Annotated in this window: 55 protein-coding genes and 1 pseudogene (1 of these 56 running past the window's edge); 21 read left to right on the top strand and 35 right to left on the bottom strand. The window is 60.2% G+C overall.

All coding sequences use genetic code 11. The annotated features are described in order from the left end of the window. Window positions 1-36, bottom strand: partial view of a DUF6630 family protein gene (locus BT125_RS10580; protein ID WP_072406708.1) — the start only. It extends 765 nt beyond the left edge of the window; 36 of the gene's 801 nt are visible here — the first part of the coding sequence; it begins with the start codon at window positions 34-36; its stop codon lies off the left edge, out of view. A 205-nt stretch (window positions 37-241) separates the two neighbouring features. Here BT125_RS10580 and BT125_RS10575 point away from each other — a divergent pair, with 205 nt between their 5' ends. The 3 genes from BT125_RS10575 to BT125_RS10565 all read left to right on the top strand — a co-directional run bounded on the left by BT125_RS10575 (window position 242) and on the right by BT125_RS10565 (window position 4,242). Continuing rightward, a complete protein-coding gene (locus BT125_RS10575) occupies window positions 242-988 on the top strand; it encodes a substrate-binding periplasmic protein (protein ID WP_072406706.1) in 747 nt (248 codons plus the stop codon). Between the two features lie 275 nt (window positions 989-1,263). After that, window positions 1,264-3,249, top strand: a complete 1,986-nt coding sequence (locus tag BT125_RS10570) for a M10 family metallopeptidase C-terminal domain-containing protein (RefSeq protein WP_072406704.1) — start codon at window positions 1,264-1,266, stop codon at window positions 3,247-3,249. A 225-nt stretch (window positions 3,250-3,474) separates the two neighbouring features. Then, window positions 3,475-4,242, top strand: coding sequence for an SDR family NAD(P)-dependent oxidoreductase (locus BT125_RS10565; protein ID WP_072406702.1), 768 nt, complete (start codon window positions 3,475-3,477; stop codon window positions 4,240-4,242). Between the two features lie 58 nt (window positions 4,243-4,300). On the opposite strand, the gene BT125_RS10560 is transcribed toward BT125_RS10565, so the two are convergent. After that, complete coding sequence (locus BT125_RS10560) at window positions 4,301-5,179, bottom strand: LysR substrate-binding domain-containing protein (RefSeq protein WP_072406700.1); 879 nt, start codon at window positions 5,177-5,179, stop codon at window positions 4,301-4,303. A gap of 194 nt (window positions 5,180-5,373) precedes the next feature. Here BT125_RS10560 and BT125_RS10555 point away from each other — a divergent pair, with 194 nt between their 5' ends. From BT125_RS10555 to BT125_RS10545, 3 genes are read left to right on the top strand one after another with little or no spacing between them, the layout of a single operon-like run. Then, a complete protein-coding gene (locus BT125_RS10555) occupies window positions 5,374-6,651 on the top strand; it encodes a ribulose-bisphosphate carboxylase large subunit family protein (protein ID WP_072406698.1) in 1,278 nt (425 codons plus the stop codon). Between the two features lie 3 nt (window positions 6,652-6,654). Beyond that, window positions 6,655-8,046: a four-carbon acid sugar kinase family protein gene (locus BT125_RS10550; protein ID WP_072406695.1), complete on the top strand. Its 1,392-nt coding sequence runs from the start codon at window positions 6,655-6,657 to the stop codon at window positions 8,044-8,046. A 56-nt stretch (window positions 8,047-8,102) separates the two neighbouring features. After that, window positions 8,103-9,446: an MFS transporter gene (locus BT125_RS10545; protein WP_072406693.1), complete on the top strand. Its 1,344-nt coding sequence runs from the start codon at window positions 8,103-8,105 to the stop codon at window positions 9,444-9,446. Between the two features lie 105 nt (window positions 9,447-9,551). Here BT125_RS10545 and BT125_RS10540 read toward each other — a convergent pair whose 3' ends face one another. Together BT125_RS10540 and BT125_RS10535 are read right to left on the bottom strand one after the other, a co-directional pair. Next, window positions 9,552-11,117, bottom strand: a complete 1,566-nt coding sequence (locus BT125_RS10540) for a GMC family oxidoreductase (protein WP_072406691.1) — start codon at window positions 11,115-11,117, stop codon at window positions 9,552-9,554. Between the two features lie 63 nt (window positions 11,118-11,180). After that, window positions 11,181-11,954, bottom strand: a complete 774-nt coding sequence (locus tag BT125_RS10535; RefSeq protein WP_072406690.1) for an alpha/beta hydrolase — start codon at window positions 11,952-11,954, stop codon at window positions 11,181-11,183. Window positions 11,955-12,041: 87 nt separating this feature from the next. On the opposite strand from BT125_RS10535, the gene BT125_RS10530 reads away from it, so the two are divergent. From BT125_RS10530 to BT125_RS10515, 4 genes are all read left to right on the top strand, one after another. Further along, window positions 12,042-13,481 (top strand): HD domain-containing phosphohydrolase, encoded by a 1,440-nt coding sequence (locus tag BT125_RS10530; RefSeq protein WP_072406688.1) that lies wholly within the window; start codon window positions 12,042-12,044, stop codon window positions 13,479-13,481. 189 nt (window positions 13,482-13,670) lie between these two features. After that, the gene (locus BT125_RS10525) at window positions 13,671-14,177 is read left to right on the top strand and encodes an RNA polymerase sigma factor (protein ID WP_072406686.1); all 507 of its coding nucleotides are present in this window, start codon (window positions 13,671-13,673) and stop codon (window positions 14,175-14,177) included. Beyond that, window positions 14,174-15,100 (top strand): FecR family protein, encoded by a 927-nt coding sequence (locus BT125_RS10520; RefSeq protein ID WP_072406684.1) that lies wholly within the window; start codon window positions 14,174-14,176, stop codon window positions 15,098-15,100. The genes BT125_RS10525 and BT125_RS10520 overlap by 4 nt, the downstream gene beginning before the upstream one ends. A gap of 130 nt (window positions 15,101-15,230) precedes the next feature. Further along, a complete protein-coding gene (locus BT125_RS10515) occupies window positions 15,231-17,630 on the top strand; it encodes a TonB-dependent receptor (protein ID WP_072407067.1) in 2,400 nt (799 codons plus the stop codon). A 198-nt stretch (window positions 17,631-17,828) separates the two neighbouring features. On the opposite strand, the gene BT125_RS10510 is transcribed toward BT125_RS10515, so the two are convergent. Continuing rightward, window positions 17,829-18,824 carry an AraC family transcriptional regulator ligand-binding domain-containing protein gene (locus tag BT125_RS10510; protein WP_256573753.1) on the bottom strand — a complete coding sequence of 332 codons (996 nt, stop codon included), beginning with the start codon at window positions 18,822-18,824 and terminating at the stop codon, window positions 17,829-17,831. Window positions 18,825-18,873: 49 nt separating this feature from the next. Between BT125_RS10510 and BT125_RS10505 the strand changes: the two genes are divergently transcribed. From BT125_RS10505 to BT125_RS10495, 3 genes are all read left to right on the top strand, one after another. After that, a complete protein-coding gene (locus BT125_RS10505) occupies window positions 18,874-19,728 on the top strand; it encodes a sterol desaturase family protein (RefSeq protein ID WP_072406681.1) in 855 nt (284 codons plus the stop codon). Beyond that, a complete protein-coding gene (locus BT125_RS10500; RefSeq protein WP_072406679.1) occupies window positions 19,725-20,321 on the top strand; it encodes an NADPH-dependent FMN reductase in 597 nt (198 codons plus the stop codon). The genes BT125_RS10505 and BT125_RS10500 overlap by 4 nt, the downstream gene beginning before the upstream one ends. A 268-nt stretch (window positions 20,322-20,589) precedes the next feature. Then, a complete protein-coding gene (locus BT125_RS10495) occupies window positions 20,590-21,387 on the top strand; it encodes a hypothetical protein (protein WP_072406677.1) in 798 nt (265 codons plus the stop codon). Window positions 21,388-21,659: 272 nt separating this feature from the next. On the opposite strand, the gene BT125_RS10490 is transcribed toward BT125_RS10495, so the two are convergent. Beyond that, window positions 21,660-21,932, bottom strand: coding sequence for a hypothetical protein (locus BT125_RS10490; RefSeq protein WP_072406675.1), 273 nt, complete (start codon window positions 21,930-21,932; stop codon window positions 21,660-21,662). A gap of 339 nt (window positions 21,933-22,271) precedes the next feature. Between BT125_RS10490 and BT125_RS10485 the strand changes: the two genes are divergently transcribed. The 3 genes from BT125_RS10485 (at window position 22,272) to BT125_RS10475 (ending at window position 24,666) form a co-directional block, all read left to right on the top strand. After that, window positions 22,272-23,231: a hypothetical protein gene (locus BT125_RS10485; RefSeq protein ID WP_072406673.1), complete on the top strand. Its 960-nt coding sequence runs from the start codon at window positions 22,272-22,274 to the stop codon at window positions 23,229-23,231. 257 nt (window positions 23,232-23,488) lie between these two features. Continuing rightward, window positions 23,489-24,007, top strand: coding sequence for a GNAT family N-acetyltransferase (locus tag BT125_RS10480; protein WP_072406671.1), 519 nt, complete (start codon window positions 23,489-23,491; stop codon window positions 24,005-24,007). A 35-nt stretch (window positions 24,008-24,042) separates the two neighbouring features. Then, entirely contained in the window at window positions 24,043-24,666 is a 624-nt protein-coding gene (locus BT125_RS10475) for a pyridoxamine 5'-phosphate oxidase family protein (protein WP_072406669.1), read from the top strand. A gap of 90 nt (window positions 24,667-24,756) precedes the next feature. Here the strand turns inward: BT125_RS10475 and BT125_RS10470 are convergent, their stop codons facing one another. The 5 genes and pseudogenes from BT125_RS10470 to BT125_RS10450 form a co-directional block, all read right to left on the bottom strand. Continuing rightward, window positions 24,757-25,137, bottom strand: coding sequence for a c-type cytochrome (locus tag BT125_RS10470; protein WP_072406667.1), 381 nt, complete (start codon window positions 25,135-25,137; stop codon window positions 24,757-24,759). Then, entirely contained in the window at window positions 25,134-25,634 is a 501-nt protein-coding gene (locus BT125_RS10465) for an HIT family protein (RefSeq protein WP_072406665.1), read from the bottom strand. The genes BT125_RS10470 and BT125_RS10465 overlap by 4 nt, the downstream gene beginning before the upstream one ends. 280 nt (window positions 25,635-25,914) lie before the next feature. Continuing rightward, the gene (locus BT125_RS10460; protein WP_072406662.1) at window positions 25,915-26,415 is read right to left on the bottom strand and encodes an addiction module antidote protein; all 501 of its coding nucleotides are present in this window, start codon (window positions 26,413-26,415) and stop codon (window positions 25,915-25,917) included. A 1-nt stretch (window position 26,416) separates the two neighbouring features. After that, window positions 26,417-26,731, bottom strand: coding sequence for a type II toxin-antitoxin system RelE/ParE family toxin (locus BT125_RS10455; RefSeq protein WP_072407064.1), 315 nt, complete (start codon window positions 26,729-26,731; stop codon window positions 26,417-26,419). Between the two features lie 747 nt (window positions 26,732-27,478). Further along, window positions 27,479-28,186: pseudogene (locus BT125_RS10450) on the bottom strand (LysR family transcriptional regulator); the annotation flags it as partial. Window positions 28,187-28,296: 110 nt separating this feature from the next. Here BT125_RS10450 and BT125_RS10445 point away from each other — a divergent pair. After that, a complete protein-coding gene (locus BT125_RS10445; protein WP_072406660.1) occupies window positions 28,297-29,220 on the top strand; it encodes a DMT family transporter in 924 nt (307 codons plus the stop codon). Between the two features lie 164 nt (window positions 29,221-29,384). Here the strand turns inward: BT125_RS10445 and BT125_RS10440 are convergent, their stop codons facing one another. The 14 genes from BT125_RS10440 to BT125_RS10370 all read right to left on the bottom strand — a co-directional run bounded on the left by BT125_RS10440 (window position 29,385) and on the right by BT125_RS10370 (window position 44,149). Further along, the gene (locus tag BT125_RS10440) at window positions 29,385-29,927 is read right to left on the bottom strand and encodes a hypothetical protein (protein WP_072406658.1); all 543 of its coding nucleotides are present in this window, start codon (window positions 29,925-29,927) and stop codon (window positions 29,385-29,387) included. 76 nt (window positions 29,928-30,003) lie between these two features. Then, window positions 30,004-30,642: a response regulator transcription factor gene (locus BT125_RS10435; RefSeq protein ID WP_072406656.1), complete on the bottom strand. Its 639-nt coding sequence runs from the start codon at window positions 30,640-30,642 to the stop codon at window positions 30,004-30,006. Then, window positions 30,629-31,687, bottom strand: coding sequence for a sensor histidine kinase (locus tag BT125_RS10430; RefSeq protein WP_083564480.1), 1,059 nt, complete (start codon window positions 31,685-31,687; stop codon window positions 30,629-30,631). The genes BT125_RS10435 and BT125_RS10430 overlap by 14 nt, the downstream gene beginning before the upstream one ends. Window positions 31,688-31,745: 58 nt before the next feature. Further along, window positions 31,746-33,050, bottom strand: coding sequence for an ABC transporter ATP-binding protein (locus BT125_RS10425; protein ID WP_072406652.1), 1,305 nt, complete (start codon window positions 33,048-33,050; stop codon window positions 31,746-31,748). Window positions 33,051-33,060: 10 nt separating this feature from the next. Continuing rightward, window positions 33,061-34,809: an ABC transporter permease gene (locus BT125_RS10420; RefSeq protein ID WP_072406651.1), complete on the bottom strand. Its 1,749-nt coding sequence runs from the start codon at window positions 34,807-34,809 to the stop codon at window positions 33,061-33,063. 640 nt (window positions 34,810-35,449) lie between these two features. Further along, window positions 35,450-36,523 carry a protein-glutamate methylesterase/protein-glutamine glutaminase gene (locus BT125_RS10410; protein WP_072406649.1) on the bottom strand — a complete coding sequence of 358 codons (1,074 nt, stop codon included), beginning with the start codon at window positions 36,521-36,523 and terminating at the stop codon, window positions 35,450-35,452. Between the two features lie 2 nt (window positions 36,524-36,525). Next, window positions 36,526-37,023 carry a chemoreceptor glutamine deamidase CheD gene (gene cheD / locus BT125_RS10405; RefSeq protein ID WP_072406647.1) on the bottom strand — a complete coding sequence of 166 codons (498 nt, stop codon included), beginning with the start codon at window positions 37,021-37,023 and terminating at the stop codon, window positions 36,526-36,528. Then, entirely contained in the window at window positions 37,020-37,856 is an 837-nt protein-coding gene (locus BT125_RS10400; protein ID WP_072406645.1) for a CheR family methyltransferase, read from the bottom strand. Before BT125_RS10400 ends, cheD begins: the two co-directional genes overlap by 4 nt. Beyond that, a complete protein-coding gene (locus BT125_RS10395) occupies window positions 37,853-38,389 on the bottom strand; it encodes a chemotaxis protein CheW (protein WP_072406644.1) in 537 nt (178 codons plus the stop codon). The genes BT125_RS10400 and BT125_RS10395 overlap by 4 nt, the downstream gene beginning before the upstream one ends. A gap of 39 nt (window positions 38,390-38,428) precedes the next feature. After that, window positions 38,429-40,087 (bottom strand): methyl-accepting chemotaxis protein, encoded by a 1,659-nt coding sequence (locus tag BT125_RS10390; RefSeq protein ID WP_072406642.1) that lies wholly within the window; start codon window positions 40,085-40,087, stop codon window positions 38,429-38,431. Between the two features lie 33 nt (window positions 40,088-40,120). Next, window positions 40,121-42,223 carry a chemotaxis protein CheA gene (locus BT125_RS10385; protein ID WP_072407062.1) on the bottom strand — a complete coding sequence of 701 codons (2,103 nt, stop codon included), beginning with the start codon at window positions 42,221-42,223 and terminating at the stop codon, window positions 40,121-40,123. Window positions 42,224-42,251: 28 nt separating this feature from the next. Then, window positions 42,252-42,536 carry an STAS domain-containing protein gene (locus tag BT125_RS10380; RefSeq protein WP_072406639.1) on the bottom strand — a complete coding sequence of 95 codons (285 nt, stop codon included), beginning with the start codon at window positions 42,534-42,536 and terminating at the stop codon, window positions 42,252-42,254. Between the two features lie 15 nt (window positions 42,537-42,551). Further along, window positions 42,552-42,920 carry a response regulator gene (locus BT125_RS10375; RefSeq protein WP_003203044.1) on the bottom strand — a complete coding sequence of 123 codons (369 nt, stop codon included), beginning with the start codon at window positions 42,918-42,920 and terminating at the stop codon, window positions 42,552-42,554. 11 nt (window positions 42,921-42,931) lie between these two features. Next, window positions 42,932-44,149 carry a methyl-accepting chemotaxis protein gene (locus tag BT125_RS10370; protein WP_072406637.1) on the bottom strand — a complete coding sequence of 406 codons (1,218 nt, stop codon included), beginning with the start codon at window positions 44,147-44,149 and terminating at the stop codon, window positions 42,932-42,934. Window positions 44,150-44,467: 318 nt separating this feature from the next. Between BT125_RS10370 and BT125_RS10365 the strand changes: the two genes are divergently transcribed. After that, window positions 44,468-45,814, top strand: coding sequence for an MATE family efflux transporter (locus tag BT125_RS10365; RefSeq protein WP_072406635.1), 1,347 nt, complete (start codon window positions 44,468-44,470; stop codon window positions 45,812-45,814). Window positions 45,815-45,994: 180 nt separating this feature from the next. Then, window positions 45,995-46,663 (top strand): HAD family hydrolase, encoded by a 669-nt coding sequence (locus tag BT125_RS10360; RefSeq protein WP_072407060.1) that lies wholly within the window; start codon window positions 45,995-45,997, stop codon window positions 46,661-46,663. 195 nt (window positions 46,664-46,858) lie between these two features. On the opposite strand, the gene ppnN is transcribed toward BT125_RS10360, so the two are convergent. Beyond that, window positions 46,859-48,232 carry a nucleotide 5'-monophosphate nucleosidase PpnN gene (gene ppnN / locus BT125_RS10355; protein WP_072406633.1) on the bottom strand — a complete coding sequence of 458 codons (1,374 nt, stop codon included), beginning with the start codon at window positions 48,230-48,232 and terminating at the stop codon, window positions 46,859-46,861. 216 nt (window positions 48,233-48,448) lie between these two features. Between ppnN and BT125_RS10350 the strand changes: the two genes are divergently transcribed. Further along, window positions 48,449-48,982 carry a DUF3087 family protein gene (locus BT125_RS10350; protein ID WP_072406632.1) on the top strand — a complete coding sequence of 178 codons (534 nt, stop codon included), beginning with the start codon at window positions 48,449-48,451 and terminating at the stop codon, window positions 48,980-48,982. 4 nt (window positions 48,983-48,986) lie between these two features. Here the strand turns inward: BT125_RS10350 and BT125_RS10345 are convergent, their stop codons facing one another. After that, complete coding sequence (locus BT125_RS10345) at window positions 48,987-49,457, bottom strand: arsenate reductase ArsC (RefSeq protein WP_072406630.1); 471 nt, start codon at window positions 49,455-49,457, stop codon at window positions 48,987-48,989. 181 nt (window positions 49,458-49,638) lie between these two features. On the opposite strand from BT125_RS10345, the gene BT125_RS10340 reads away from it, so the two are divergent. Next, a complete protein-coding gene (locus BT125_RS10340) occupies window positions 49,639-50,394 on the top strand; it encodes an OBAP family protein (protein WP_072406628.1) in 756 nt (251 codons plus the stop codon). 101 nt (window positions 50,395-50,495) lie between these two features. On the opposite strand, the gene BT125_RS10335 is transcribed toward BT125_RS10340, so the two are convergent. From BT125_RS10335 to BT125_RS10300, 8 genes are all read right to left on the bottom strand, one after another. Continuing rightward, window positions 50,496-50,723 carry a hypothetical protein gene (locus BT125_RS10335; protein WP_072406626.1) on the bottom strand — a complete coding sequence of 76 codons (228 nt, stop codon included), beginning with the start codon at window positions 50,721-50,723 and terminating at the stop codon, window positions 50,496-50,498. A 62-nt stretch (window positions 50,724-50,785) separates the two neighbouring features. Next, window positions 50,786-50,953 (bottom strand): con-10 family general stress protein, encoded by a 168-nt coding sequence (locus BT125_RS10330; RefSeq protein ID WP_072406624.1) that lies wholly within the window; start codon window positions 50,951-50,953, stop codon window positions 50,786-50,788. Window positions 50,954-51,177: 224 nt separating this feature from the next. Next, a complete protein-coding gene (locus BT125_RS10325) occupies window positions 51,178-51,741 on the bottom strand; it encodes an ATP-dependent Clp protease proteolytic subunit (RefSeq protein WP_072406622.1) in 564 nt (187 codons plus the stop codon). A gap of 115 nt (window positions 51,742-51,856) precedes the next feature. Continuing rightward, window positions 51,857-52,912, bottom strand: coding sequence for a DNA topoisomerase IB (locus tag BT125_RS10320; RefSeq protein ID WP_072406620.1), 1,056 nt, complete (start codon window positions 52,910-52,912; stop codon window positions 51,857-51,859). Between the two features lie 187 nt (window positions 52,913-53,099). After that, complete coding sequence (gene modC, locus BT125_RS10315) at window positions 53,100-54,179, bottom strand: molybdenum ABC transporter ATP-binding protein (RefSeq protein ID WP_072406619.1); 1,080 nt, start codon at window positions 54,177-54,179, stop codon at window positions 53,100-53,102. A gap of 3 nt (window positions 54,180-54,182) precedes the next feature. Beyond that, entirely contained in the window at window positions 54,183-54,863 is a 681-nt protein-coding gene (gene modB, locus BT125_RS10310; protein WP_072406617.1) for a molybdate ABC transporter permease subunit, read from the bottom strand. After that, the gene (gene modA, locus BT125_RS10305) at window positions 54,864-55,616 is read right to left on the bottom strand and encodes a molybdate ABC transporter substrate-binding protein (RefSeq protein WP_072406615.1); all 753 of its coding nucleotides are present in this window, start codon (window positions 55,614-55,616) and stop codon (window positions 54,864-54,866) included. 251 nt (window positions 55,617-55,867) lie between these two features. Then, window positions 55,868-56,171 (bottom strand): transposase (locus BT125_RS10300; protein WP_139271707.1); only part of this gene is annotated, 304 nt, incomplete at its 5' end.

Here is a 56,171-nt window from a genome sequence, read left to right as displayed (position 1 = left end):
GATGCGTTGAAGCGACAGGGGATCGATAGGATTCATGTGGACTGGGATCACAGGGAGGAGGGCGCAAGGGGAGCGCCGCGTATCCGGTTCGCGCTGATCCTACACCAAGGTCCAGAGGTTGCTAAGGGGCGGAATGTGGACTGCGTCAACTGTCAGGCAAGTGTTTGGGTCTATGCTTACCTTGCCCTCTTGAATCAGGCCCATCCATGCACGAACACCGAACAGTCCACAGGGAGTACGCGTGAGACATTCGATATCGGTTGCAGCGCTGCTTTGCCTCTTGTTCGGCACAGTTGTCAGGGCCGAGCAGTATCAGATCGTCACCGAAGAATGGGCACCGTACAACTACCTGGAAAACAACCGGCTCACCGGCATGACCACCGAGATCGTCCGGGCCATTATGGCGCTGACTGGGGATGACTTCGAGGTGTTGCTGCAACCCAGCATGCGTGCCACCCAAATACTCAAGCATCGCCCCAAGACCATCATGTATTCCCTGTTTCGCACATCGGAACGCGAGTCGTTGTACAAATGGGTCGGACCCATCGTGGAAGAGTCCATCCACCCTTATCAACTGGCCAATACGCCCCCGCTGAACACCCTGGAACAACTCCTGAGTGCCCCGCAGATCACCACGCGCCACGCCGGCCTGATGCCCCAGAGGCTGCAGTCGCTGGGCTTCAACAACCTGGACAAAAGTGCCACCGAAAGCAAGCTGCTCTATCGCATGCTGCTTGCCAGGCGCACCGGCATCATTGTCGGCGACACCGATGCGGGCGTGGCTTACTACAGTCGCCTGTTGAACATCGCGCCGGGCACGCTGCGGAAAATTCCTATCGAGCTTTATCGTTCGTCGTTGTATATCGCCTTTAGCTTGGACTCTGAAGACGAAGTGGTCGCGGCGTGGACCAAGGCTTTGGAGCAGTTGCGGCGATCAGGGGAGCTGGAGCGGATTCGGCGGCGGTATGAAGGGCAGGTCGGGCCATAAGAGCGCACTCAGACGATCAGCACGACCTTGCCCTGGAGACCGCCGCGTGAAGCTCGTCGGTGCGCAGCCGAGGCTTCGGCCAGCGGATGGGTGCTGTCTATGGTGATATCAGGACGCTGTACGGCTTCAGCCAGCCCGGCGCAGTTGCCCGAGACTGATTGCGTCGATAGCAGAGTAGAGGGTCGTCCAAGAACCTTTCTTCGTTTCGTAAAGTGGCAACCAGACTAACCCGTGTCTATGGTTTTTGGCGACAGATAGCTATCGGAGGCATGGACATGGGTCAGAGCACTTCGCCCGCCGCTTCGGCTGTGGGTAACACGGGCATGGTAGCCACAACCTTATGGGGGTCGGACAAAATCGGCGGTATCACGGTCGATCCGGACGGTACTATCTGGCTTGGCGCCTACAGTCGCCTGGGGCTGGGGGGCGAAGAGGATTCAGGCTTCACCGGCAGCCTGGTCCGGTTCAATGCCAACGGTAGCCTGGACCGCAACTACAGTGGAGACGGTAAATCCCTCCTGCCTGTGACCCTCGATATCGAGGATGGCGGTAATGCCGCGGTGCAGCCGGGAGGGGGCTACCTGGTGACGCGATACGTGAAAGTAGGCGACGCCTGGGTGTCGGGCGTGAGTCGAACCTTGGCTGACGGCAGTCTCGATACGAGTTTCGGGAACGGCGGCGCCGCGACAGTGCCGTTTTACTGGAATGACTCTCTAGGAGAGCAGGCGTCGTTCTCTGTACAACGCGACGGCAGCTTTTTCGCAAGCGCTGGGTATCCCTCTGGGGAGATCCATATTGCCCGCTTCGACGCGACGGGGACCTTGGTCTCGTCTTTCGCAGAGGCTGGGATCCTGCACCTGCCAGCGTCCGTCGGCATTCGACCCAGCCGCACGATCGACGTCTCGCTGCAGGGAGACGGGAAGGTATTGGTCACAGGGCAGGATACCCTGACTCGTCTCAACCAGGACGGTACCCTGGATAGCAGCTTTGCCAACGGCGGCAGCCTGGCCCTGGATGTTCACGCAGACGCCCTCGTTATCCAGGATGACGGCAAAATCCTGCTGGCGGGGGCCTCGGGCGGCGTGGCGACCGTCATGCGCCTCAATGCCGACGGCTCGCTCGATACCGAGTTCGGTAATCAGGGGCAGGTGAGTTGGGGCTCGCAAAGCGCGCCTTTCGCAATAGCCGACATGGTCGTGCTGGCCGACGGCAGGCTGTTGATTGGCGCAAGCCAAGGCACGAACGCGGACGGCTATCTGGCCGCCCTGGTTCAGTTGAACCCCGACGGTAGCCTGGACCACAGCTTTGGTAATCCCGACGACGGCTATTACCACCTTGACGGGGGCCACAGTGATGACTTCTTGCTGGGTACTGACTCATTCGATGATGCGATCGTTGGCGGGGCCGGTAACGATCTGCTCGATGGTCAGCAAGGTCGCGACCTGCTGACGGGCGGTGCCGGGGCCGATACGTTCCGTTACCAGTCAGTCACTGACAGCTACCGAACCGCAACCGCGGCCCATAGCGACCGAATCACCGACTTCGACCCCAGCACCGATACGATCGACCTCTCGTCCCTGGGCTTGCTCGGGCTGGGCGATGGACATGACGGAACGCTGGCGATACGAGTCAATGAAAGCGGGACGCGGACCTACCTCAAGAGTTTCGATGCCAACGCGGAGGGGGAACGCTTCGAATTGGTCTTCGACGGTGACTTGAGCCAAACGCTGAATGAAACCAACATCCTGTTCCAGCAAGCCAGATTGATGGGGACCGAAGAAGCCGATCGTTTACAGGGCAACGCTCGAGGCGAAATCATCGAAGGGTTCGCGGGCGATGATCGCCTTTATGGAGCGCTGGGGAATGATGTATTGGTTGGGGGAGAGGGCCGGGATCTGTTGGTGGGTGGCGGTAACAACGATGTGTTCCGCTTCGACGCCCTGAGCGACAGCTACCGTACCGCCACCGAAAACCATACTGATCGGCTGATTGACTATACGGTGGGTGAAGACACGATCGATTTGTCCGCCTTAAGCTTTACCCGGCTGGGAAATGGTTACAACGGCACGTTGGACGTGGTTCTCAATGAAACCAAGAACCTGACTTACTTGAAGAGCTACGAAGCCGACGCTAGTGGGGCTCGATTCGAGTTGAGCCTGGTAGGGGACCACTCCAGTTACCGTAACTTGGACATCATCTTTGCCGAACCCCCGGGAGAGGAAGTCTTTCAATTGATCGGAGTGGCTGACCTTTGGGTGTAAAACGCTATACAGAACACGCGGAGCATGAATGCTTAGAGAGCAAGTTTCTGCGGCTAATTGATCCTGATGCGTTACATATGTGCTGCGGCATTGAGGTCAGAACGGCGGTCAGTGAGTTTTTGTGACAGCCGCGCGAATTTTTATCGTTTGCTGGATTGACAGCGCCTTCTTAGGATTTCCGCTGACCGACTGGGCTTGGCAACGATAATAAAAGAGGAATTCTCGATGACGCTTGCAAATAAGAAAGTCGCCGTAATTACCGGCGGCGCTATGGGAATTGGAGCGGAAGCGGCAAGTGCGCTGGCGAGCGATGGCCATCATGTAATCATTTGCGACATCAATACCACCGAGGCCGAACGTTTTGCGCAACAGCTGCGTGACCAAGGTTTCAGCGCCGATGCCCTCCAGATCGATGTCGGTACACCTGCCTCCGTGTCTGCTGCGTTCGAATGGATCGAGGCCAAGTTTGGGCGCTGCGATGTGCTGGTCAATTCTGCAGGCATCGCCAAAACCATGCCTTTCCTGGAATTTGATGCCGATGTCTTCAACCGGACAATGCTGATCAATGTCACAGGCACGTTCTTGTGCTGTCAGCTGGCGGCACGCATCATGCGTAAGCACGAATTCGGCCGCATCATCAACATTGCCTCCGTTGCCGGGATGCGCGCAGTGGGCAAAGGCCGGACGGCCTATGGCACATCAAAAGGTGCTGTGATCGCGCTGACAAGGCAGATGGCCGTCGAGCTGAGCGAATACGGAATCACCGCCAATGCCATCGCCCCCGGACCGGTCGATACGCCGATGACCAAAGAGCTGCACAGCGATGAGTTCCGTAAGGCTTACAGCAACGCCATCCCAGCGAAACGTTATGGCACCACGCGTGAAATCGCCGGAGCGGTCAGCTATCTGGCGTCTGACGTCTCCGCTTACGTAAACGGAATTGTCCTACCCGTGGACGGTGGCTTCCTTGCGTGGGGCGCTGGCGATATCTGAGTAGCGCTGCTATGAACAAAGGGGGCGCGTAATGACCAGGCACTCCCTGTGCGGCTGATCATTCGGCCGCCATTTCTTCTACGATCCACTTTACCAGGTCTGCTGTGTCGGCCCGCGCTCTGGCGTTGGGCGAGATCCACAGCACCAGTTTTTCCGGGCCTTCAACACAGCCAAACGGGGCTACCAGCGCGCCACTCTCCAGTTCCGCTTGCACCAGCATCCGCGGCACACAGGCAAATCCCAAGCCGACCTTGGCCGCTTGAATAAGCAGATAGAAATGCTCGAAGTATTCCAACTCAAGGGAATCGGGCATGGGCATCTGCAAAGCCGAATACCATTCTTTCCAAGCATGCGGGCGAGTCTTGGTCGCCAGCAGCTTCTTGCCGCTCAGGTCGCTCACTTGCTGCACACCTGAAGCCTTAAGGTAATCAGGCGAGCATATAGCCCCAATCCATTCATTGGCCAAAGGGATCGGCGCGATGCCGGGAGGTGGGACAATGCTCTCCAAGCGTATCGCCACACTGACGCCATCCTGGGCAAAGTCGATTGGACCGTGTCCGGTTCTCAAGCCCAGCTCCATCGTTGGAAAGTTGCTGTGCAACCCGGCAAGTCTTGGTAGCAACCAATGCATCATGATGGACGCCGAACATGAAAGCTCCAGAGGTTGAGGGCGCACCTCATCAATACTTTGCTGGATCAAGTTGAATGCGCGGCCCAGGCCGGCGGCAAGGCGTGCGCCTTCGGGAGTCAGTTTGGTGCCATGCGCGTTACGCGTGAGCAAGACGACCCCCAGCACATCCTCAAGCGCCCGAATGTGTCGGCTGATAGCACCGTGAGTCACGCAGAGGGCATCAGCGGCTTCGCCGAAGGTGCCTTTCCTCGCAACCATTTCGAAAGCTCTGAGTGCGTTGAGAGACGGTCGCGGAGGGGATGACATGTGCTGCACCTCATTGAGCAGGCCATGGCGACCAGAGCGCGTGTCGAACCACAAGCCTAATGTGAGTTTTTCTCAACTTAGCGGGAAATCATATCGTTAGCCCGTCAGCAGGGTCAATGTATATTCGAGGTGAAGGCCACCCCTGCAAAAGCGGCCATTTGAATATAAAAAAAGTAAAGCCAAGGTGATTATCTATGGTCGATCAAACAGCTGGGCGCGAAGAGTTTACGGCCCGCTTCTTCGTAGAGAGCAGTTACCCGATTGAGCGGGTCAGCGAGGTCATCGCTGGCGAGCAATCCAGCGGTACATTCATTGCCTTGCCCGGCGAATCAGCTGAATTGAAAGAACGTTCACGGGCCCGTGTGGTGTCCGTCAAGCCTCTTCCAGCGGTCACCAGTGCTTCGTTGCATAGCGAATACCTGGCTAGGCACAATCCTTCGGCGACGTACTATCGCGGCGAAGTTGAAATCGCTTTTCCAACGGCCAATATCGGTCCGAATCTTCCTGCATTGCTGACCACCATTGCGGGCAATTTATTCGAGATAGGTGAAGTCAGCGGTTTAAGAGTGCTCGATGTCGATCTTCCGGCAAAGTTTGCCGCTGGCTTCCCGGGCCCCCAGTTCGGTATCGAAGGGACTCGTAAACTGTGCGGCGTTCATGACCGCCCCATCATTGGCACCATCATTAAACCCAGCATCGGCCTGACACCTGAGCAGACCGCTACCGTGGCCGATGAGCTGTGTGCTGGTGGTATTGAGTTCCTCAAAGATGATGAACTCTTGATCGACCCGACCTATGCATCCTTCGATGCGAGGTTGAATGCTGTCATGCCTGTACTTCACAAGCATGCAGATCGCCTCGGCAGGATGCCAATGTACGCGATCAATATTTCTGGGAGCATTGATGAAATGCTCCGCCGCCACGACGCCGTGCTGGAGTCGGGGGGGACCTGCGTCATGCTCTGCCTGAACTGGGTTGGGCATTCAGGGGTCGAGCACATCCGTAAGCATTCCCAACTACCTATTCACGGCCATCGCAACGGCTGGGGTGCCTTTACCCGCAACCCACAGCTGGGCTTTTCGTTTGACGTCTATCAGAAAATCTGGCGCCTGGCTGGCATCGATCATCTGCACGTCAATGGCATCCAGAGCAAATTCTGGGAACCGGATGACTCAGTCATTGCCTCGGCACTGAGCTGCCTGACCCCGTTTTCGGGCGTCCAACCGATTTTGCCGGTTTTCTCTTCCGGCCAATGGGCTGCGCAAGCGCCAACGCTTTTCGAAAAGCTGCAGTCGGTAGACCTCATGCACCTGGCGGGCGGTGGAATTATCGGCCATCCCCTAGGTATCGGTGCCGGCATTCAGAGTATGCGCGAAGGATGGGAAGCGGCGACTCAAGGCATACCCTTGCAACAGTATGCAGAGGGCAGACCCGCACTAAGCGCCGCCTTGGCAAAATTCGGAGGCGTATGAATCATGCGTTCAACCAATACGCCCAGGCTTCGTCTGGTGTTTTACGGTGACGACTTCACCGGCTCGACCGACGCTTTGGAAGTCCTTACCGCAGCTGGCCTGAGATGCGCACTGTTTTTGGCGCCACCGTCGCCCGAGTTGTTAGAAGAGTTGGGTGGTTTCGACGCTATTGGTATCGCTGGCGATAGCCGTGCGTTGTCCAATGCTGAGATGGATGAAGTGCTTCCAGACTTATTTGAAGCAATCAAGCGCCTGTCCCCGGACCTTGTGCATTACAAAGTCTGCTCCACGTTTGATAGCGCTCCCGACGTGGGCAGCATCGGTCATGTCATTGAGCTCGCATCACGCGCCTTTGGGGTAAAAGGGGTGCCAATCATCGCGGGTAACCCAGCCCTGGGCCGTTACTGCGTGTTCGGCAATTTGTTTGCGCTGTCCAAGACCGACCACTGTGTACACCGGATCGACCGCCATCCCGTCATGCGAGCCCACCCCATCACGCCTATGGGAGAAGCCGATCTGAGTGTTCATATCGCCCAGCAAAAGAATTTATCGATCGCGAAAATCGACATCCGTCAGCTTGACCCACCTGCCGACTTGCCGTCCTTGATCCGCCAAGCCTCTCTGAGCCATGACGCGGTTTTGATCGATGGCACTACCACTGCGCATATGACCCTCGCAGGGAAAGCACTCACGGATATCTCTGGCAGCATGGCGCCGTTATTTGTGGTTGGCTCTTCCGGTGTTGAATATGGATTAACGCAGCACTGGCATTCGGTGGGACTGATAGATGCCTACCAAACTCAGGTCACGGCGCTACAGCCGATCCGGCAAGTGTTGGTCATTTCTGGAAGTGCATCCCCGTTAAGTCGCGCTCAAATCGACACCGCTATCTCTAGTGGATTTGTCGAACTGGCGGTGGATGCGGCAGCAATCCTCGCAGAATCACGTGAAGAAAGGATGGTCCAGGATGTGGTGGCGACGGCAGTAGCGCACCTTGAAACCGGGCGTTCCGTGCTGATCCATACCGCAAAAGGTCCGGATGACCCGAGAATCGAACAAATGATCGAAGCGATGACCGCCAAAGGACTGCTTCGTGACGAGGCAAAAATCCGCGGCGGTAAGCAATTGGCTGTGGAAATGGGCTACATCGTTCTGGACATTCTTAAGGCGTATCCGCTCGAAAGACTGGTTATATCCGGTGGTGATACGTCAAGTCAGATCACTAAGATTCTCGCCCCTGAAGCATTGGTTATTAAATCCGATCTCTCTCCCGGTGCGCCCCTCTGTCAGGTGCGCTCAAACAAACCGTACTTGGACAATCTGGAAATCGCCTTAAAAGGCGGGCAGATGGGTGACCAAGACTACTTCGTAAAAGCGCTCACAGGTAAGAGCTAACTTCCGTTCAAGGACAGGAACACGCTTGCATATTTACAATAACAATAGGTGAAACTATGCAAACCTCACTTTTAAGTAACAACGAAACTCATCATGAGCATATTGATGATGAGAAGAAAAAATCCATGAGAAATGTTGTTGCCGGGAGTCTGTTCGGCACAGCGTTAGAAACCTATGACCTCTATTTGTACGGTACCGCGGCGGCGCTGATCTTCGCTCCTCTGTTCTTTCCTGGCACCGATGAAGCCGTCTCAAGACTCGCCTCGCTAGCGTCCTTCGCCATATCATTCGTCGCACGGCCACTGGGTTCGCTGGTGCTTGGACATTTCGGCGACCGGATAGGCCGCAAGAAATTGCTCTACCTTACGCTGATCATCATGGGCTTGAGCACCGTCGGCATTGGCTTGCTGCCTACCTACGCGAGCGTAGGAATCTGGGCACCCATCATGTTGTGTGTGCTGCGCTTCATCCAGGGCTTCGCTTTTGCCGGAGAATACAGCGGTGCAGTGCTCATGCTACTTGAGCATGCACCCCGGCGAAAACGTGGCTTTTATGCAGCCATCAACAACATTGGTCCGGTGTTCGGGTTCATCGCCTCGGCGGGGTTGCTGCTGATCGTCAGCAGTTTATTGTCGGTGGAGGATTTCTATAAGTGGGGATGGCGCATTCCATTCATCGCCAGTCTGGCTCTGTTGGTCGTCGGCGTCTTCGTACGGTCCAAAGTTGCCGAATCTCCTGTGTTCGAAAAGACCGCCGAAAAGCGCGCGGCAGCCAAGGGGCCGAACCTGTCACCTGCCATGCGCCTGTTCACCAAGTATCCTAAACAGTTACTTTTGGTCGCAGGTGCCAATATCTGTCATTTTTCGACATTTTATCTTTTTACCGTGTTCGCATTGAGTTACGGCCAGAAGGAACTGGGCCTTTCCAATGCCTTTGTGCTCTCGGTAGCGATGGTCGCTATCTGCACGCACCTGGTAATTGTTCCTTTCGCCGGAGCAATGGCCGATCGACTGGGTCGACGCACCATGATGTTGATCGGCTTCGCGGTGACTGCACTGGCCGCGTTTCCCTTCTGGCAGCTATTTTCCACAGGCCAGTTCCTACCCATGGTCTTGGGCTCATGCCTGTTCATGACCGGCTACGGCTTGGTATACGGTGCTGTGCCTTCATTCACCGGCGAGGCATTTGGACCCAGCGCACGATTCACCGGGTTCGCCATGGCCACCAATGTCGGTGGCATCATCGGTGGCGGCACGGCGCCCATCGTCGGCGCCTATCTGCTCAGCCATTATGGCTCGCCCTACGCCATCTCGGTCTACACGGTAGTGCTCGCAGCAATCTCTGCCTTGTGCGTCTACCTGTCTGCCGAAACCCGAGCGATTGACATCACTGACGAATAATACCCCCCGCTAATGCCCACAGCCGCACGCTTGCTCGACTCAGCAAGCGTAACGCCCTCCAGGCATAAGCGGGCGCAGACCACATTTATCAGTAAGCGGGTCAGACTAACTGGTCGGAGCGATCACACCCTGGGCCGCAAGGACGAGATCCGCTGCCCGTTCGCCAATGACCACGCAAGGCGCCATGGTGTTGCCGACGGTGATTCGGGGCATGATCGAGGCATCCGCGATCCGCAATTGCTCGATGCCATACACGCGTAGCTGATGGTCGACCACAGACATTTCATCTCGGCCCATTTTCGCGGTGCCGGACAGGTGCCAATAAGACACGGCAGAATTGCGAATGAACTGCTCCATGGCTCGGTGCGTTTTCGGTCCGGGCACCACCTCGCGTTTTACCAGGTGGTGGAAGGTTTCGCTGTTGCCAAGTGCCCTGCAGAGGTCGATCGATGCAAACGCCGCCGCCATATCCTCGGGCGCGCTCAGCGAGTTCGGCTCGATGAGTGGAGCATCCGAAGGCCCGGCGCCCGATAGACGCAGGCGTCCTCGACTGACAGGTCTGGCCAGCCCTGCGAACATCGTCCAACCCTGTTGCGGTGGCTGGATACCCACTTCAGCCGGGGAGGGCACCGCAAATTCAAGCTGACAATGCAGCAGGTCTGGCACGTCCAGGCGACTGTCGCTTTTCCAGTACAACGTGGTTTCACAACCGCCGCCACCAACCGCCTGGGGTTGCAGGTACTCCCAGGTACAGCCAAAGGCAATATGGTCCTGAAGATTCTGACCCACGCCGGGAAGGTGACTGATCGGGACGATGCCATGGGGGCGCAGCTCACTCTTCGGGCCGATGCCTGACTGCATGAGCACCTTGGGCGTGTTCACCGCGCCCATGGACAAGACGACTTCGGCTTCAGCGAAGAAGCGGTGCCGTTGCCCTTCGATGATCACTTCGACACCGACCGCCCTTGTGCCGCTAAGCAGGACACGGGCTACCAGTGCACCGGTGAGAACGGTCAGATTCCGTTGGTGCAGCCGTGGCCGGATGTAGGAGTCGTAAACGGATTCGCGCCTGCCCTGGTTGATGCGCAGATCGGTGATCGCGGCCCCGCCAGGACCTTCCATCATCGCTCCGTTGGGACTGTCATATCGGGGGATGCCCAGACGACTGGCCGCTTCCAGGGTTGCCCTGGCGAGGGGTTGAGGCGAGGCCGGCTGCTCGACATGCACGGGGCCACCTGAACCACGCCGTGCGGCATCCGGGCGGCCGTGCCAGTTCTCGATCCTGCGGTAGTAATCCAGTACCGAATCGTATCCCCAGTCGCAGTCGCCGGACTCGGCGGCGAAGTAATCCCAGTCCGATCGATGCCCGCGAGCCCAGACCATTACGTTGATGCTGGAGCCACCTCCGAGTCCCTTGCCCATGTTCAAGGGAAGACGACGACCGTTGAGGTAGGGATTGGGTTGTCCCGCGAATGCCCAGTCGCGCTCTGAACCGAGGTTCAGCGGCCACTGCGCAGGCTCTACAACCTCAGGGCCGGCGTATTCGTTGCCTGCTTCAATCAACAACACGCGTGCGTTGTCCTGTTGGGCAAGGCGGGCCGCGACCACGCAGCCCGCCGTACCCGCACCACACACGATGAAGTCATAGTTCCGATCACGCCGATGATTCATGCGTCCGTCCATATCGATGCAGCGGTTGGGTTCAGGGTTATCAGGGGGGCCGCGTCGCAGCGATCACTGCTCGCCGACGCTTTTCACGGCCTCGAGAATCACCTTGGCCACTTCGGCCGGTTGCGACTGCTGGGGCACATGGCTGGTGTGCACCTGCGCCAGGGTGGCGCCGATACGCTTGGCGGCGGAACGCTGGACATCGGGATGGATCATCCGGTCCTCGGTGGCGAGCAGATACCAGGACGGTTTGGTCTTCCAGGCAGAGACGCTTGTTTTGTCCTCGAACGCGGATGCCTTGATGGGGCCTTGCGTCGCGGTCATCACGGCGGTCTGCGCCGCGGGAAGATCCTGGGCGAAGTCCTTGGCCATGCCTTCCGGGGTCAAATAGAGGAAACCGTTGCCGTCAGCCTTGATCTGACTGATGCCCGGGGGCGTGGGCGCGCCTTTGCCTTGTTCGCCGCTGGTTTGGCCGACATCGGGAGCGAAGGCGGCGACGTATACCAGGGCGCGGACTTTCTTGTCGCTGCCGGCCTGGGTGATCACGGTGCCGCCCCAGGAATGACCGACCAGCACGACCGGGCCCGGTTGATTGTCCAGCGTTCTTTGCGTGGCAGCGACATCGTCGGCAAGGGAGGTGAGTGGGTTTTGCACGACCGAAACGGCAACCCCCTTGGCCTGCAGAAGCGGCACGACCTTGGCCCAATCGGAGCCGTCGGCGAACGCGCCGTGTACGATGACCACCGAAGGTGTTGTATCTTGGGCCTGGCTGATACCTGCGGCCAATGTGCTTGCAAGGGCGAAGGCGAGGGTGACGGCTTTTGATCTGAGTGTTTTCATGGGATGAACTCCTGTGTGGGAGCTCAATTCTGCTGACTGGCCTGCTTAGTGGGCATCGGTCATTTATCCGACCCCAAGGCATTTTTCATGGATAGTGCGTTGCAACTGGACATTTCATTGAGCGCAGCGCTGCGGACGATCGGCCAGGTCGGGGACCTCAGCATGGGCCAGCCACTCGGGCATTCCCGACGCGTTGCCGCACTGGCGCGCAGGCTGGCGCAGGCCTTACACGGCGATGGCGAGCACCTGAGGGTGGCGGAGCAGGTCGCCTTGCTGCGCTGGTCCGGCTGCACTGCCAACGCCGAAGGGTTTGCGGACCTGCTCGGTGATGACGTCGACGGCCGCCGCGCAATGCTCGACCTGACACTGAACAAAGAAGCCATGAACGCGGTGCATCAGGCGATCCCGCTGGCCGTCGTGCATTGCGAGGTCTCTGGCCAAGTCGCGAAAACCCTCGAACTGGGAGCCGCTGTCGAGGCAGGCTTGTGCCGCGTATTCGAAACCTACGATGGGACTGGCCGGCCGCTGGGCTTGACCCATGAACACATTCCGGAGGTTGCCTATCAGGTGGTGCTTGCCGGTGATCTGGATATTCTCAGTCGAGCACATGGCTTGGACGCGGCGCTGCGCTGGATCCACGACCAGTCGGATCGGCGCTATCCCGCTGCCCTCGCGTCGTTGCTCATGGCTAACGCCAAGGCGTGGCTGGCAGACCTGGAAGCCTCCTCCCAAAACCCGACCCATGGGGAGACCGAACGCTCGGTCTCGCTGACCTTGGTGGGGGACGTGATTGACTTGAAGCTACCCTGGCTGGCGGGGCATTCGCGGCGGGTGGCGCATGTCGCCGTGGAGGCTGCACGCTTGTGGGGGCTAGGTGAACCCACCCAGACAGCGCTCGGAAAGGCGGCCCTCGTCTACGGTCTGGGTCGGGCAGCCGTTTCCAACCAACTCTGGAATACCGCCGGGGCACTTCCCTATAGCGCCGCGGAGCGGGTGCACCTGGTTCCCTACTGGACACAACAGGCGCTGAGGCCTATCAGTGAGTTGGCCGTGCCTGCTGAGATCGCCGCCCATGCCTACGAACGGCTCAACGGCAGTGGCTACTTTCGAGGCGTGATGGGGGATGCCCTGTGTGCCGAACATCGATTGTTCGCCACTTCCGTAGCCTGGGTCGCACTCAGGGAAGCCAGGCCATGGAGGGCGGCCTACGGTGAATCCGAGGCGGCCAGGCTGCTGGGGCAGGATGCCGCCAATGGCTTGTTCGACAAGGCTGTGTGCGAAGCGGTTATCGCCGCTGCACGTGGCGAGCGGCGGGCTCATCAGCCGAAGGGTTCGTTACTCACCGCACGGGAGTGTCATGTACTCCTGGAAATCAGCCGTGGCGCCAGTAACAAGCAGGTAGCGCGACTGCTGGACATCAGTCCGAGCACCGTTCGCACCCACATGGAAAGCATATTTCGCAAACTGGAATGCTCGACCCGAGCTGCCGCGACCCTGAAAGCATTGACGCTGGGCTTGATCTCCTGATGCCGAGCCGCGGCAGATCGATCATTCCTGGGCGGACGAATTGGCGTGAGCCCGGCGATGAATGCCTTGACCACGCTTGGTTCATCGAATGTGAGCGGGGCCCACACTCCGCGCGTTCTTTTTTGGTGTGATTGAAAGTCATTATCATTTGATATATTCTCGCGACTCCTCCTCGCTTGAGTCGCTTGCGTGTCCAGGCCATCCGATCCTCATTCCACCGACGGCCAGTTCGAAAGCCATTCGAGTGAACTGCTGCGCTTCCTCACTCGGCAGGTGAAGTGCGCAGAACTGGCGGCCGACCTGCGCCAGGAGACTTGGTTGCGCTTTCGCCGGCGCGAGTCCGGGCAAGAGATCGGTAATCTTCGTGCGTTCCTCTATCGCATCGCGCGCAACCTGATCATCGACTACCGCCGTCAGCAAAAATCCCGCCCCGTCGAGGAGGAGATATCCATCGAATTGGTCAGTGCCCAGCCGGGTCCGGAGCGAGCGGCAAGCGACGCCCAGCGCCTGGAGCGACTGCAGCGCGTGGTCCAGGATTTGCCACCGCACCTGCGCCAGGCGTTGTTGTGGAATCGCCTGGACGGGCTGACCCAGCGTGAGATTGGCGAGCGCCTGGGGGTCTCGGAAAGCATGGCCGGACGCTATATCCTGAAGGCCCTCGAACACTGCCAGCAGCAGATGGACCCGCAGCCGTGAGTCATCCTTCACTTCTCGATCAGGCCCGGCACTGGCAGGTGCTGCTGCATTCTGGCCGTGCCACCGCTGCCGATCGCGCTGCCGCGCAGGCCTGGCGCCAGGCGGCGCCCGAACATGAGCAGGCATTGCGGGAGGTGGAAGGGCTGTGGTCGTTGCTCGGCCAGATAGAGCGTCCGGCCGAGCTGCCCCAGGTGCGCGTGCTGCCTCGTCGTCGACTGTGGGCGGCTCCACTGGCCTGCGCTGCGATGCTGTTGCTCGCCCTGTGGCTGCCACGCGGTACCTGGATTGGCCTGTATGCCGACATCAGCACCCAGCCGGGCGAGGTGCGCGAGTTGCGTCTGGCGGATGGTTCGCTGTTGACCCTCAACGGCGATTCGGCGCTGGACTGGCAGTTTGTCGAGGGTCGCCGCGAGGTCAGGTTGTACCGCGGCGAGGCGGATTTCCAGGTCGCCCATGACCCGGCCCGACCGTTCACTGTCAGGGCCGGCGATGCGCGCATTCGCGTCACCGGCACGCGCTTCGATGTGCGTCTGGAGGAGGGTGGTGTCGACCTCGCGGTCAGCGAGGGCCGAGTGTTGGCTTCCAGCGAGGGACGCGAGCCGCTGCCGGTGGTCAGCGGGCAGCAGGTGCAGTGGCGCGGCGGGGCGCTGCAAGCGCCGCGGGCATTGGATGCGCGCCAGCGCTTGAGCTGGCAGCGCGGTAAGCTGGTCTTCCGCGACCAGCCGCTGGAGCAAGTGTTCGCCGAGCTTGAGCGCAGTCAGTCTGCGCGGGTGCTGTTCGTCGACGAAGCCGCTCGCCGGCTGCAGGTGACCGGCGTGTTCGCCCTTGACGACCCACAGGCGGTGTTGAGCGCTGTGGAAACCACTTTGCCTGTAAGTCTGGTGCGCCTGCCGGGGTTGATTCTGGTCACGTCCCGCCGCTGAGACCCGCGCCGCGCCTGGGCCTGCAAGAAAACCGAAATATTTGGGCGGCGATGGTTCAGAAATCAGCGGCGCCTTCGTCTTCTCTCCTTGCAAATGCGACTTCTTCGTATTGAAAGCCAAGGACATCAGCATGCGGTCGACCCCCTTCCTTGCGGCGCTAGCCGTTCTTCCCCTGGCCATTGCCGCCGCCCAGGCGCAAGCCGTCGAGCTCGACGTGCCTGCCCAGCGGCTCGATGCGGCGCTCACCGATTTCGCCGAGCAGGCCGACGTGCGGCTGCTCTATGACGCCGGCCTGACCCGTGGCAGCGCCATGGTGCCGGCACTCAAGGGCGACTATTCGGTGGTCGACGGCCTGCAGCGGTTGCTGGAGGGCAGCGGCCTGACCTTCCAGACCGGCAACGACGGCACCATCACCCTGGTGCCGCTGCCCGAGCAGGGCGTGCTGGAGCTGGGCCCGACCACCATCAGTGGGCTCGCCGAAGGCCGTGTCGACCTGCCGGCCGAGTACGCCGGTGGGGAGGCGGCGCGGGGTGCCCGCATCGGCGTGCTGGGCAACCAGGACATGCAAGATGTGCCCTTCGCCTTCTCCAGCTACACCTCCGAGCTGATCGAGAAGCGCCAGGCGCAGACCTTGGCCGATGTGCTGGCCAGCGATCCGGGCGTGCGTCAGTCGTTCGGCTTCGGCAACTTCTCCCAGGTGTTCGTCGTGCGCGGGTTCCAGCTGTTCAGCGACGATATTGCCTTCAACGGGCTGTACGGCATTCTGCCGCGACAGATCATCTCCACCGAGTCGGTTGAGCGGGTCGAGGTGTTCAAGGGGGCCAACGCCTTCGTCAATGGCGTGTCGCCGTCGGGCAGCGGTGTCGGCGGGGCGATCAACGTGGTCTCCAAGCGTGCCGAAGACACCCCCACGCGCAGCGCCACCCTGGACTATGCGAGCGACAGCCGAGTGGGTGGGCACCTCGACCTGGGCCAGCGCTTCGGCGAGGACAACCGCTTCGGCGTGCGGGTGAACCTGGCCCAGCGCGAGGGTGAGACCGCGGTGGACGATGAGCACTCGCGCTTCAGCCTGGCCACCCTCGGTCTGGACTACCGCGGTGACCGCCTGCGCCTGTCCGCGGACCTTGGTTACCAGAAGCAACGGGTCAATGAGGGGCGCTCGGTGGTCTACCTCACCACGACGGGGCCTAGCAGCACACTCAACGGCAAGACGCCGTCGGCACCCGACGCCGACCACAATTACGCGCAACCCTGGAGCTGGTCGCAGCTCGAAGACAGCTATGGCATGTTCAGCGCTGAGTACGACCTGTCGCCCACGTGGACCGCCTACCTCAGCGCAGGCGGCAAATACACGCGGGAGAACGGTGTCTACGCCTCCAACTACGTCTACGGCGCAAATGGCGACGCGCGTATCGGCCGCCTCTATTCGCCACTGGACCAGGAAACCCTGAGCGCCGTCACCGGGCTGCGCGGCGAACTCGCCACCGGGCCGGTCAGCCACAGCATCAACCTGGCCGCCAACGGCATCTGGCAGGAGAAGCGCAACGCGTTCGAGACCACCGCGGCGGGCAGTCGCGGCTTCGGTAATCTGTATCAGGGCCAGCCCGTCGCCGAGCCGCCGGCCACCAGCGTCTCCGGCGATATCCATGACCCGGACACCACCGCCAAGGTGCAGAACCGTAGCCTGGCGGTCTCCGACACCCTGGGCTTGCTCGACGACCGCGTGCTGCTGACCCTGGGTGTGCGCCGCCAGTCCATCGGCGCCGACGCCTGGAGCGCGGCCAGCGGCGCCCGCACCTCCAACTATCAGGAAAGTATCACCACGCCGGCCTATGGCCTGGTGATCAAGCCCACCGAGTACCTGTCGCTCTATGCCAACCGCGTCGAGTCTCTGCAACAGGGCCCTACCGCGCCGGCCGCCGCACTCAACAACGGCGAAATGTTCGCGCCCTATCGCTCCAAGCAGACCGAAGTGGGTGCCAAGCTCGACTGGGGCACCTTCGGCGGCAGCCTCAGCCTGTTCCGCATCGAGCAGCCCCAGGGTGTGCTCGGCGGCGACGGCTACTACCGAGTGGATGCCGAGCAGCGCAATCGCGGCGTGGAACTGAGCCTGTTCGGCGAGCCACTGGATGGCCTGCGCCTGCTGAGCGGTGCCACCTGGACCAAAGCCGAACTCAGCGGCACCACCGGTGGCCGCGACGATGGCAACCAGGCGGTGGGTGTGCCGAAATTCCAGTTCAATCTGGGCGCCGACTGGGACGTGCCCGGCCTGCCCGGGGTGAGCCTGAACGGCCTGCTACTGCGCACCGGCGGCCAGTTCGTTGACAGCGCCAACGACTACAGCATCCCCGCCTGGACCCGCGTCGACCTGGGCGCGCGCTATCGGACGAAAATGGAGGGCCGCGGGGTGACCTTCAACGCGATGCTGGAGAACGTTGCCGATGAGAACTACTGGGCCTCGGCCAATGGTGGTTATCTGACCCAAGGGGCACCGCGTACATTGAAGGTGTCGGCTACTGTTGATTTCTGAGGTTGTTGGCGATTAAAGAGGTGCCGTTGCAAGTTGTGTGATTACGCTAAAGGTGGTTTTGTCAGACGCTCTGAGAGGCTGCATTTGTGGCCTCTGTTGTTATTGCTGTGATTGGGGCGATTGGAGCCTTTCGCTAGACAGGAGTCGGCCAGAAGCAGTCAGTCACTCAGAGCCTGAATCGCGTAAGGTGCGAACACCCTACTGCCGCCAACGCTTACGCGCATGCAGGTATGCGGTCAGGTCGCTATAGCCAAGCTGTTCCGCAATATCAGCCCTGCTTTCACCTTGCAGTTCCAAATACTGCTCGATATCGGCGCGCACTAGGTCGAGTAATTGTCGAAAGCTAATACCTTCATGCTCCAAGCGTCGACGCAATGTGCGAGGACTTTGGTGTAGCAGTTCAGCCTGGTTATCGAGGGTGGGCACTTGGCCATGCGCCAGATTGTGGCGAATGCTGTGAGCCACCTTCGCCGACCAGCCGGCGAGACGCTTTTGCCTGGCGATGCAGCGATCCAACTCCTGTTTGAGCACAGACAGTATGCCAGGGTGCCGATTGTGCATCGGTAAGCTCAGGCTGGCGCTATCAAGATACATCCGCGTCCGCGCGCACTCGAAGCTTACATTGCTGCCAAAAAATGCGCTGTACTGACTGTAATAGGCGGGTTTAGCGTAGGCCAACTGCACGCACGCGGGCACAATGGTATGGCCAGAGCCTTGGATACACACTGTCAGTGCCATGACGAAATAGTGCTCGGTGAGATAACGCACCAGATTGATCGGAGCATCGATATTCAGCTCAACGCCGATGCCATTGGCGTCTTCAAGAATACTCACCATGTCCATATCCGAAGCCAGACCGGCATAGCGCGCCCAGTTTTCCATTGCATCCTGCACAGTGTCGCAGTACTGCCCTGCTAAGGCGATCACGTGCCAGTCCTGGGGAGTAAAAGTACCAAAGAGGTGCAGGCCGATGGCAGGGTCGTGTCGAGCGGCTTCATCCCAGAGTTGCTCCAACGCCAGCGCGCTGTAATCGGCCTGACCCTGTCGTGAATGGCTATTGATATAGCGTTGCAACACATTGCCCATGGGGCCACGGTGAAAGCGCTGAACGAGTTGTGGTTTTGCAAGGGGCTGTGGATTGGCCAGCTTTCCCAAACTTTTGTCCTGTTCGCGCATATCGTTCGTTGTAGTCATGGCTTCTCATAGTCGGGCATTGATTTATCAGCCCGAACGAGATACTGCCATGAATATAACAATGATCGCCAATAGCCCTATTGCCGTAGTCGCCGGCATTTTCTTCGGTTTTATCGTGTTAGAGCTCGCTTGCGCGTGCTTCCGCCAGCCGGCAGGTAGCCGCCGTGATGCGATGATTGAAATCATTGGTTCTAGCCTGTTGCTAGGCTTCACCTTTCCGCTAGTGATGTTCATCACAAACACCCTGCTTGACCATGCCGCCCCGCAAGCGAAAGACAGTCTGATCAACCTACCATGGTGGGCGGGGCTAGGCTTGTTCTTGGTATTCGATGATATGACTCAATATTGGTGGCATCGCCTTACCCACCGCGTACCGTTCCTGTATGCCCTACACCGCGCGCATCACTCGGCACCGTACATGAGCATTCGCATCGTTTATCGCAACAACAGCTTCTATTACCTGCTGATGCCAGGTCTATGGTTCGCCGGCATCCTTATATACATGGGCCTGGCGCATATCTACTACCACTACTTGATCGTAAAGATGCTGGTGATTTTCGGCGCCCATAGCAGCGTTCTTTGGGATGCCAAGCTGTACCAGATAAAAGCGCTGCGCCCACTAATGTGGGTGTTGGAGCGAACTATCTCCACGCCCTCAACTCACTCGGCCCATCACGGCCTCAACGCTACCGATGGCGTTACCCACTACAAAGGCAACTTCGGCAATCTATTGTTTCTCTGGGATGTGATTTTCGGCACTGCAAAAATCACCCGCCGCCGCCCGCAATCTTTTGGCATCGAAGATCTGAACCCAGTGAGCTGGCAGGAAGAATTATTCTGGCCAGTCGTGCGCAGCGACAAACCTGCCCTTCAACATAAGTCTAAAAACGAGTTAGCCCAATGAGCGTGAATATTGCCCTAATAGCCGGCTCCAGCCGTACTAACAGCCAAACGGCCAAGGTCGCACTCTTTCTTGGCCAGCGTTTGAAAGCGCTGGATATCTGCGCGACCCCACGAGTCATCGATTTAGCACGCTCGCCCTTGCCAATGTGGCCGGGCGAGGACGTTGAAGGTATATGGGCCGATCACGCTCAAGTGCTGCGCGGAGCAGACGCCGTAGTTGTGCTCGCGCCTGAATGGCACGGCATGGCGGCACCGGCAATTAAAAACCTATTTATGTATGCCAGCTACAAAGAAGTCGGTCATAAGCCAGCATTACTGGTGAGCATTTCATCTGGCCAAGGCGGCGCTTACCCTCTCAGCGAGCTGCGCGCATCTAGCTACAAAAACAACCGCGTGTGCTATCTGCCTGAGCACATTATCGTGCGACAAGTAGAAAGCGTGATGAACACCGGTGAAGCTAAGACTGCCGATGATTTGCGCATTCGGCAGCGTGCCGATTGGACTTTACAAATGCTCGGGCACTATGCCCAAGCAATGCAGCCGCTGCGCGGGTTAATTTCCATGGACAGTGTAGAGTTTACTAACGGGATGTGATCTCCTGCTGCACATGGATCGCTAAAAGCTGAAAAGGGGTTTCACAAGAATGACACCTGCGGGGAGCAGGCAATCCTGTCTGCTCCCGATTTCCAACGCTGTTATGCAAGCCATTTGTCAGACGGCTTCTATCAGTTAGAAAAAAGGGACAAAAAAGGGGGCAGACTTATTTTCTGATAATAAGTCTGTCCCCTTTGTTGCTCTTCCTAAGTAGTGAGTCACAAGACACGGCTACCAAAAATTCTCACTTACTCATAGGGTATTTTGCATGTACCACCGTTGCCTTTCAATTCTGTGGCTTTGCCTATTCTCTTCGATGTCATTCGCTGAAGCTCCGCGGCCTGAAGCTGTTGCCGAGTTTCTCGCAGCACAGAAGGACATGGATGATTTACAAAACGGCTATACGCAACTTCAGATCCTGGCGGCGCGGGCTGACACTGACCCAGCGAAAGGAAGGGCGTTCACTGAGGAGTTAATCAACATCAGCAAGCGCATGTACACGCACCTGGATAACGCCATCGCCGCCGGGCATGCCGTCGCGATGTACCAAAAGGCTAAGTTGCTGTTTGCAAAAAAGCCATTTAAGGACAATAAGGATATGTGTGAACTGTATGGTCGTGCAGCGGAGCGTGGACTGATGGCGGGTGCTTTGGAATATGCCAAATGCGTTAACTTTTACCCGCCCAGCGAAGAGTACACCAGGCGGCTGGAAATACTTCGGGCGACGATTGAAGGTCAGGATCCCTATTTGTCGGAGTACCCATTGATGACCTCATTCCCATACTGCTTTCCCAAGCACAAACCAGCGTTGCAGCCGGGCGAAGGCGCTGTCCAATGGGTTGTGGACAACGCGCGTCCCCAAGCATTGAGCGCTGAGGATTTTCGCGCAGAGGGTTATTACACGCTGGCTATGTCGGGAGTAGATGAGGAAACGAAAGCATCCAAGGCCGGATTCTTAAGATTGGCTTTCGCTCATGGGTGCCGAGAAGACACAGCGCGAATTGCGAAGTACTTGGGCGTTACAGTACCACCAGTGCCTGTTAGGGCTTCACCATCGGTGAAGTGATTCAGCTGTGCAAATCATTCATGGATTTCGCTTCTGCGGAGTAACCCTCTCTGTTTCGTTGATGCCGATGATGGGGCTCGCTAGGCTTCAGAGCGAATACCCAAAAAGCCGTGCGTGCAACCATTTGATGGGGACTCCCCGGTAGCGGCTGTGTCCACTGTCTGCAAGTCGCCGAAAGCACCCTTTGCCGAATGCCTGAATAATTGCTATCCACCAGCCACAACCTATAAATGGCAAACATCAAAATGGGCGCCTTAAGCGCCCGTAATCCCTTAACGTTCAACCTGCGCCTGAAGCCGCCGTCCAATCACCTCCAGCAAATCACATCCATCCCGCAACGGAATCACCAAAAGCTGCGCGAAATCCGAAAGCACCACCGTATCGCTGGCAATCTCGGAGCGAAACGCGATGTTCTCCAACACTTGAGTCACCGTGCGGATGCGGTAATCGGCAGTTGCGTGCAGTACGTCAAGCGGCGCCTGGGTGTCGATAAGCAGGGCGGCAGGGGTGCAGTCGATGCCGGTGATGGGGATGTATCTCTGCATGGGATTGCTCCATTTGGTTAGAGGGCTTATCCGATCCGCAGGTCGCCAAACCTGATCACCATGGTTGGCGACGGAAAGAACTATAGATTTGGGCTCCCAAGACGAACAAGGTGAGAGATTCCGAGGCCTTCGTAGGAATCATGAGAACTCTCCAAGGAAACGAACCGACTTTATCCATTTCTGTAGGAGCAATTACTCACACCGAAGAAAACCCACCCCAACCCTGAGGCCGCGACATCCGGTATTCTGCGCCTCTGAAATACCATCCCGGCCCGAGGCGTTCCAATCGTCATCCCGGCCTCTCGAACAGTCTGCAAAGCAACGCAACAGGAGTCATGCATGTTGATAGGACATCGGTTCGAGCGCACCGCGCAGGGTGACCTGCACATCCATTCGCGCAACGTGGTGCAGAGCTTGGTCGTGTTGGTGATAGGGGCGTTGGCCTTTCTCTTGCCAATGGCGTTCGCTGTGTTCGTGATGGTTGATGGGGCCTCGTTGATGACAGAGGTGGATCCACTGTCCGCTCTATTGATGGTGCTGCTGTGGCTGCTGATTCCTGCCCTTGGCCTGCTGCTGGTGCTGTACACCGGCGTCCACGAGACGTTGGTGTTGTCGCGGGTCGACGGCGAAGGCAAGCGCCTGACCCGTAACTTTTTCGGGCGCCGCGAGCGTGTGCAATCGGCCTTCAGTATCGATGCTGCCAAATCCCTCGAACTGCGCCGCCTCCCGCAGGCTGGGCGAGCTCGCACCCAGCTGTGGCTGATACAGCGCGATGGCACTGCGCAGCGCCTGACTACCGACAACGTTCCGGTGGTGCCGGGCAGTCAACGCACGGACCTGTGGCTGCGGGAGCTGGCCGACTACTTGGGCGTGGCGTTGCCCACCGAGGTCGTCGAGGGGGCGGCGCCGATTGTCAAGGTGCCCTATAGGCCAACTCCGGCTCCTACCAGCGGCAAGGTGGTAAGGGCAGCCCGCCAGCGCCGGGAACAGGGTGGCGCACCTGCGCCTGCGCCGACCGAGAAACTGGGCGTTCCTGCGCGTGCCTTGCTCACACTATTGGGCGCCTTCTTTGCGGTGCTGGAACTGACTAACGTCATGACCTTGGTGCCGGCCGTTTTTACTGGACGGTTGCGCGTCAGTGGCTTTCGAACGGGTTCGACGACGTTCTACTGGGCCGAGCAGCCGCTGAGCTTTTCCTTCAACTTGCTGGTGGGTGTCGCCGAGGGTGTGATCGTCGGCTTTATTGCCTGGGGTTGCCTACACGTGGCGATCCAGGGGCGCATGAATGCCAAGCCTTAAGGGCAGCGTCTAAGGAAACAGGCGTTGGGAACGATGTTGCTTCGAGTGGGCGAATTGGAAGAACCCAGCCTCGCCGAGGGCACTTGGTTGGATGAACGCTGCCGGGGTTTTCCGAAGAAAGCGGTGGCCGAGCTGATGAGGGAGGCGCATTGACCACAAGGGGCATTGCGCTGATGCTTGCGCAGGCTGCGCCATCGAATGAGTGCGGCCTGCCAGGCTCTTGATCGGGCCAGTCCATTCACAGAACCGAGGAAACTATGCCTGTGACTGTTCGTGTCGCCGTTGCGGACGACGCACAACACTTGTCCGCCATCGAGGCGTCCGCCGCCCTGGCGTTCCGTCGCATTGATGAGCTGAGCTGGGTGGCGCAGTCGCTGCCGATGTCCGTCGAGCGACATCGCCAGCTCATTGCGCTATCGACGTGCTGGGTTGCCCTCGATGACGAAAGCAGGCCACAAGGATTTCTCAGTGCCGAGTGCTACGGCGAGGCTCTTCATATCCATGAGATATCCGTCGCGCTGCCCTGGCAGGGACAAGGTTTGGGGCGGCGGCTGATCGAGGTCGCGCAGGACCATGCCCGCTCTAACGGACTGCGTTTGATCACCCTCACGACATTCATCGACGTGCCCTGGAACGCCCCGTTTTATGCCCGCATGGGTTTCCAGGCTAAAGCCACCCAAGACCTGGAACCGCGACTGGCGGCCCTATTGAGTGCCGAATACCAACGTGGATATGCTCCGGGTAGCCGCTGTGCAATGGTCTGGTCAGTCACTTGAATACGATTTCTTTAACCTCTGCAACGGAGACAAGCATGGAACGGGACAGCGCCTACATCACCACGACGCAAGCGCTGGAAAGCCTCTATGGCCCCGTCGCGGCACCCTCGATCCTCAAGGAAGTCGACCATATCCATCCGGTTTACCAGCCCTTCATCGAGGCGGCATCCTTTGTGATCCTCGCTTCCTCAGGCCTCGGAGGGCTGGATGCGTCTCCGAGGGGCGACGCGCCGGGGTTCGTTCATGTCCACGACAGCAAGACGTTGTATCTGCCCGACCGCCGCGGCAACAACCGTATCGATTCGCTGCGAAACATCGTTGAGGATCCCCGGGTCGCGCTACTTTTCCTCGTGCCGGGCGTGGGGGAAACCTTGCGCGTGAATGGCACGGCCAGGATATCCATCGAGCCAGCCCTGTTGTCCCGCTTCGCAGTGAAAGGGCAACTCCCTCGAACCGTTCTGGAAGTCACCGTAACCAGTGTTTATTTCCAGTGCAGCAGGGCAGTGGTCAGGGCGGGGCTATGGGATGTGAAGCGGCAGATCGAACGCCGCGCACTGCCCACGGCAGGAGAGGTGTTCAAACGCATCTGCCCATCGCAGGTCGATGGCGACGCTTATGACAAGGCACTGCCGGAGCGTGTTGCCAATACGCTTTACTGACGGTTTTTTAAAGCACTTCAATACCCAGGCCCGAGAAGCCCTGGGTATTGCAGTTGTTGTCGATAAGCCGAGGTGCAGTTCCCCGTAAGATCATTTATTTGAAATGACGCCACTCATGTATTGATGGAGATCGCGCAGGTCCTTGACGCTCCAAGGGTGCGACGGGATCTTCACGCCATTCTCTTTCAAGGTCTTTGGAATCAGGTCTCCATTTGGGCGAAGTATGATCGAAGAGACAATCACACCCGGGTAATCGGTCAGTCGTTTCTTGAAGGCGGGTGTCGTAAGGTCAGGGGTTGGCGGGTTGCTTTTCTTGGCCAACGGCCCTGTTCCCTTGATGTCCGCGCCATGGCACACGGCGCATCGCTGAAGATAGAGCGTTTTCCCATTGGCGTTGTCCGCGAAGGACGCCGACGCTTGCATGAATGACAAGATGCCGAGTAGAGCGATGGATGATGTTTTGATTTTCATGTGACCGGTACAACTGATTTGAATGACTGACGCAACCTGTCTATCACTTGCTCAATTGACGGCCCCTGAATGGTTGGCGGCGTCGGGCTTTCCCCAAATTCCCGCCAGATGAACAACGTCAGCTCCGCGCCGTCGGTCAATGTCTGGGCATTCCCTTGACTCCCAAAAGTTTCCAGCAGTCTGTACCGCGTATCTTTCCAAAACAACGCCTCGACCCAGTCGTACACCGGAATGAAATGGAAGTGGATGGGGTAACGGGGATCGTGGCCGAATCGGCTGATGTAAAGCCATTTGGGGTTGAGCTGTGTTTCAAGGACGCTCTGGATGTGTGCCATCAGGCCACCCAGCTCCGCTAACGCCGACGCGGGCAATTGGACCAATGAGTTCACGTGAGTCTTGGCGCCGAGCATGAGGTAGCCGGGCAGGGCGGACGCCAAGTGATGGTTGACTGTCCAATGGCTGGTTTCATGGAGGATAAACGGTGGTGTTGGTTCCAAAGCTGACTCCCTGTCGTAGTGCGGTTAGGACCGATCCTTCAACTATGTAACATTTTTCAGCCGTGCGCCGACAGGCAAGGTTGATGAGAACTTGTGGCGAGGGAGGTGGGCGGTGGACCGAGTTGTTAGCTTTAGGACAGCTTCGCGCCCCAACGGGGATAAATCCCCTCGCCACCAGGATAAAAGGAGGGCTGATTTATTTGCTTGATAGTAGTTCCGCTCCCTGATCGATCCTTCTTTTGTTATTTGTACTGGCAGCACTGGGCAGGCTTGGAGGTCTTTACGATGCGGCAGGCTTGACCGCAGCTGATTTTCTCGCAGCAGGTTTTGCGTCTGGTTTAGCCGCCGGTACGGCTGGTTTTTTTGTGGCGGATTTTGCTGTAGGTTTTGATGCAGCGACCGGTGGTTTTCCAACTTTTGAAGTCGCAGCTTTGGAAGCCACCGCTAATGTTGCAATCGGTTGTACCGTGAGTTCCACACCCAGCGCGGTCATCAATTTCCTGATAGTTTCAAACCGCGTTTTTGCTCCAGATTTCAGCACCTTATAAAGGCTTTCACGGTTAACTCCGGCATCTTTGGCGACTTTATTGACACCTTTGGCTTTTGCGACCTCGGCCAAAGCATGAATAAGGCTTTCCGTATTATCGGCTTTCATACTTTCAGCCAAATAAGCCGCTATAGCTTCTGGGGTATCGAGAAAGCGCGAAGCCTCGTAACGAGTCGTACCGGCAGTGCTGAGGCTAAGGACCGGCATATCCTCAGGATTGAATTTGTCGCTCATGTCATTTACCTCTCAGGGCATCAAGAATCACTTTGGCTCTCTTAATGCCTCGTCTTTGATCTGTTTTATCGCTTCCGCTGAGCATCAAGTACTCTGCGATTCCCGAGCGTACAAAGTAGATTCTGTACCCCGGCCCGATAAAAACACGCATTTCGCTCACCCCATCGCCAATCGGTTCGCAATCACCAAAATTGCCATTTCGGGCGCGATCCAGGCGGGCCAAGATAGCCGCTTTTCCTTGAGTATCCTTCACACTGTCAAGCCAATCCTCAAAATCGGGCGTCTGGTGGATCTCGTACATTTTCTTATCGATCATAGCCTCACTTGTAGCCATATGGCTACTCCTGATGGATGGGAGATTGACTGCAGATCATGGTTCTTTTCATCGAACATGGAGCCGATGGTGTCGCTCCGGCTGGCAGTAGGTGCAGGGAAGCGGGGGGAGTCGATGCCGGTGATGGGGAGGTATCTCTGCATGGGATTGCTCCAATTGGTTTAGGGGCTGATCCGATACGAAGGTCGCCAAACCCGGTCGCTTTTGGGGCGACGGGAATGACTTTAGATTTGAGCAACCAAGGCGGACAAGGTGAGGGATTCCGAGAGCTTCGTAGGAATTGTGAGACTTCCATGTGGAAACGAACCGACGAGCTCAGGTTCTGTAGGAACAGTCGGATCACGCCGGTTTCAGCAGATCTCGTAGTACGGTTAGGACCCTTCTTTAGCGGTGTAACATTTTTCAGTTTGTGCGCTGACAGGGAAGGTTAATGAGGACCTGTGGCGAGGGAGCTTGCTCCCGCTGGCCGTGAAGCGGTCTTCTAACAAGCGCTGGGAGTTGACTGGATACACCGTGTTGGCAGGTTTCGGGACTGCTTTGCAGTCCAGCGGGAGCAAGCTCCCTCGCCACGGGGGTTTGTGTTGGTCGAGGGACCGAGGTGTCAGCTTTTGGGGCAGCTTCGCGCCCCAACGGGGATAAATCCCCTCGCCACAAGAATGGTCAGTGGGATACCGCCAATCCAATGGCTTTTGTAGCGAGGTTGCAACTACCCTTCAAACTCCGTCTTCAACGAGGCACCAGCGAGACGCCGGCGCCGGCACTGACGCAGCCGACGATGGCGCCATAGCTGGCGATGCTGATGATCGGTTGCACTTGGTCATGGCGTAGCAACCACTGCTCCAGGGCAAAGCGGTACGGGCAGCCTGGGGGCCACATGAAGATGGCCTTGCCTTGCAGGTCTGCGGCGTTGCGCAAGGGGCCGTGGGATTCGGAGGCGATGAGCATCAGGTCTTCGCGGTACATCACGGCGCGCTTGAGCCCCGGCCGTTCCACATCGACCGCCACGATCACCCCGTCGAGCCGGTGGTGCTGGGTGTCGTCCAGTAACTGCGCCCAAGTCCCCGTGCTCAGCTCCAGCGACACCTGAGGATACTGCGCGTGGTATTTGGCCAACAACTGCGGCAGGCGCCCCGTGGCGCTGGATTCGATGGCGCCAATGCGCAGCGGTCCGCTTGGCGTGTGGCTGGGGTTGACCGCGCGGCGGGCTTCTTCCGTCAGGCCGAGGATTTTTGTCGCGTATCCCAGGAACACCTCGCCCGCCGGGCTGACCCGCAAGCCGCGACCTTCACGGAAAAACAACGGTGTGCCCAGCTCCCGCTCCAGGGATTTGAGCCGTGCCGTGATGTTGGACGGTACGCAATGCAGCACTTCGGCGGCGCGGGCGATGCTGCCGGTGTCGCAGACGGTCTTGAGCATGCGCAGTTGGGACAATTCCATAGCTCATCCAAAGTGAATGGTTGGCTAAGTTTAAGTCACTTGTATTGATGACGGGTGATTTTGATACTGCGGGGTAAATAGACCAGACGCTCAGTGCGCAGGAACTCTGAATGGAAACCCGTTGTGTGCCGTTTGACGGCTTGAAGAACCCCAGCAGACCCGACGTGAAAGTGATCCTGGCGACGCTGTTCGTGATTCTTTGCTGGGCCTATTCGCCGATTGGTATTCGCATCGGCTTGCAGGCCTATGAACCGGGTCAGTTGGCCTTGGTGCGGTTTCTCATCGCTTCGGTGTTCATGGCCGTTGTCGCGGTGGCGAAGGGTATTGCCTGGCCGCGTCTTGGGGATTTGCCGTTGCTGGCGGTGTTGGGGTTCTTTGCCGTGAGTCTGCACCACATCGCCCTCAATTACGGTCAACGGGGCGTCAGTGCCGGGGCGGCGAGTGTGCTGGCCCAGTCCACGCCTTTGTTCAGTACGTTGCTGGCGCATTTTGTCTTCAAGGACAGAGTCGGCGGTTGGCAATGGGGCTGTGTACTGTGCGGCCTGCTTGGCGCTGCCGTGGTCGTCACGGGGGATCGAGGCTGGGGTGACATGGACGCCCGTGGGCTATTGATCCTGCTGGCGGCGCTGTCCTGGAGTGTGTATTTCTCTTTGCAGAAGCGCCATACCCATCGCTACGACGGCTTGACCGTGGTTTGTTACACCGTCTGGTCGGGCACACTCCTGTTGTTCATTTTCGCACCGGGGGTGTTGGGCGCGGTGCGACAGGCTTCGGCTTCGGTGAACCTGGCGGTGTTGGTTCTGGGTATTTTTCCCAGCGCGCTGGCGTACCTTGCTTGGGCTTACGTGCTGGCCCACAGCGACGTGAGCCGAGCCTCCATGGCGCTTTACTTGATACCGCCCACGGCGATGTCGATGGCTTGTCTAGTCCTGGCCGAACGTCCAGCGGCGATGGTGAGTGTTGGGGCGGTTATCGTGTTGGCGAGTGTGCTTGCGTTGAATGTCGAACCGGCGAGTGTGGCAAAAGCCGGCTGATTCTGTAGCGGATGTGGGCAATGATGTTCGATGCTGTCCTGTTTAGGGCTGCTGCGCAGGCCAGCGGGAGCAAGCTCCCTCGCCACGGTTATGTTTCGAGCTAACCACTTTCGATCGCTCCCGTGCGTGGGAATGCCACTTGGGACAATCAACGTACCGCCACCTTATTTTTTAACCTGATAATCCTGGCCCCACACCCGCACGGTGTTGATTTTCTCGTTCAACCCTTCAAACACGAACTTCTGCCGCACAGCCGTCTTCGGCGGAATGGTGACTTCATCCGGGTTTTCAAACCCTGCGAGCCTGTTGGCGTAGCCGGCCTGGTCGATGGCGAGCAAGGCGCCCGTTTGGCCGAGGTTGATCAGGCGCAGTTGGGTGTCGGTGCTGTTCTTGAAGCCGAGGGTGACGCTGAAGGTGTCGTCAACGGGCTCCAGCTTCAGGACTTCGATGGAGACGCGGTCTTTCAGTTGCTCGTTGGAAGAAATGATCGCGGCGCCATCGGCGCCCTGGGCTGATTCGCGGCCATCGAGCACGCCTTCGCTGACGCCACCCAGCAAGTTCTTGCCAGCGGTAATGAAGCTTGAGACGGCTGCCTTGGTCGAGTCCTTGATGAGGCTGCCGTCGGTTGGCTCGCCTTCGGCGAAGCACAGCGAGCTGAGCAAAAGGCTGGAGACGAAGAGGGTGGAGCGTGACGGCAGAAGGTTCATACCTGAGTCCTTGAGGGGAGCAGCGACATCGCCCGTCAACCGGGCGAACGGCAATGATAGCCGTGATCATGGGCCGCTAGCGATCTGCTTCCTTGAGTTTTTCCGACATCTTCACCAGCGTTGCCAACGAGTCCGCATTCATCTTGCGCATCAACGACCCGCGGCGCACTTTCACGGTTACCTCGCTCAAGCCCAGTCGGGCGGCCACCTGCTTGTTCAGCAGCCCTGACACGACCAGGTCCATCACCTCGCGTTCGCCGTCAGTCAACGCGCCATGCCGATGTTTCAACGCGTCGACACTCGCCGCGGCCTTGCGCCGTTCCTGGTCGCGGTTCAGGCCCAGGGTGATTGCATCGAGCAGGTCCTGTTCGCGGAACGGCTTGGTCAGGAACTCCAGCGCCCCGGCCTTCATGGCTTTGACGGACATGGGAATATCGCCATGCGCGGTGATGAACACCACCGGGACCTGGATATTCAAACGCGCCATTTCCTGCTGGAAATCCAACCCACTCAGGCCCGGCATGCGCACGTCGAGGATCAGGCACGCCGGGACGTCCGGTCGTTCGGCGTCCATGAATTCACGGGCCGAGCCGAAGGCCATGCTCGCCAGGCCCACCGAAGCCAGCAGGTCTTGCAGTGAGGCCCGCACCGAAGGGTCGTCGTCGACGATGAAGACCCTCGAGTCGGCCTGGTCTTGCATGTCAGTTTGGCTCATCGGATTCCCTCGTGATGGCTGGCAGGGTGAAGTGAAAGGTCGAACCTGACGGCGCATCGCTGGTGGCCCAGAGTCGTCCGTCATGGGCCTCGATGATCGAGCGGCTGATGGCCAAGCCCATCCCCATGCCGTCCTGCTTGGTGCTGTAGAAGGCGTCGAACACCCGTTCGCGGTCGCTGGCCGGCAAGCCGTTGCCTTGGTCGGATACCGAAAAGAGCAGTTGCCCAGGCGATTCGAGCGTCACCTGAAACTGCAGAATCCGCTGGTCGACGTCAACCTGACGCATGGCGTCGAGCGCGTTCATCGCCAGGTTCAGGATCACTTGCTGGATCTGCACTTCGTCCGCCAGCATCGGCGGCAGTCCGTCCTGAATCTGCACGTGCAAAGTGATGTTCTGCTCGTTCAGCTCGCCCGTCATCAAGCGCAACGCGGCATGGACCGTGTCGGCCACGTTCAGCCACTGCTTCGTCGGTGCTTGATGCCGGGCCATGCCGCGTAACCGAGCGATGATGTCGCTGGCCCGGTGGGTGTCGGCGATGATCCGCTCCACCGCCTGCCGGGCCTTGGGCAGGTTGGGCGGCTCGGTGGCCATCCAGCGCAGGCAGGCACCGCCGCTGGCGGCCACGGCAGCCAGGGGCTGGTTGATTTCGTGGGCAATCGAGGCGGCGAGTTCGCCGAGCATGTTGATGCGGGCAATGTGCGCCAGGTGGGCACGGGTCTGGTGCACCGTGCGCACGGCGGCCGAGAGCCGCAGCGCCAGGTACGTCGTGCCGGCGATGGCCGCGAGGCTGATGAGCACGTTGATCAGCCCGGCCTCCGTGTCGCCAAAACGCGTCAGTCGATAGCTCAGGATCGTGAGGACCATGCAGAGGAGCGCGACCCCGGCCACGGCGCGTGCCGGCAGGATTCTCACCGCGATCAGCACCACCACGATCTGGAAGACCCCGACCGCGATTTCCAGGTCGGTGACCGTATCGATCGCCGCGATGCCGAGGGCCAACCCCAGCAGGAGCAGCAGGCGCAGGGTCAACTGGGTTCTTCTCATCGAGTGTCCATCGCGCATTGCTCCAACGACCGATCCACGCAGTTTATACCGCAGCACCTCAGGATGGATTGTCCAGGCTGAACTGATCGGCCACTTCGTCATAGGCGAACAACTCGGCGTAGCGCCCCCATTGCGTGACACAGTCCAGCGTAATAGCGGCATCGTGCTCGGACATGAAATCTTCCAGTTGGTCACGGAAACGCCTGGCCGGTGCCGTGCGGGTGGGGCGGTCGTCCAGCACCCGGCGCACATGCCCCACCAACGGCACATATTTAAGCAGGTGGCGGGCAAACAGGTGCTTGCGCTCATCCACCGCTGACTCGGCGTAGCGCAGCCCGGCCGGCAGGAGGGTGATGTGGCCGTCCTGCAGGTCGGCCAGGCGCAGGAGCTGCAACACTTCGGCGACCGGCAAAAGATCACTGGCGGTGTAGCGCAATGTGTCGGCGAGCTCGCGCAAATCCGCTTGGCCGGCAAACGGCTGATCCTGCACCGCTTCGATCAGCCCGGCCAGGGCATTGCTGGAAATCGACGGCAGGACCATGCCCACGCCACTGCCTGCAAAGGTCTCCTGGCGTGCGGAGCCGACACCCGCGCCGCCGGCCATCTGCACGTAAATGTGTTCAACCAAGGCTTGGAACGCCGGGTCGGCGCGATTGCGCGGCTGGCTGAGGTCCACGGCGATCTCACTCATGACCCGCCCCGGGTTGGAGGAAAAAATCAGTATCCGGTCACACATCAGTACGGCTTCTTCGATGTTATGGGTGACCATCAGGATCGACCTGATCGGCATGCGCCCCTCTCGCCACAACTCCAGCAGATCGGTGCGCAGCGTTTCGGCGGTCAATACGTCCAGGGCGGAAAACGGCTCGTCCATCAACAACACATCTGGATTGACCACCAGTGCGCGGGCCAGGCCGACGCGCTGGCGCATGCCGCCCGACAGTTCCTTGGGGAAGGCGCTTTCGAAGCCGTCGAGGCCGATCATATCGATGGCGGCCAGCGCCCGCCGACGTCGCTCAGGCGCCGCCACGCCCAAGGCTTCGAGGCCGATCTCGACGTTTTGCAGCACCGTCAGCCAGGGGAACAGGGCGAAGCTCTGGAACACCATGCGCACCGAACTCGCCAGCCCTTGGGCATTGGGCGGAAAATCCACCACCCCCGTGGTGGGCGAAATCAGGCCGGCGATGGAGCGCAGCAAGGTCGATTTGCCGGAGCCCGAACGCCCCAGCAGGCCGACGATTTCGCCCTCGTCCAGGCGCATGCAGACATTGTCCAGAACCCGGCGCTCGGCACCGCCGGCCGTGCCGTAGACATGGCCGACTTGCTGCACATCCACCAGGCAGCGTTTGCCTATCACTTGCATGGGATTGCCCTCAATCAATTCGAAGCCGACGTTCGGCGAAACCGTACAGCGGGCGCCACAGCAACCGGTTGAAACCCACCACGAAAATCGACATGACCACGACGCCCAGGGCTACCCGATGCAGATCCCCGGCCGTGGTGGCCTGGGCGATAAAGGCACCCAAGCCGGACGCATACAGATGCTGGTTGCCCCAGGACACCGCCTCGGCGACGATGCTGGCGTTCCATGAGCCACCCGCTGCCGTGAGGGCACCGGTGATGTAATAAGGGAAGACGCCCGGCAGCGCGACCTGGCGCCACCACTGCCAGCCGCGCACGTGGAAGCTGCGCGCCGCCTCGCGCAAATCCGTCGGCAGGGCGCTGGCACCGGCAATCACGTTGAACAGGATGTACCACTGGGTGCCCAGGATCATCAGCGGCGAGAGCCAGACATCGGGGTTGAGTTTCAGGGCGACGATGGCGATCACCGCAAACGGAAACAGCACGTTGGCGGGGAAGGCCGCCAGCAATTGCGCGACGGGTTGCAGGCGTTCGGCCCAGCGCGGGTTCAAGCCGATCCAGACGCCGATGGGCACCCACACTACGCTGGCCAGCACGATGAGCACGCTGACTCGCAACAGGGTGGCCAGGCCCAGGCCGAAGGTACTGGCCACGTCGTCCCAGCCCAACGTGCTGCCAATGAAACGCGACAAATGCAGGATGCCGGCGATGCAGGCCGCGGCGACCAGGGCGAGCCAAGCCAGGTCGGCGGCGCGGTTGACGCGGGCGCTGGTCTTGAAGCGGATGGACGGCAGCCGAGGGATCTTTTCCAGAAACAACGACGCCTTGATGCTTCCCAGCGCCAGCAGCACCCAGGGAACCAGGCGAGTCGAGCGCAGCAGGTCATAGACCCTGGACCGTGGGCGTTTCTGGGAGGCGGTCTGTTCGAAGCGGAATTTGTCCGCCCAGGCGACAATCGGCCGGAAAAACAGCAGGTCATAGGCAATGATCACCCCAACCATGGCCAGCACCGCCCAAGCGATCGCGGCGATGTTTTGCTGCTCGATCGCCAGTGCCAGCCATGAGCCGATGCCCGGCAGGCTGACGGTGGTGTCGCCGACGGTAATGGCTTCGGACGCGACGACGAAAAACCAGCCGCCGGACATCGACATCATCATGTTCCACACCAGGCCCGGTGTGGCGAACGGTAGCTCCAATCTGACAAAACGTTGCCATGGCGAAAACGAGAACTGTCGGCTGACGTCGTAGAGATCGTTGGGCACGGTTCTCAGCGATTGATAGAAACTGAAGGTCATGTTCCAGACTTGGCTGGTGAAGATGGCGAAGATCGCCGCGCACTCCACGCCGGTCTCCTTGCCCGGGAACAGTCCCATGAAGAACACAACGGTAAAAGTGAGAAAGCCAAGGACTGGCACGGATTGGAGAATATCCAACGCCGGCAGGATAACCATGGCCGCCTTGCGGCTTTTGGCTGCCAAGGTGGCAATGACCAGGGAGAAAACCAATGAAACAAACAAGGCGATGAACATGCGCAACGTGGTGCGCAAGGCATATTCCGGCAGGTGCACCAGATCCAGGGACAGTGGCGAAGCGTCCAGCACGCCGAGGGGCTGGTTCATCTGATCCAGGCCATGGAATACAAAGGCAGCCAAGAGCACCAGGAGGCTCAATGACGCCATGTCGGCGCGCCAGGAATGGGCGGGGAGTTGTCCTCTGTTTTTGAAGGGCGTCAATGCGGGGGTAAGGAATGAAGGGCGCATGGATCACCTCTATCTAAGCTTTGGAAATCAGGGCTGCGACCACACTGGCGATCATTGGAAGTTGAAGCGCACTTGAACGGGGGCGTTAAAGGCCCGGCAAGATTAAGTGTTCCCCGGGGCGGTGACCACGCTGACTTGGGACATGAAAATATACGTTGGTATATCCGTTCCCTTCGGTGAGAGAGCTCTGCGGCAGGGCTTTATCTTTTGTGGCTCACTGAAATTGCGCGAGGAGGGTAGGAGGGTGTTCGTCTGATCCGTATTTTCCTGCGCCAGGTGCCTCTGTAATGAACCCGGGCCCGGCCCCAGAATAGCCACGCGGCCGGCCTATCGAGCTGCCCGTGTGCTGCAACTTTTTGGTCCAGGAGAGTGCTCATGGCGAAGATGGCGATTTTTCTAGGTGGTTTTTTGGCACTGACTCTTTTGATCGGCGTGCTGGCGACGATTTCGCCCGTATAGGCACAAGCGGTTGAAGCTTCCGTGACGAGGGATTGCTCCTCGCCACAACTCCACTGTGGGAGCGAGCTTGCTCGCGATAGCGGTGGTTCAGCTTGCATCCATGTTGAATGGGCCGTTGCCATCGCGAGCAAGCTCGCTCCCACAGGTTTTGATTGCCTTTGTAGTGGGGGAGCGGTTCTTGTTACCGATGCAAGATCACCTGCGCAATATCCTGCAACCCCATCACCCGTTGCGCCGCATTGAGTTTGATCGCTTCCTTGGGCATGCCAAAGACCACGCAACTGGCTTCGTCCTGGGCCACGGTGCTGGCGCCGGCGTCGAGCATTTCCTTCAGGCCGCGGGCGCCGTCGTCGCCCATGCCGGTCATGATGATGCCGGTGGCGTTGCGGCCGGCGAATTTGGCGACTGAGCGAAACAATACATCCACCGAGGGGCGATGGCGGTTGACCAACGGGCCGTCCACCACTTGCACATGGTAGAACGCGCCGCTGCGGGTCACCATCATGTGTTTGCCGCCCGGGGCGATGAGCGCCAGGCCCGGGTGGATGCGGTCGTTGTTACGGGCTTCGCGCACTTCGATCTGGCACAGGCTGTTGAGCCGGGCGGCGAACGAGGCGGTGAACTTCTCCGGCATGTGCTGGACGATGACGATGCCCGGACAGACCCGTGGCAGGGCGGTGAGCACCGCTTCCAGGGCCTGGGTGCCGCCGGTGGAGGTGCCCAGGGCGACGATGCGTTCAGTGGTCTGCGCCATGGCATGGCCGTTGGCGGCGGGCAGCATGGCGTCGGCGGTGAGTTTGGTCGCCGGCGTCAGCGTCGTCGGGGCGGGACGCTTGCCGAGGTTGCGCACGTTGACCTGGGCGGCGGCACGGATCGCCGACACCAATTCCGGCGCCGACTCCAACAGAAAGTTCTTCAGCCCGGTGGTGGGCTTGGTGATGATTTCCACCGCGCCGGCGGCCATCGCCTGCAACGTCGTTTCCGCGCCCCGGGGCGTCAGGGACGAACAGATCACCACCGGGGTGGGGCGTTCGCTCATGATTTTCTTCAGGAAGGTGATGCCGTCCATGCGCGGCATTTCCACGTCCAGCACGATCACGTCGGGCCATTCCTTGGCCAGTTTATCCATGGCGAAAATCGGGTCGGACGCCGCGCCCATGACGTGAATGTCCGGTGTCTCGCTGAGAATCGCCAATAACACCTGGCGAACCACGGCAGAGTCATCCACCAGCAGTACATTGATCTTTTTTGCCATGGTCAGTGCCGGGTCCTTATGGGTTGGTGCCTGACCCACACATCACCGCTGCGCAGGTCGAAAATGATGCTGCGGTGGCCGGTGCTGCCCATGTCCTGGGCGATCAGGTCGAGGCGATAGAGGGCGGCCATTTCCAGCGCGGCGTTGACGTTCAGTCGCGCCACATCGCCGTAGGGCACATGGCGTTGCAGCTCGGGGAACATCTCCCCGCCGCCGAACAGCTTGAGTTGGTAGTCCTCGGGGTCGGTGTGGTGCGCCCGGGCCTGACGGATGAACAGTTCGATGGCTTCGTCGGCGTAGAGGCCATTCAGCGCGGTGGAGCAGCGCACTCGACTGGGCAGCATGAAGTGGCACATGGCACCGATCCTGCGTTCGGGGTGCCACAGCGTGATCGCCACGCAAGAGCCGAGAATCGTGCGCAGGCGGGTCGGGCAGGTGGCGAAGCGAAACTCCCCTGGCGCCAGGTACTCCTCGGCCACTGCTCTGATGGCGGCGTTCATGGTTTGCGGTAAATCGAGGGCGCCACCAGTTTCAACGCATCGGACACACCGTTGAGACTCTCCGAGTGGCTGACGATGAAATACCCGCCGGGCTTGAGCCGGGGGATCAAGCGGGCGACCACTTTGCTTTTGGTGGGTTGGTCGAAATAGATCATGACGTTGCGCAGGAAGATCACATCGAACTCCCCCAGTTCCGGCAAGGTGTCGTTGAGGTTGACCTGGATGAAGTTGACCCGGTTGCGCAAGGCCCGGTCGATGAGAAACGTGCCTTGCTGGCTGCCGGTACCCTTGAGGCAGTATTTCACCAGCAGCGGCTGGGGCAGGGTGCGGGCGCGCTCCATCGGGTAATGCCCGGAGCGCGCCTTGGCCAGCACCTGGCTGCTGATGTCCGAACCGATCACTTCCCAGGGCGTGGTGCCCAGCCCTTCGGCCAGGGTCATGGCCAGGCTATAGGGTTCTTCCCCGGAAGAGCTGGCCGCGCTCCACAGGCGGAAGGTCTTGCCCGGCGTTGCGTGGGGCAGTACGTGTTGGCGCAGGAAATCGAAATGTTTGGGCTCGCGGAAAAAGTAGGTCTCGTTGGTCGTCAGCAGGTCCAGCGCCACTTGTAATTCATCGGTGCGCTGACCGTTCATGATCAGCTTGAAATACTCGCCGTAGCTGTCCAGCCCATAGTGCTTGAGGCGCTTGAACAGACGCCCGGCCACCAGGGCTTTCTTGGCCTCGGACAGGCTGATGCCAGCGGCCTGGTACAGCCAGGACTGGAACTGGCCGAATTCTCGGTCACTGAGCGCCAGCGCGTTCGCGGGGCGTTCCTTGCAGCTATCGGCGTTCACAGGGTATCCACTTCCAGCGCGTTCGGGCTGGTTTCGGCGAGTTGGGACATTTCGTCGATGGACAACACGCGGTCCACCTCCAGCACGATGACGAACTTGCCTTCGACCTTGGCCATGCCACTGATGAAATCGGCCCGGATCTTCGCGCCGAAGCTCGGTGGCGGCTCGATCTGCGAGGCCGGGATCTCCAGCACCGCCGACACCGTGTCCACCAGCAGGCCAATGTCCTGGGCCTGGCCGTCGGCGCTGGACGCCTCGATGATCACCACGCACGAGCGCCGGCTGATCGCCGAATTCGGCCGGCCGAAACGGGCCGACAGGTCGACGACCGGCACGACCGCGCCCCGCAGGTTGATCACCCCGCGTACGAAGGTCGGCATCATCGGTACCACGGTCAGGTTGCCGTATTCGATGATTTCCTTGATGCACAGGATGCCGATGGCAAACATCTCCGTGCCGAGCATGAACGTCAGGTATTGCGCTTCTTCCTCGACCGCGATGGCGGTCTGACGTGTGGTCGCGATGGCGCCCATTGCTTTTTCTCCTTTAAGCAAGCCTGTGGAACCGGGCCATCAGAACCGGGTGAATTCCGATTCGTCCGGGGCGGTGGCCATGTTGTAGGCAAACGCTTTGGGCATGATCGGTGCCGGTACCCGCGTCGGTTTGCGGCCGGAGGAGCCTGGGGTGTTATCGACCCTGGCAACTTGCACAGCAGACTTGGGCGGCGTGTCCAGGGTGAAGAAGCTCATGGCCTGTTGCAGCTGTTCGGCCTGGCTGCTCATTTCCTCGGCGGTGGCGGCCAGCTCTTCGCTGCTGGAGGCGTTCTGTTGGGTCACCTGGTTGAGCTGGGTCATGGCAGTGTTGATCTGCGCCACACCGGCGGCCTGTTCTTCGGAGGCGGCGCTGATTTCCTGCACCAGGTCCGAGGTCTTGTTGATCGAGGGGACCATCTCGTTGAGCAGGTTCCCAGCCTTTTCCGCCATATCGACGCTGCTGGAAGACAGCTCGCCGATTTCCTGGGCCGCCACCTGGCTGCGCTCGGCCAGCTTGCGCACTTCGGCGGCGACCACGGCGAAGCCTTTGCCGTGTTCACCGGCGCGGGCTGCCTCGATGGCGGCGTTGAGCGCCAGCAGGTTGGTCTGGTAGGCGATGTCGTCGATGATGCTGATGCGCTGGGCGATTTTCTTCATCGCCACCACGGTCTGCTGCACCGATTCGCCGCCGTCGGTGGCTTCCTTGGCGGCTTTGCTGGCCATGCCATCGGTGACCTTGGCGTTCTCGGTGTTCTGGTTGATGCTGGCGCTCATCTGCTCGATGGACGCACTGGTTTCCTCGACACTGGCCGCCTGCTCGCTGGTGGCCTGGCTCATCGATTGCGCGGTGGCGCTGACTTCTTCGGAAGCACTGGCCAGGTTGTCCGCAGCGTTACGCACTTCGCCAATGATGTGCGAGAGCTTGCCGATCATGTTCTGCATGGCGTTGAGCACCATGCCGGTTTCGTCTTTGGAGCCGCCTTCGATTTTTGCGTTCAGGTTGCCTTCGGCCAATTGCTCTGCGACGGTCGCGGCCTGTTTCAAGGGGCGGGAGATGATGCGCGAGATGAACAGCGCCAGGCCCAGGCCTACCAGCAGGGCGGCAATCAGCGCGACGATGATCGACAGGCGCGATTTTTCAAACAGCGCTGCGCCACGCTCGCTGGCGGCGCCAGCGCCGGCGTCATTGAGTTCCACCAGTTTTTGCAGGTCGTTGACCACTAGATCGAATTGACGCTTGGATTCGCCCTTGAGCAGTGCATGGGCTTGCTCGGTCAGGTTTTGCCGAGACAGCGCAAGCAGGTCCTTGCTGACGGCGAGGTAAGCGGCCCAGTCATTGCGGGTGGTTTCGAACAGCTGGCGATCTTCCGCGTTGGAGAGCAGTTTTTCATAGGTCGCCATGCGGGTTTCAAACCCCTTCCTGGCTTCTTCCGCTTCTTGTTCGACGGTGAGACGTTCCTGTTCGGAATCGGCGGTAATGTGGCGGTTTTCCTTGAGGCGATAGTTTGCCCCGTAGAAACGCATGCCCGAGGCCGCACGCATGGACGGCATCCAGTTTTCCCGGATCTCGACGGTGGTGCTGTTCACCTCGCCCAGTTGGATGATCGCGAACACCCCCATGACGGCTGTCAGGGCCAGCACCACAAGAAATGAAGTGATCAGTTTGGTGGCGATTCTAAGATCGTAGAACCATTTCATTGGGAAGTACCTCTCCATGGAATTGCTAAAGCGTCAGCGAGCGTTGGCTTGTTGTAATTGAGTCGGGGTGTAGCGGTTTTCTGTCTGGGCGATCTGGGTGAGCAGCGCCGGTACGTCAAGAATCAACGCCACGGCGCCACTGCCCAGGATGGTCGAGCCACTGATGCCGCGAAGGGCGCCAAACAGCTTGCCCAGTGGTTTGATCACGGTCTGGAATTCACCCAGCAAGTCATCCACCACCAACCCGGCCTTGAGTTCGGCGTAGCGCACCACCACCACGTTCTGTCGACGCGCGGCCGGGCCTTCGTGGCTGAAGTGATCGCGCAGGTAGACCAGCGGCAGCACCTCGCCGCGCAGGTCGAGGTAGCCTTGCTCGCGACTGGCGAGCCCATCGTCTTCGCTCAGCTCGATGCATTCCTGGACCATGTCCAGCGGTATCACATAGGTCGACTGACCGATGCTCACCAGGAAGCCATTGATGATCGCCAGGGTCAGCGGCAGGCGGATGCGCACCACGGTGCCCTTGCCGGGCTGGCTGTCCAGGTCGACGGTGCCGCGCAGCAGGGTGATGTTGCGCTTGACCACATCCATGCCCACGCCACGCCCCGAAAGGTTGGTCACGGCCTGAGCGGTGGAAAAGCCGGGTTCGAAAATCAGGTTGTAGATTTCCTGGTCGGTGGGGCTGGCCCCTGGCTGCACCAGGCCACGTTCCTGGGCTTTTTCCAGGATCCGGTCACGGTTCAGGCCGGCGCCGTCGTCGGCGATTTCCAGCACGATGCTGCCGGAGTCGTGATACGCGTTGAGGTGCAAGTGCCCCTTGACCGGTTTGCCGGCTGCCAGCCGGGCCTCGGCGGTTTCGATGCCGTGGTCCATGGCGTTGCGCAGCAGGTGCATGAGCGGGTCGCCGATTTTTTCCACCACGGTCTTGTCCAGCTCGGTCTCCGCGCCGCTGATGATCAGGTCGATGTCCTTGCCCAGCTCCTGGCTGACATCGCGCACCACCCGACGGAAGCGGTTGAAGGTTTCGCCAATGGGGATCATGCGCAGGCGCAGGGCGCCGTCGAGGATTTCTTCCACCAGCCCGGAGACCGACGAGGTGGCTTCCTGCAACGGGTCGTTGTGGCAGGTGCGGGCCAGCAGGCTGGCACCGGCGCTGGCAATGACCAGTTCGCCCACCAGGTTGATCAACTCGTCGAGCTTGTCGGCGTTGACCCGTACGTAGGTGCCGTCCTTGGCCTTGCTGTCGCTGGTCACCGCTTGTTTGTCGGTGGCGATCTGGGCGGGCATGCGCGGTGTCTTGCGCTGGTCGGACAGCAACTCGCCAGTGGCGACCAACGCGGTGGTTTCTTCGGCCGGTTCCGGTGATGTGGTCACCAGGCCGGTGTTGGCCGGGGGCGCGATGTCGTCATCGTGGGCAACGATCTCGACCTCGCAGTCTTCCCGGACGAAATCGAACACTTCGTTGATCGCCCCGTGGCTGGCGGCCGAGCGAAACTCGATGTCGAAGCCCAGGTAACAGGACTCGGCGTCCCAGGCATCGGCGGCGGGCAGGGCGTCGGTCAGGGTGGTGATGTCGACGATTTCACCCAGGGTTTGCAGGTAGCGCAGGAACGACAGCGGGTCCATGCCGTTGCGAAACACCTCCTGGCCGAAGCGCAGGGAAAGGTGCCAGAGGCGCGTTTCGCCGGGTTCCCGGGTTTCGGTTTCCTGCGCAGGCTTGGGGGCCGTGGCCTGCGAGGGCGCCTGGTACTCTTGCAGGATCTGGCACAGCTCCACTTCCCGTTGCAGGGCCGGTGGCGGCAGCGATCCGCCCTGGTTGGCGGCCACATTGACCAGTTCCAGCATGTGGTCGCTGGACTTGAGCAACACCGCAATCAGGCCGGCGTCCACCTCGACGCTGCCGTTGCGCAGGCGGTCGAGCACGTCTTCGACGATGTGGGTGAAGCTGACGATCGGTTCCAGGCCAAACAGGCCGGCCGAACCCTTGATCGTGTGGGCCGCTCGGAAGATCGCGCCGATGGCGTCATCGTCGCCGGGGTCGGTTTCCAGTTGCAGCAGCGACTCTTCCATCGCCTGCAACTGTTCCCGTGCCTCGACGATGAAGGTCTGTTGTGCCTGATCGAGATTGATGCTCACGCTCATTTCCTTTGTCGTGTCCGACGTCCTAGGCAACCAGGTTGCACAGGGCAAGTGTCTCCGTGACGGCCTGGCTTTGGCCGGTGAGGGTCAGTTGAGTCCCGGCCCGGGAGGCCTCGCGCTGCACCATCAGCAGCAGTTGCAGGCCCGCGCCGTCCATCTCGGTGATCTGCGACAGATCAAGGGCCATTCGCGGCGTTGCCCCCAGGTGCGGCAGCCACTGTGCGGCCAGCTCCGCCGCGGTGTAGATCGTCAGCTCGCCGTCGATGTGCACCTGGGCGGTGTCATTCTGTGTTTCGTAGTGCAACGGCATTGGAGCCTCCGGCTATCAAGGAAGAATCAGCTTGGATACCGCCGCCAGCATCTGCGCCGGCTGGAACGGCTTGACCACCCAGGCCTTGGCCCCGGCGGCCTGGCCTTCCTGTTTCTTCGATTCCTGGGATTCGGTGGTGAGCATGATGATCGGCGTGAACTTGTAGCTGGCCAGCTTCTTGACCTCCTTGACGAAGGTGATGCCGTCCATGTTGGGCATGTTCACGTCACTGATGATCAGATGCACTTTCTGGCCGTTGAGCTTGCCCAGCGCGTCCTTGCCATCGCTGGCTTCGATCACGTCATAGCCGGCACTTTTCAACGCGATGCCGACCACCTGCCGAACGCTCGCGGAGTCGTCGACAACCAATACACTTTTAGCCATGAGTGGCTCTCCTAAAAGAAGGTAATTTCCTGTGAACTCTGTTGCGCGCTCGAGTCGCCGTGGTGATTGCGGCGTTGCTCGTCGGTGGCGTAGGTGGTTTCCATGCGCGCCAGCCATTGGCGGGCATCGATGGAGACGGCCTGGTCGGGCGACTGACTGGCCTGCTGCAGATGTACATGCAGGTCCTCTATGTTGTCGCGCACGTGGCTGAGGATCTGGCTGACTCGATCCTGGAATTGCAGGCTGACCAGTACCTCGGTGAGTTCATCGCGAATGCCGAAGCTTTCCCGTTGCAGCATGTCGGCCGAGTCGGCCAGTCGGCCGGTGACACTCTTGAAGCGCTCCAGCACCTGCTGGATGCTTTGCTCGGAGGCACTGACCGAATGGCTGTCCTGGTCCGCGCCGCTGGAGGCGGCATGCACCAGTTGGGTGATGGCGGTGTTGATGATGTCGACCTTGGCCGACATCTGCTGGCCGGTCTCGCTGGACTTGCTCGAGAGGCTGCGCACGGCGTCGGCCACCACCGCAAACCCTCGCCCGGCCTCGCCGGCACGGGCGGCTTCAATGGCGGCGTTGAGGGCCAGCAGGTTAGTCTGCGCGGCAATCGCCGCGACGTCGGCGGCCATGGTCCGCAGCTCGCCGGTATAGGCTGTCAGGTTGCGCACTTGGGCCAGTGTTTCGTCGCGGCTGGCCTGGGTGGCCTTCAGGGAATCGATGACTTTGACCAGTTCACCTTCGCTTTGGGCCAGCACCTGCACGGCGCCGCCACTGCTGCTGCCGGCCAGTTCACCGGCGGCCAATTGCGAGGCTTGCACGGTGTCTTCCAGGCGTGACGAAATGCCGGTGAAGCGGCTGGTCAGGGAGACGATCGCGGTCTCGGTCTGCTGCCGGGAGCTTTCGACCTGCTTGGCCCAGATCGGCATGGCACCGAGGATGACGTCGTTGAGTTGTGCGTGGGTTTTATGGGCCAGATGCTCGCTGCCTTGCAGGTCGTGGCTGGCCATGGCGGCGGTGAGGGCGCTGTCGAACTGCTGGCGTTGCGAACGCGCACCCCATACGCCAGCACCGACGCCCAAGACCAGGATCGCCACACTCAAACCGATGTTTTGCCCACTTGCGCCATTGAGCGCCAACACGCCAATGCCCGCGACAACGGCCACCAGCACGGCACTCCAGAGAATGCGTGGTTGTGATTGGGAAAGGGAATGACCGTGAGAATACGACGTCATGGTTCGGTCCTTGAACAGTGGTGCTAACAGGTTATTTGCGAATAACTGGTTATCTGCAAAGCCGGTACGGTCTTGAGGACCAGTCGTCCGATTTCGACAAAAATAATGGCACAGTGCTATCTAAGAATAGACGAGATTGGGAAATTGTCGAGATGGCCTGACTTGTGGAAATCCCCGGGCGAGAGCGCTTGCCCCCGCTGGGGCGCGGGGCGAGCCTGGTATTGGCACGCCACGAAAACGGACATCTTCTGAAACAGAATCCATGGATTGAGCTAAATTATCCCGCATTGGATTTTCGAACCTGCCATCAGAGTCCCCATGCCGACCCAGCCTCTCTGGAAAACCTATTTCCTGTTCCTGATCCCCATGGTCCTGTCCAACTTCCTGCAGTCCATGTCCGGCACGTTCAACAGCATCTACATCGGCCAGATGCTCGGCACCCAGGCATTGGCGTCGGTGTCGGGCATGTTTCCCATCGTGTTTTTCTTTATCGCTTTGGTGATCGGCCTGGGCGCCGGGGCGGGGGTGTTGATCGGGCAGGCCTACGGCGCCGGCGAAACCGGTACGGTGAAGGCGATTGCCGGTTCGACCTTGTTGCTGGGGGCGATCATTGGCCTGGTGGCGGCGGTGCTTGGCAGTGTCTTTGCGCGTCAGGCGTTGCAAGGGCTCGGCACGCCGGCCGATGTGCTGGAGGATGCCGTTTCCTACGCCCGGGTCATGCTGTGGATCCTGCCGATGTTGCTGGTGTTCGTGCTGTTCACCCAGCTGCTGCGCGGGGTGAGCGATACGGTGTCACCGATGTTGGCGCTGCTGGTGTCCACCAGTGTCGGGCTGCTGCTCACGCCAGCGTTGATCCGCGGCTGGCTGGGGTTGCCGCAGATGGGCATCCAGAGCGCGGCATGGGCGGGACTGGCGGGGACGACGTCGGCGATGCTGATGCTGGCGTGGCGCCTGCGTCGCCGCGAGCATGCCCTGGCGCCGGACCGCGCGTTGTTCGCGGCGATGCGCCTGGACAGGGACATCCTCGGCAAGGTGCTGCGCATCGGCCTGCCCACGGGGTTGCAGATGGTGGTGATCTCGTTGTCGGAGTTGGTGATCCTGGCCCTGGTCAATCGCCACGGCTCCCAGGCCACGGCGGCCTACGGCGCGGTGACGCAGATCGTCAACTACGTGCAGTTTCCGGCGCTGTCGATTGCCATCACCGCCTCGATCCTTGGCGCCCAGGCCATCGGTGCCGGCCGCCTGGAGCGCCTGGGGCCGATTCTGCGCACGGGGCTTGCATTCAACCTCTGGCTCACCGGTGGGCTGGTGCTCCTGGGCTATCTGTTGTCCCACTGGCTGCTGGGGCTGTTCATCACTGACCCGGCGGCCCGGATCCAGGCCGAACACTTGCTGCATATCATGCTCTGGAGCTTGCTGGTGTTCGGCTTCCAGGCGATCGTCGGCGGCATCATGCGCGCCAGCGGCACGGTACTGGTGCCGGTCGCCATCTCGATTTTCTGTATCGTCGCCGTGCAAGTGCCGGCCGCGTATCTGCTGGATGCGCACTTCGGGTTGCAAGGGGTGTGGATGGCGTTCCCGGTGGCTTACTTGAGCATGCTGTTGCTGCAGACGCTGTATTACAAGTTGGTCTGGCAGCATCAGCCGATTGAACGCCTCGTGTAGATTACGTTTTGTGGCAGAGCGAAGGTCCTGTGGGAGCGGGCTTGCTCGCGAACGCGGTGGATCAGTCAATACTGAGGGTGAATGAAATACCGCATTCGCGAGCAAGCCCGCTCCCACAGGTTCAGGGCCTGGCGATGTTACAGTGAGGCCGTCATTCCCTACGCCGTCACCGAGGAACCGATGCCAGCCAGCTCCCTCTCCAATACTGCCTACCGCGCCTTCCTCTTCGACATGGACGGCACACTGCTCAATTCCATTGCCGCCACTGAGCGGATCTGGACACGCTGGGCCCTGCGCCATGGCTTGGACGTGGCGACGTTCCTGCCGACCATCCATGGCGTGCGCGCCATCGACACCGTCACCCGCCAGCACCTGCCAGGGGTCGATGCCCAGGCAGAGGCCGAGCAGCTTACCCGGGAAGAAATCGAAGACGTCGAGGGGGTGGTGCAAGTGCCCGGTGCGCTGGCGTTTCTGAAAAGCCTGCCGCCAGAGCGATGGGCAATCGTCACCTCAGCGCCCTTGGCATTGGCCTTGCGCCGTATGGAAGCGGCGGGAATCCCCCGTCCCGGCGTGATGGTCACCGCCGAGGACGTGAGCGACGGCAAGCCCAACCCCAGTTGCTATCGCATGGCGGCCGAACGCCTGCAGGTGACGCCCCTGGAGTGTCTGGTGTTCGAAGACGCCGAGGCCGGTATTCGGGCAGGCGAGGCCGCCGGGGCCGATGTGATGGTGGTGACGGCAACGCACACGCACCCCGTGGTCACCCTTCATCCGCAGATCAAGGATTACCTTGGGCTAGGCATTGAGGTGGATGAGGCCGGCCTGATGCGACTGCCTTCGATTCTATGACCGCCGCAGAACACCTGTGGGAGCGAGCTTGCTCGCGATAGCGATGGTTCAGCCTGCATCAGTGCTGAATGTACCTACGCCATCGCGAGCAAGCTCGCTTCCACAGTGTTTGAGTCGTTCACAGGCATTGCGGCCACCACAAATCCCCCTGTGGGAGCGAGCTCTCCCACATTGGATCTGTGGTCCTCAGAGTGGTCAGGTCACCACGCGATAACACGGCACATACGCCGCGCCGCCCGGCAGTTTCATGCGGTGTTGGGCGACGAAGGCTTGGAGCAGGCGGTCGAGGGGTTCCATGATGGCGGCGTCGCCGTGGATCTCGTAAGGGCCGTGCTCTTCGATCAGGCGGATGCCCTTGTCCTTGACGTTACCGGCCACGATCCCCGAGAACGCCCGGCGCAGGTTGGCGGCCAGTTCGTGGGCGGGCAGGTCACGGCTCAGGCCCAGGCTGGCCATGTTGGCGTGAGTCGGGTCGAACGGACGCTGGAAGCCCTCGTCGATCTTCAGCAGCCAGTTGAAGTGGAAGGCGTCGTTGCGCTCGCGGCGGAACTGCTTGACCTCCTTGAGTCCCTGGGTCATCTGCCGGGCCACTTCGGCCGGGTCGTCGATGATGATCTGGTAGTGCTTCTGCGCGGCCTCGCCCAGGGTCGCACCGACAAACGCATGCAACTGGTCGAGGTACGGCGCGGCGCTTTTCGGCCCGGTGAGCACGACGGGGAAGGGCAGGTCCTGGTTGGCCGGGTGCATCAGGATGCCCAGCAGGTACAGGAACTCTTCCGCCGTACCGGCGCCGCCCGGGAAGATGATGATGCCGTGGCCGACACGCACGAAGGCCTCCAGGCGTTTCTCGATGTCCGGCAGGATCACCAGCTCATTGACGATCGGATTCGGCGCCTCGGCGGCGATAATCCCCGGCTCCGTCAGGCCCAGGTAGCGACCGCCATGGATGCGCTGCTTGGCGTGGGCGATGGTGGCGCCTTTCATCGGGCCTTTCATCACGCCCGGACCGCAGCCGGTGCAGATGTCCAGGCTGCGCAGGCCCAATTCGTGGCCGACTTTCTTGGTGTATTTGTATTCTTCGGTGTTGATCGAGTGACCGCCCCAGCACACAACGATTTTCGGCTCCACGCCAGGACGCAGGGTGCGGGCGTTGCGCAGCAGGTGGAATACGTAGTCGCTGATGCCCTGGGACGAGCTGAGGTCGATGCGCTGGCTGTCCAGTTCGTTCTCGGTGTAGACGATGTCGCGCAGGGCACTGAAGAGCATTTCCCGGGTGCTGGCGATCATTTCGCCGTCGACGAACGCATCGGCTGGCGCGTTCAGCAGCTCCAGGCGTACGCCGCGGTCCTGCTGGTGAATGCGGATCTCGAAGTCCTTGTAGGCTTCCAGGATGGTCTTGGCGTTATCGACATGGGCGCCGGTATTGAGAATGGCCAGGGCGCACTGGCGAAAGAGGGCATAGATACTGCCGGAACCGGCTTCGCTCAGTTGCTGGACTTCGCGCTGGGACAAGGTCTCCAGGCTGCCCTTGGGGCTTACCGAGGCGTTGATTACATGTCTTTGAGTCATTCAGCTTTCCTTGAAAACGATGCCATGCACACAACGACGGCATCTTGAAAAAAACGTCCACGCCGAAAGATCGCACGATCCTTGCGCTATCGCCATGGACTTCGATCCGGCCCGGCGAGTCGGCGGCCATACAAAATGAGCCCCAGCATAGCTAAATCGACCGGGCAGGCGATAATGCGTGACTCTTTTGATGCCGTACAAGGAAATTGCGCCGCGATGTTCGAGATCAAACCGTGGGATGGCGACACCTACCGCAGGCAGACCCGCCGCAGCACCCTGATCATCGCGGTGGTGTTCCTGGCCCTGGCGATGCTGCTGTCCAGCCTGGCCGTGATGCTGTTGGGTACGCCCGGAGGTGATAACTTTCGCTTCAACCTTGGTGGGGTGATTGTCGCAGTGTTGGCGATGGCCGTGCTGATGCGCCAGTATTTCTGGTCGCAGCCGTGGATGGCCGCCGCGGTATACGGCTGGCAGCTCAAGCGCAGCCTGATGAAAATCACCAACGTGATGCACCAGGTGACGGCCGGTGTGCAGGCCCAGGACCCCACCGCCATGAAGCTGCTGCGCTTCTATCACCTGGGACTGGCCCAGATGCATCAGTTGGACGCCAACTCCAGCGCCCAGGGCTCACTGGCGCGCGAAGCCGACGCGCACCTGGCAAACATGCAGGCGCTGGGCCTGGACACCGAACAGTCGCGCCTGGACCCAAGCTGGATCGAGACGGTGAAGCAGGCGTATAGCGCCGGTTGAGCGGTCAGAGGGTACCGATGCGGTCCAGCTCGGCTTTCAGGGCCTGGGCGTCCAATTGGTCGAAGGGCAGGGCGAAGAAGGCCCGGCAGCGGGCTTCGATGCGGTCCAGCGTGCTGTGGAACGCCTGACCGACCTGATCATCGTTGCCTTTGACTTCCGACGGGTCCGCCAGGCCCCAGTGGCTCTTGAGCGCCGGGCCGAAATACACCGGGCAGGCCTCGTTGGCGGCGTTGTCGCACACCGTGATCACGATGTCCGGCGGGCTGCTTTCGAAAGCGTCGTTGCCCTTGCTGCGCAAGCCTTTGATACCGATACCGGCCTCCTGCAAGGTGCTCAGGCTGCGCGGCAGCACTTGGCCCTTGGGAAAGCTGCCGGCGCTGACGGCTTCGAACCCGGCTGGAGCCAGATGGTTGAACATCGCTTCGCTGAGAATGCTGCGACAGCTGTTGGCGGTGCACATGAAGAGGACTTTCATCGATTCGGTTCCGATAGGCGCGGGGTGGGCTGCGCTGGAGTATATGTGGGTAGTCGAATATATGGAATTCCATATTTTCAGCGCCGAATGGGGCAAGCCGTTCGTCGGTAGGGCGCCAGGAAAATCAAACCCGCCCCAGGCACTGTCTTTCTCATGATCAGTCATGCAAAGGAGAGATGACATGCCAGATCGAAGTGTTTATGGCGGCTGGAAATGGTTATGGGCAGCGGTTTTTGGATTGACCGGCTGCGCGGGCGGCACGAGCGATTCGCCCATCGATGTACCAGGCGCTGCGAAGACCCCGACGACCGCGACGCTGGAAACCGGAGCGCGGATCATGCAGGACAAACCGCCATTACGGGCCCTGGACACCTACCTCGATGGCTTTCATTTCTATAACGGGCGGATGTCCGGGCAGATGGAGGCGCATCACTACTGCACGGCGTTGAACGAGGAGGTCTTCCAGTGCGCCATCTTCGATGGCAATACCTCCAGTGCCAAGCTGATGGGCGTCGAGTACATCATCAGCCAGCGCTTGTTCGAAGGTTTGCCGGCCAGTGAGAAACAGCTGTGGCACAGCCATGTGCACGAAGTGAAATCCGGCCAGTTGATCGCCCCCGGCATCCCGCAAGTGGCGGAAACCCGGTTGATGGAAAACCTGGTGAGCACCTATGGCAAGACCTGGCACACCTGGCACACCGAACAGGGCAACGAGCTACCTTATGGCGTGCCGCAGTTGATGATGGGTTTCACCACGGATGGGCAGATCGACCCGCAGCTGGTGCGCGACCGCGACCGCCGGATGGACGTGGACAGTGAAGCGAAAAAGCGCGCCCGGGCGGGTATTGATACGCCGCCGATAGACCCCGGCGCAGATGCTTGGCAAAAGGGCCAGGTGTGGCAGATCAAGGATCCCAGCGGCGGACATGCTCATTGAACAGGCGAGGAATAGTGAGGCGAGGATGTAAAAATCCTCGCCGCAATAATAAGTTGGAAGTGGTGCTTAGGAACGCAGGTAACAATAAATAGAAAAATTGACTAGGGCTGTTTGAAGTGTCCTGGAACACCATGTTCTTCTTCATTGGGACGGGTTCTTTTTTGAACTTGTATATCACTCAACTCAACGTCCTTGAGTTCGTCGAAGGTTATCTTCAATAGGGCTTCGGCTTCACGAGCATTGAGTGTCTGCGTATCGGCCTGCAGTACACGATTGTCCGGTTGCCCATTGGCGATGAAGCTGACGATGAAGCGGTCATGACTGCCCATGCTTGACCTCATTGGATTAAGCGCCAGGGCGCAGCAGGAGTGCGCCCCAACGGTATTGCGGATTACGACTTCCTGCCGCCGCCCTGGCTGCCTTTGCGGCTGGTGTCAGAGCCTTTTTGGCGATCACCGGCGTTGCCGCCCGAAGCGTGCCCGCCTTTTTTGCCGGCCTCCGATGCTTTCTCACGATCGTTGGCGAAGTTGCCTGGGTTTTTGTTTCCGCTATTAGCCATTTCGAGAATCCTCATTGTGGTTAAGCGAGCAAAGTGCCTCGCATTAGTTGTGAAAGGGAAGTGGCGAAGGAAGTTTAATAAAAGCGTTTCGCTGGCGACGAATGGTCATCGATTGAGTAAAAACTTATACAGCCGCTTCGCTTGAAGTTGTACAGGTCTGAGGTGTTTATAAACACGAGGCGGGGACCTGTTTGTTTGTGCTTGTTGTCGCGCCAGCACGCAACTCAGTCCTCGCCGCCGCTGACTTTCCAATGCTTGGCATCCGTTGGAAAAATCACCTGCTCGACCCGGTGCGCAATGCCGAAGGCCAGGGAGTTTTCCGCTGGGATCACCCGTTCCTCGGCACACAGGCACTTGAAGATATCCAGTTGGGTGGCGGCGCCGGCGGTTTCCTTGACGTAGATCTCCACATACCGCGCCACATCGTTGTCGAGGCTGGAGAGGTATTCGCGCAAGCGGGAATGGTCCACTGACTTCTGGCCGAAGTACCAGTTCATCGGGTGGATCAAAAAGCGCGAATGGGGCGTGGTGGTGCGGTCGCTGGCGGCGAGAAACATGACGATGCCCATCGACTCGATGTTGCCGGCGTTTACGGCTCGCACTGGAACGGGAAGGGACTTGATGAAGGTGTAGAGCGTAAAACCGAAGTTGGTGCTGCCGCCGACGGTGGAGAGGTTGAGCATCAGCGAGTCGGCGCCTTTTTCAATGGCTTCCAGGCAATTGTCCCGGAAGCGTTCCGTGGTGCCCTGATCGATCTGGCAATGGAAATGGACAATGTGTTCGGACATCTGAAGCTCCTGTCGATTTCACCCTTTTGAAGTCTGCGCGTGGTCGTGCCGTAAAATTGGGAGTCCGGTGGTCTGCCGATGTTCCGCCTTCTTGGCGTGTTACGGGCGAATCGCGTTAAACCGATTGCGCCTGTTCACATGCCTCGGCGGCTTGTGTCATCCGCTGCAAGAATAGCGTCAATCCGGCTTCTTCTTCGCTGAGGCCTTTGCGGGCCCGGGGTTTGGGCAATGCCTTCAGGGCGCCGAGCAGGAAACCTTCCACCACCGCCGGGTGGATGTAGCATTTGCGACAGACGGTCGGTGTGTTGCCCAGTTGTCGGGAGACCTGCTTGACCATCTCGGTGACGTGTCTCTTGGCTTCGGTCTCGGTTTCCCAACGCAGTGCCCGCAGCCCGGCCAGAGCGGCTGCGCTGCCGGCCCAGGTGCGGTAGTCCTTGGCGGTGAAGTCGGCGCCGGTGAGGGTCTTGAGGTAAGCGTTGATGTCCGAAGAACTGATGGAGTGACGCTCCCCGTGTTCGTCCAGGTACTGGAACAGGTTCTGTCCGGGAATTTCCTGGCAGCGCTTGATGACCCGCGCCAGGCGACGGTCCTTCACCGTGATCTGGTGCTCGATGCCGCTTTTGCCACGGAACTGGAAGGCGATGGCGCTGCCGTTGATCTCGACGTGTTTGTTGCGCAGGGTTGTCAGGCCGTAGGAGCGATTGTCGCGGGCGTATTGGGGGTTGCCGACGCGGATCAGGGTCATGTCCAGCAGGGTGATGACCGTGGCCATGACTTTGTCGCGGCTGAAACCGGGCGTGGCGAGGATTTCTTCCAGGCGTTTGCGCAGGCGCGGCAGGGCACGTCCGAATTCCAGCATCCGCGAATACTTGTCTGCATCGCGCACCTCTCGCCAGCGCGCATGGTAGCGGTACTGCTTGCGCCCGCGGGCATCGCGCCCGGTGGCCTGGAGATGACCTCGGGGGTCGGTGCAGATCCAGACGTCGGTATAGGCCGGCGGCACCGCCAGGGCATTGATACGCTGGATCTCGGCCGCGTCGGTGATGCGCTGGCCCTGCGGGTCGAAGTAACAGAATTTGCCACGCAATTTCTTGCGGGTGATGCCGGGGGCAGTGTCGTCGACGTAATGCAGGTCGGCCGGCAGTGCATCCGGCGGCAGGGTGTCGGGCATGAAGAAAGTCCTTGGCAGCGAATCCGGTGGCCTGTGATCGATTGACCGCAGCCCGTTGCGGTCGTGCCAAGATTCTGCGGTTGCCCGCAACCCCTGTGGGAGCGAGCTTGCTCGCAACGGTGAATCAACTTGCGTCAATGTTGGATGTACCGCCGTCATCGCGAGCAAGCTCGCTTCCACAAAGGGACTACGCCAACACTGCCACCGCCTTGATCTGCGCCCACAACACCAGCCCCGGCCGCAGTCTCAACTGGTCGCGGGAATAGCGGGTGATGCGCGCCAGCAGCGGAGTGCCGGCGGCGTCCAGGCGGACCAGCACATGGGCGGCGTTGTCGGCGGCCTGTTCGCTGACCACGGTGACCGGCAGACGGTTGAGGATGCTAGTCTGGGCATCGTTCGCCAGGCTGAGGCTGACGTCCCGGGCCTGGACCTTGAAGCGCAGCGGCTGGCCGAGGGCCAGGGACGTGTGGGCCACGCGTACGTTCAGTTGACTGTCGGGCAGGTTCAGGGTCAGCAATTGGTACGCCGGGTCATAGCCGCTGACCTTGCCTTCGATCACCACCCCGGCGTCATCCCCCAGGGCTAATGGCAGGTCGAGCCGGGCCAGGGTTTCGCCGATGGGGCCGCTGGCCTGCGCGCGGCCAGCGTCGAGCAGCACGATGTGATCGGCCAGGCGCGCCACTTCGTCCTGGGAATGGCTGACATACAGCACCGGGATGTCCAGCTCATCGTGGAGTCGTTGCAGATAAGGCAGGATTTCGTTTTTGCGCCGGGTATCGAGGGCGGCCAGCGGCTCATCCATCAGCAGCAGCCGCGGGCTGGTGAGCAAGGCTCGGGCGATGCCCACCCGTTGGCGCTCGCCGCCGGAGAGGTTGTGCGGTTGGCGATCGAGCAAGTGCCCGATACCCAGCAGATCGGTGGCCTGGTCCATGTCCACCCGCCGTTGCGCCGGCGCAATGCGCTTGAGGCCGAACGCCAGGTTGGCCCGTACCGACAGGTGGGCGAACAGGCTCGCCTCCTGGAACACATACCCCACCGGCCGCTTGTGGGGCGGCACGAACACGCCGTGCTCGCTGTCCTGCCACACGTGGCCGTTGACCTCGATAAAGCCCCGGGCCGGCTGCTCCAACCCGGCGATGCAGCGCAGGCAAGTGGTCTTGCCGGAGCCGGAAGGCCCATACAGGGCGGTCACGCCACGGCCCGGCAGTTGCACATCCAGGTCCAGCGAGAAAGCCCCGTGGTCGAGTTGCAAGCGCGCGTTGATCATCGATCAGCTCCAACCGGCGCGGGTTCGGCGGCTGGAGTACAGGGCCAGCAGCACCAGGAATGAGAACACCAGCATCGCCGCCGCCAGCCAGTGGGCCTGGGCATATTCCAGGGCTTCGACATGGTCGTAGATCTGTACCGACACCACCCGGGTTTTTTCCGGGATGTTGCCGCCGATCATCAGCACCACGCCGAATTCGCCGACGGTGTGGGCGAATCCCAGAATCGCCGCGGTGATGAAGCCAGGACGGGCCAGGGGCAGGATGACGCTGAAAAACGTATCCCAAGGCCCGGCTCGCAGGGTGGCGGCGACTTCCAGGGGGCGACTGCCGATGGCCGCGAAGGCGTTTTGCAACGGCTGCACCACAAACGGCATGGAATAGATCACCGAGCCGATCACCAGCCCGGTAAAGCTGAAGGTGAGGGTGCCCAACCCGAGGGCTTGGGTGAGCTGGCCGATCCAGCCGTTCGGCCCCAATGCCAGCAGCAGGTAAAAGCCAATCACCGTGGGCGGCAGCACCAACGGCAACGCCACTACTGCCCCCACCGGCCCGCGCAACCGGGAGCGGGTGCGTGACAGCCACAACGCGATGGGCGTGCCGATGAGCAGCAGGATCACCGTGGTCAAGGACGCCAGTTTCAGGGTCAGCCAGATGGCGGCGTAGTCGGCGCTGGTCAGTGGCATTTAACGTTGGTAACCGTAGGCTTGGATAATGGCGGCGGCTTTCGGGCCCTTGAGGTAATCCACCAGGGCCACGGCGGCGGGGTTGTCCCGACCCTTGGTGAGGATCACCGCGTCCTGTTTGATCGGGTCATGCAGTTCGGCCGGGACGATCCACGCCGAGCCGCTGGTGACCTTGCCGTCCTTGTAGATTTGCGACAAGGCGACGAAGCCCAGTTCAGCGTTACCGGTGGAGACGAACTGGTAGGCCTGGGTGATGTTCTGGCCTTCGACGAGCCTGCTTTTGACCTGGTCGGTCAAGCCCAGCTTGTCCAGCACCTGGGTCGCGGCCAGGCCGTAGGGCGCGGTTTTCGGGTTGGCGATGGACAGGTGTTGGAAGTCGTTGCGCTTGAGGACCTGGCCCTGGTTGTCGACATGACCGGCCTTGGCCGACCACAGCGCCAGGGTGCCGACAGCGTAGGTGAAGCGCGAGCCTTTGACGGTGTCGCCTTCGCTTTCGAGTCTGGCCGGGGTGGTGTCGTCGGCGGCGAGGAAGACTTCGAACGGCGCGCCATTCTTTATCTGGGTGTAGAACTGCCCGGTGGCGCCGTAGGCCGTCACCAGTTTGTGACCGGTGTCTTTTTCGAAATCGGCGGCAATGGCCTGGATCGGTGCGGTGAAATTGGCGGCGACGGCCACCTGCACCTCGGCAGCCTGGACGGTGCCAACGGTAAAGAGCGTGGTCAGCAGCAACGGCGCGAAGCGGGCGGGGCGCATAGGTCAGGTTCCGTAAGGTCAAGTTCGCTATATATCGGAATATATAGCGAATAGCCGGCAAACGGAACGTGGCATTTTGCCTGGGCAGCTAGGGGCGAGGGCTGGCCCCATCGCGAGCAAGCTCGCTCCCACAGGGGGCGGAGGTGATTGCGGGATTTATGTTCACCTCGCAACCTGTGGAATGGGCTTGCTCCCACAGGTCCGGCGGTGTGACCAGATTTGCCGGTTGCCCCTATCTCTTGTGGGAGATTCTATGTTGCAGGGGAACCCTGCACCGTTAAATTTGGCCGGTATTCGCTCTGTTTTTTCATCAGAGCGAATGCCACTCGGCACAACTTGCGGGCAAGGATTACAAGAGCCTGGGTTCTGGCAAGGCCTCGCGCCAAATAGGACTCATAGTAAGGTTTCCAGGTGGGGGACCGGCAAGCCGCCATAGCTGCGGTGTGTGCCAAACGTCGTAGCTCGCCGTCTCCTTTCTTGCTCAGATACCTGGGGCTATGTTTTTTCCCGGAATCCTTTGGTCTCAAATCCAATCCTAAAAAGGCAATGAACGCA

Source organism: Pseudomonas sp. NFACC04-2, from assembly GCF_900119265.1.
GTDB lineage: Bacteria > Pseudomonadota > Gammaproteobacteria > Pseudomonadales > Pseudomonadaceae > Aquipseudomonas > Aquipseudomonas fluorescens_AA.
The sequence above is the reverse complement of the archived record's forward strand: the minus strand, read 5'-3'. Positions and strand labels throughout refer to the sequence as shown.

Bases quoted from the DNA above. Each gene is read 5' to 3' on its own strand.
- BT125_RS10490 (WP_072406675.1), bottom strand. From the start codon at position 21,932: ATGCAGAGATACATCCCCATCACCGGCATCGACTGCACCCCTGCCGCC.
- BT125_RS10560 (WP_072406700.1), bottom strand. From the start codon at position 5,179: ATGTCATCCCCTCCGCGACCGTCTCTCAACGCACTCAGAGCTTTCGAA.
- BT125_RS10565 (WP_072406702.1), top strand. From the start codon at position 3,475: ATGACGCTTGCAAATAAGAAAGTCGCCGTAATTACCGGCGGCGCTATG.
- BT125_RS10460 (WP_072406662.1), bottom strand. From the start codon at position 26,415: ATGAGCGACAAATTCAATCCTGAGGATATGCCGGTCCTTAGCCTCAGC.
- BT125_RS10515 (WP_072407067.1), top strand. From the start codon at position 15,231: ATGCGGTCGACCCCCTTCCTTGCGGCGCTAGCCGTTCTTCCCCTGGCC.
- BT125_RS10540 (WP_072406691.1), bottom strand. From the start codon at position 11,117: ATGAATCATCGGCGTGATCGGAACTATGACTTCATCGTGTGTGGTGCG.
- BT125_RS10340 (WP_072406628.1), top strand. From the start codon at position 49,639: ATGCCAGATCGAAGTGTTTATGGCGGCTGGAAATGGTTATGGGCAGCG.
- BT125_RS10350 (WP_072406632.1), top strand. From the start codon at position 48,449: ATGTTCGAGATCAAACCGTGGGATGGCGACACCTACCGCAGGCAGACC.
- BT125_RS10335 (WP_072406626.1), bottom strand. From the start codon at position 50,723: ATGGGCAGTCATGACCGCTTCATCGTCAGCTTCATCGCCAATGGGCAA.
- BT125_RS10555 (WP_072406698.1), top strand. From the start codon at position 5,374: ATGGTCGATCAAACAGCTGGGCGCGAAGAGTTTACGGCCCGCTTCTTC.
- modC (WP_072406619.1), bottom strand. From the start codon at position 54,179: ATGATCAACGCGCGCTTGCAACTCGACCACGGGGCTTTCTCGCTGGAC.
- modA (WP_072406615.1), bottom strand. From the start codon at position 55,616: ATGCGCCCCGCCCGCTTCGCGCCGTTGCTGCTGACCACGCTCTTTACC.
- BT125_RS10470 (WP_072406667.1), bottom strand. From the start codon at position 25,137: ATGAAAATCAAAACATCATCCATCGCTCTACTCGGCATCTTGTCATTC.
- BT125_RS10550 (WP_072406695.1), top strand. From the start codon at position 6,655: ATGCGTTCAACCAATACGCCCAGGCTTCGTCTGGTGTTTTACGGTGAC.
- BT125_RS10445 (WP_072406660.1), top strand. From the start codon at position 28,297: ATGGAAACCCGTTGTGTGCCGTTTGACGGCTTGAAGAACCCCAGCAGA.
- BT125_RS10475 (WP_072406669.1), top strand. From the start codon at position 24,043: ATGGAACGGGACAGCGCCTACATCACCACGACGCAAGCGCTGGAAAGC.
- BT125_RS10325 (WP_072406622.1), bottom strand. From the start codon at position 51,741: ATGTCCGAACACATTGTCCATTTCCATTGCCAGATCGATCAGGGCACC.
- BT125_RS10495 (WP_072406677.1), top strand. From the start codon at position 20,590: ATGTACCACCGTTGCCTTTCAATTCTGTGGCTTTGCCTATTCTCTTCG.
- BT125_RS10425 (WP_072406652.1), bottom strand. From the start codon at position 33,050: ATGCAAGTGATAGGCAAACGCTGCCTGGTGGATGTGCAGCAAGTCGGC.
- modB (WP_072406617.1), bottom strand. From the start codon at position 54,863: ATGCCACTGACCAGCGCCGACTACGCCGCCATCTGGCTGACCCTGAAA.
- BT125_RS10330 (WP_072406624.1), bottom strand. From the start codon at position 50,953: ATGGCTAATAGCGGAAACAAAAACCCAGGCAACTTCGCCAACGATCGT.
- BT125_RS10480 (WP_072406671.1), top strand. From the start codon at position 23,489: ATGCCTGTGACTGTTCGTGTCGCCGTTGCGGACGACGCACAACACTTG.
- BT125_RS10360 (WP_072407060.1), top strand. From the start codon at position 45,995: ATGCCAGCCAGCTCCCTCTCCAATACTGCCTACCGCGCCTTCCTCTTC.
- BT125_RS10395 (WP_072406644.1), bottom strand. From the start codon at position 38,389: ATGGGCGCCATCGCGACCACACGTCAGACCGCCATCGCGGTCGAGGAA.
- BT125_RS10375 (WP_003203044.1), bottom strand. From the start codon at position 42,920: ATGGCTAAAAGTGTATTGGTTGTCGACGACTCCGCGAGCGTTCGGCAG.
- BT125_RS10440 (WP_072406658.1), bottom strand. From the start codon at position 29,927: ATGAACCTTCTGCCGTCACGCTCCACCCTCTTCGTCTCCAGCCTTTTG.
- BT125_RS10530 (WP_072406688.1), top strand. From the start codon at position 12,042: ATGGATAGTGCGTTGCAACTGGACATTTCATTGAGCGCAGCGCTGCGG.
- cheD (WP_072406647.1), bottom strand. From the start codon at position 37,023: ATGAACGCCGCCATCAGAGCAGTGGCCGAGGAGTACCTGGCGCCAGGG.
- BT125_RS10430 (WP_083564480.1), bottom strand. From the start codon at position 31,687: ATGAGAAGAACCCAGTTGACCCTGCGCCTGCTGCTCCTGCTGGGGTTG.
- BT125_RS10380 (WP_072406639.1), bottom strand. From the start codon at position 42,536: ATGCCGTTGCACTACGAAACACAGAATGACACCGCCCAGGTGCACATC.
- BT125_RS10320 (WP_072406620.1), bottom strand. From the start codon at position 52,912: ATGCCCGACACCCTGCCGCCGGATGCACTGCCGGCCGACCTGCATTAC.
- BT125_RS10370 (WP_072406637.1), bottom strand. From the start codon at position 44,149: ATGACGTCGTATTCTCACGGTCATTCCCTTTCCCAATCACAACCACGC.
- BT125_RS10455 (WP_072407064.1), bottom strand. From the start codon at position 26,731: ATGATCGATAAGAAAATGTACGAGATCCACCAGACGCCCGATTTTGAG.
- BT125_RS10500 (WP_072406679.1), top strand. From the start codon at position 19,725: ATGAGCGTGAATATTGCCCTAATAGCCGGCTCCAGCCGTACTAACAGC.
- BT125_RS10365 (WP_072406635.1), top strand. From the start codon at position 44,468: ATGCCGACCCAGCCTCTCTGGAAAACCTATTTCCTGTTCCTGATCCCC.
- BT125_RS10345 (WP_072406630.1), bottom strand. From the start codon at position 49,457: ATGAAAGTCCTCTTCATGTGCACCGCCAACAGCTGTCGCAGCATTCTC.
- BT125_RS10510 (WP_256573753.1), bottom strand. From the start codon at position 18,824: ATGACTACAACGAACGATATGCGCGAACAGGACAAAAGTTTGGGAAAG.
- BT125_RS10535 (WP_072406690.1), bottom strand. From the start codon at position 11,954: ATGAAAACACTCAGATCAAAAGCCGTCACCCTCGCCTTCGCCCTTGCA.
- BT125_RS10545 (WP_072406693.1), top strand. From the start codon at position 8,103: ATGCAAACCTCACTTTTAAGTAACAACGAAACTCATCATGAGCATATT.
- BT125_RS10420 (WP_072406651.1), bottom strand. From the start codon at position 34,809: ATGCGCCCTTCATTCCTTACCCCCGCATTGACGCCCTTCAAAAACAGA.
- BT125_RS10505 (WP_072406681.1), top strand. From the start codon at position 18,874: ATGAATATAACAATGATCGCCAATAGCCCTATTGCCGTAGTCGCCGGC.
- BT125_RS10485 (WP_072406673.1), top strand. From the start codon at position 22,272: ATGTTGATAGGACATCGGTTCGAGCGCACCGCGCAGGGTGACCTGCAC.
- ppnN (WP_072406633.1), bottom strand. From the start codon at position 48,232: ATGACTCAAAGACATGTAATCAACGCCTCGGTAAGCCCCAAGGGCAGC.
- BT125_RS10390 (WP_072406642.1), bottom strand. From the start codon at position 40,087: ATGAAATGGTTCTACGATCTTAGAATCGCCACCAAACTGATCACTTCA.
- BT125_RS10410 (WP_072406649.1), bottom strand. From the start codon at position 36,523: ATGGCAAAAAAGATCAATGTACTGCTGGTGGATGACTCTGCCGTGGTT.
- BT125_RS10570 (WP_072406704.1), top strand. From the start codon at position 1,264: ATGGGTCAGAGCACTTCGCCCGCCGCTTCGGCTGTGGGTAACACGGGC.
- BT125_RS10435 (WP_072406656.1), bottom strand. From the start codon at position 30,642: ATGAGCCAAACTGACATGCAAGACCAGGCCGACTCGAGGGTCTTCATC.